General features: G+C 57.5%; 50 protein-coding genes, 2 tRNA genes and 1 other RNA gene (1 of these 53 running past the window's edge). 13 read left to right on the top strand and 40 right to left on the bottom strand.

Annotated features, from left to right (window positions below):
* The 15 genes from pnp to rlmE all read right to left on the bottom strand — a co-directional run.
* Positions 1–1,374 carry the 5' portion of a polyribonucleotide nucleotidyltransferase gene (pnp, locus tag GQF00_RS15655; protein WP_161320148.1) on the bottom strand. 720 nt of this gene lie to the left of the window's left edge, so 1,374 of the gene's 2,094 nt are visible here — the first part of the coding sequence; it begins with the start codon at positions 1,372–1,374; the stop codon falls past the left edge of the window.
* Positions 1,375–1,650: 276 nt separating this feature from the next.
* On the bottom strand, positions 1,651–1,920 hold the full coding sequence (gene rpsO, locus GQF00_RS15650) for a 30S ribosomal protein S15 (protein ID WP_153498448.1): 270 nt from the start codon (positions 1,918–1,920) through the stop codon (positions 1,651–1,653).
* A 79-nt stretch (positions 1,921–1,999) separates the two neighbouring features.
* Entirely contained in the window at positions 2,000–2,932 is a 933-nt protein-coding gene (truB, locus tag GQF00_RS15645; protein WP_161320146.1) for a tRNA pseudouridine(55) synthase TruB, read from the bottom strand.
* Positions 2,933–2,944: 12 nt separating this feature from the next.
* On the bottom strand, positions 2,945–3,355 hold the full coding sequence (gene rbfA / locus GQF00_RS15640; RefSeq protein ID WP_161320145.1) for a 30S ribosome-binding factor RbfA: 411 nt from the start codon (positions 3,353–3,355) through the stop codon (positions 2,945–2,947).
* Between the two features lie 24 nt (positions 3,356–3,379).
* Positions 3,380–6,070, bottom strand: coding sequence for a translation initiation factor IF-2 (infB, locus tag GQF00_RS15635; RefSeq protein WP_161320143.1), 2,691 nt, complete (start codon positions 6,068–6,070; stop codon positions 3,380–3,382).
* Positions 6,071–6,301: 231 nt separating this feature from the next.
* Positions 6,302–7,804: a transcription termination factor NusA gene (gene nusA, locus GQF00_RS15630; protein ID WP_161320141.1), complete on the bottom strand. Its 1,503-nt coding sequence runs from the start codon at positions 7,802–7,804 to the stop codon at positions 6,302–6,304.
* A gap of 38 nt (positions 7,805–7,842) precedes the next feature.
* Positions 7,843–8,298 carry a ribosome maturation factor RimP gene (rimP, locus tag GQF00_RS15625; protein ID WP_161320139.1) on the bottom strand — a complete coding sequence of 152 codons (456 nt, stop codon included), beginning with the start codon at positions 8,296–8,298 and terminating at the stop codon, positions 7,843–7,845.
* A 196-nt stretch (positions 8,299–8,494) separates the two neighbouring features.
* Positions 8,495–8,571: transfer RNA gene (locus GQF00_RS15620), tRNA-Met, on the bottom strand.
* 262 nt (positions 8,572–8,833) lie between these two features.
* A tRNA-Leu gene (locus GQF00_RS15615) sits at positions 8,834–8,919 on the bottom strand.
* A gap of 9 nt (positions 8,920–8,928) precedes the next feature.
* Positions 8,929–9,375, bottom strand: a complete 447-nt coding sequence (gene secG, locus GQF00_RS15610) for a preprotein translocase subunit SecG (RefSeq protein ID WP_161320137.1) — start codon at positions 9,373–9,375, stop codon at positions 8,929–8,931.
* A 41-nt stretch (positions 9,376–9,416) separates the two neighbouring features.
* Positions 9,417–10,163, bottom strand: coding sequence for a triose-phosphate isomerase (gene tpiA, locus GQF00_RS15605; protein WP_161320135.1), 747 nt, complete (start codon positions 10,161–10,163; stop codon positions 9,417–9,419).
* A 75-nt stretch (positions 10,164–10,238) separates the two neighbouring features.
* Positions 10,239–11,573 carry a phosphoglucosamine mutase gene (gene glmM / locus GQF00_RS15600; RefSeq protein WP_161320133.1) on the bottom strand — a complete coding sequence of 445 codons (1,335 nt, stop codon included), beginning with the start codon at positions 11,571–11,573 and terminating at the stop codon, positions 10,239–10,241.
* Entirely contained in the window at positions 11,570–12,415 is an 846-nt protein-coding gene (gene folP, locus GQF00_RS15595) for a dihydropteroate synthase (RefSeq protein WP_237440574.1), read from the bottom strand. Before folP ends, glmM begins: the two co-directional genes overlap by 4 nt.
* A 153-nt stretch (positions 12,416–12,568) precedes the next feature.
* Positions 12,569–14,476, bottom strand: a complete 1,908-nt coding sequence (gene ftsH / locus GQF00_RS15590) for an ATP-dependent zinc metalloprotease FtsH (RefSeq protein WP_161320131.1) — start codon at positions 14,474–14,476, stop codon at positions 12,569–12,571.
* A 135-nt stretch (positions 14,477–14,611) separates the two neighbouring features.
* Entirely contained in the window at positions 14,612–15,238 is a 627-nt protein-coding gene (rlmE, locus tag GQF00_RS15585; protein ID WP_161320130.1) for a 23S rRNA (uridine(2552)-2'-O)-methyltransferase RlmE, read from the bottom strand.
* 127 nt (positions 15,239–15,365) lie between these two features.
* Between rlmE and GQF00_RS15580 the strand changes: the two genes are divergently transcribed.
* Positions 15,366–15,680, top strand: coding sequence for a YhbY family RNA-binding protein (locus tag GQF00_RS15580; protein ID WP_161320128.1), 315 nt, complete (start codon positions 15,366–15,368; stop codon positions 15,678–15,680).
* Positions 15,681–15,775: 95 nt separating this feature from the next.
* On the opposite strand, the gene greA is transcribed toward GQF00_RS15580, so the two are convergent.
* The 9 genes from greA to hrcA form a co-directional block, all read right to left on the bottom strand.
* The gene (greA, locus tag GQF00_RS15575; RefSeq protein WP_161320126.1) at positions 15,776–16,252 is read right to left on the bottom strand and encodes a transcription elongation factor GreA; all 477 of its coding nucleotides are present in this window, start codon (positions 16,250–16,252) and stop codon (positions 15,776–15,778) included.
* Between the two features lie 65 nt (positions 16,253–16,317).
* Positions 16,318–19,536 carry a carbamoyl-phosphate synthase large subunit gene (carB, locus tag GQF00_RS15570; protein ID WP_161320124.1) on the bottom strand — a complete coding sequence of 1,073 codons (3,219 nt, stop codon included), beginning with the start codon at positions 19,534–19,536 and terminating at the stop codon, positions 16,318–16,320.
* A 72-nt stretch (positions 19,537–19,608) separates the two neighbouring features.
* Positions 19,609–20,733: a glutamine-hydrolyzing carbamoyl-phosphate synthase small subunit gene (gene carA / locus GQF00_RS15565; protein WP_161320122.1), complete on the bottom strand. Its 1,125-nt coding sequence runs from the start codon at positions 20,731–20,733 to the stop codon at positions 19,609–19,611.
* 317 nt (positions 20,734–21,050) lie between these two features.
* Positions 21,051–21,878, bottom strand: coding sequence for a 4-hydroxy-tetrahydrodipicolinate reductase (gene dapB / locus GQF00_RS15560; RefSeq protein WP_161320120.1), 828 nt, complete (start codon positions 21,876–21,878; stop codon positions 21,051–21,053).
* A gap of 102 nt (positions 21,879–21,980) precedes the next feature.
* The gene (locus GQF00_RS15555; protein ID WP_237440573.1) at positions 21,981–23,144 is read right to left on the bottom strand and encodes a hypothetical protein; all 1,164 of its coding nucleotides are present in this window, start codon (positions 23,142–23,144) and stop codon (positions 21,981–21,983) included.
* A gap of 207 nt (positions 23,145–23,351) precedes the next feature.
* Complete coding sequence (dnaJ, locus tag GQF00_RS15550; protein ID WP_161320118.1) at positions 23,352–24,482, bottom strand: molecular chaperone DnaJ; 1,131 nt, start codon at positions 24,480–24,482, stop codon at positions 23,352–23,354.
* Between the two features lie 102 nt (positions 24,483–24,584).
* Positions 24,585–26,510, bottom strand: a complete 1,926-nt coding sequence (gene dnaK, locus GQF00_RS15545) for a molecular chaperone DnaK (protein WP_161320116.1) — start codon at positions 26,508–26,510, stop codon at positions 24,585–24,587.
* 236 nt (positions 26,511–26,746) lie between these two features.
* Positions 26,747–27,325: a nucleotide exchange factor GrpE gene (grpE, locus tag GQF00_RS15540; RefSeq protein WP_161320114.1), complete on the bottom strand. Its 579-nt coding sequence runs from the start codon at positions 27,323–27,325 to the stop codon at positions 26,747–26,749.
* Positions 27,326–27,725: 400 nt separating this feature from the next.
* Positions 27,726–28,775, bottom strand: a complete 1,050-nt coding sequence (hrcA, locus tag GQF00_RS15535; RefSeq protein ID WP_161320112.1) for a heat-inducible transcriptional repressor HrcA — start codon at positions 28,773–28,775, stop codon at positions 27,726–27,728.
* 122 nt (positions 28,776–28,897) lie between these two features.
* Between hrcA and GQF00_RS15530 the strand changes: the two genes are divergently transcribed.
* Both GQF00_RS15530 and recN read left to right on the top strand, forming a co-directional pair.
* Complete coding sequence (locus GQF00_RS15530) at positions 28,898–29,410, top strand: RDD family protein (protein ID WP_161320110.1); 513 nt, start codon at positions 28,898–28,900, stop codon at positions 29,408–29,410.
* Between the two features lie 28 nt (positions 29,411–29,438).
* Entirely contained in the window at positions 29,439–31,106 is a 1,668-nt protein-coding gene (gene recN, locus GQF00_RS15525) for a DNA repair protein RecN (protein WP_161320108.1), read from the top strand.
* Between the two features lie 244 nt (positions 31,107–31,350).
* Here the strand turns inward: recN and fur are convergent, their stop codons facing one another.
* On the bottom strand, positions 31,351–31,752 hold the full coding sequence (gene fur, locus GQF00_RS15520) for a ferric iron uptake transcriptional regulator (RefSeq protein WP_153498474.1): 402 nt from the start codon (positions 31,750–31,752) through the stop codon (positions 31,351–31,353).
* 187 nt (positions 31,753–31,939) lie between these two features.
* On the opposite strand from fur, the gene GQF00_RS15515 reads away from it, so the two are divergent.
* Positions 31,940–32,347 (top strand): outer membrane protein assembly factor BamE, encoded by a 408-nt coding sequence (locus tag GQF00_RS15515; protein WP_161320106.1) that lies wholly within the window; start codon positions 31,940–31,942, stop codon positions 32,345–32,347.
* A 42-nt stretch (positions 32,348–32,389) separates the two neighbouring features.
* Here GQF00_RS15515 and GQF00_RS15510 read toward each other — a convergent pair whose 3' ends face one another.
* Positions 32,390–32,689 carry an RnfH family protein gene (locus GQF00_RS15510; RefSeq protein ID WP_161320104.1) on the bottom strand — a complete coding sequence of 100 codons (300 nt, stop codon included), beginning with the start codon at positions 32,687–32,689 and terminating at the stop codon, positions 32,390–32,392.
* Entirely contained in the window at positions 32,689–34,248 is a 1,560-nt protein-coding gene (locus GQF00_RS15505; RefSeq protein WP_161320103.1) for a sodium-dependent transporter, read from the bottom strand. Before GQF00_RS15505 ends, GQF00_RS15510 begins: the two co-directional genes overlap by 1 nt.
* A 380-nt stretch (positions 34,249–34,628) precedes the next feature.
* Between GQF00_RS15505 and smpB the strand changes: the two genes are divergently transcribed.
* Positions 34,629–35,108 carry an SsrA-binding protein SmpB gene (smpB, locus tag GQF00_RS15500; RefSeq protein ID WP_161320206.1) on the top strand — a complete coding sequence of 160 codons (480 nt, stop codon included), beginning with the start codon at positions 34,629–34,631 and terminating at the stop codon, positions 35,106–35,108.
* Between the two features lie 50 nt (positions 35,109–35,158).
* Here smpB and GQF00_RS15495 read toward each other — a convergent pair whose 3' ends face one another.
* The gene (locus GQF00_RS15495) at positions 35,159–35,437 is read right to left on the bottom strand and encodes a hypothetical protein (protein ID WP_161320101.1); all 279 of its coding nucleotides are present in this window, start codon (positions 35,435–35,437) and stop codon (positions 35,159–35,161) included.
* A 378-nt stretch (positions 35,438–35,815) separates the two neighbouring features.
* Here GQF00_RS15495 and ssrA point away from each other — a divergent pair.
* Together ssrA and GQF00_RS15485 are read left to right on the top strand one after the other, a co-directional pair.
* Positions 35,816–36,172: a transfer-messenger RNA gene (gene ssrA / locus GQF00_RS15490) on the top strand.
* Between the two features lie 337 nt (positions 36,173–36,509).
* Positions 36,510–37,214: an HAD family phosphatase gene (locus tag GQF00_RS15485; RefSeq protein WP_161320099.1), complete on the top strand. Its 705-nt coding sequence runs from the start codon at positions 36,510–36,512 to the stop codon at positions 37,212–37,214.
* On the opposite strand, the gene GQF00_RS15480 is transcribed toward GQF00_RS15485, so the two are convergent.
* The 5 genes from GQF00_RS15480 to GQF00_RS15460 form a co-directional block, all read right to left on the bottom strand.
* On the bottom strand, positions 37,174–38,001 hold the full coding sequence (locus tag GQF00_RS15480) for a hypothetical protein (protein ID WP_161320097.1): 828 nt from the start codon (positions 37,999–38,001) through the stop codon (positions 37,174–37,176). The genes GQF00_RS15485 and GQF00_RS15480 overlap by 41 nt on opposite strands.
* A 50-nt stretch (positions 38,002–38,051) precedes the next feature.
* Complete coding sequence (locus tag GQF00_RS15475; RefSeq protein WP_161320095.1) at positions 38,052–38,477, bottom strand: very short patch repair endonuclease; 426 nt, start codon at positions 38,475–38,477, stop codon at positions 38,052–38,054.
* A gap of 2 nt (positions 38,478–38,479) precedes the next feature.
* Positions 38,480–39,703, bottom strand: a complete 1,224-nt coding sequence (locus GQF00_RS15470; RefSeq protein ID WP_161320094.1) for a type II restriction endonuclease — start codon at positions 39,701–39,703, stop codon at positions 38,480–38,482.
* A 42-nt stretch (positions 39,704–39,745) separates the two neighbouring features.
* Positions 39,746–41,047, bottom strand: a complete 1,302-nt coding sequence (dcm, locus tag GQF00_RS15465) for a DNA (cytosine-5-)-methyltransferase (protein WP_161320091.1) — start codon at positions 41,045–41,047, stop codon at positions 39,746–39,748.
* Positions 41,048–41,232: 185 nt separating this feature from the next.
* A complete protein-coding gene (locus GQF00_RS15460) occupies positions 41,233–41,508 on the bottom strand; it encodes a hypothetical protein (RefSeq protein WP_161320089.1) in 276 nt (91 codons plus the stop codon).
* A 196-nt stretch (positions 41,509–41,704) separates the two neighbouring features.
* Between GQF00_RS15460 and GQF00_RS15455 the strand changes: the two genes are divergently transcribed.
* Positions 41,705–42,061, top strand: a complete 357-nt coding sequence (locus tag GQF00_RS15455) for a roadblock/LC7 domain-containing protein (RefSeq protein WP_161320087.1) — start codon at positions 41,705–41,707, stop codon at positions 42,059–42,061.
* A gap of 242 nt (positions 42,062–42,303) precedes the next feature.
* Entirely contained in the window at positions 42,304–44,106 is a 1,803-nt protein-coding gene (locus GQF00_RS15450; RefSeq protein WP_161320085.1) for a S8 family serine peptidase, read from the top strand.
* Positions 44,107–44,251: 145 nt separating this feature from the next.
* On the opposite strand, the gene GQF00_RS16865 is transcribed toward GQF00_RS15450, so the two are convergent.
* From GQF00_RS16865 to ahpC, 6 genes are all read right to left on the bottom strand, one after another.
* A complete protein-coding gene (locus GQF00_RS16865; RefSeq protein WP_161320083.1) occupies positions 44,252–45,757 on the bottom strand; it encodes a deoxyribodipyrimidine photo-lyase in 1,506 nt (501 codons plus the stop codon).
* On the bottom strand, positions 45,754–47,184 hold the full coding sequence (locus GQF00_RS15440) for a DASH family cryptochrome (RefSeq protein ID WP_161320081.1): 1,431 nt from the start codon (positions 47,182–47,184) through the stop codon (positions 45,754–45,756). Before GQF00_RS15440 ends, GQF00_RS16865 begins: the two co-directional genes overlap by 4 nt.
* Positions 47,181–47,336: a DUF2256 domain-containing protein gene (locus GQF00_RS15435; RefSeq protein ID WP_161320079.1), complete on the bottom strand. Its 156-nt coding sequence runs from the start codon at positions 47,334–47,336 to the stop codon at positions 47,181–47,183. Before GQF00_RS15435 ends, GQF00_RS15440 begins: the two co-directional genes overlap by 4 nt.
* Entirely contained in the window at positions 47,333–48,853 is a 1,521-nt protein-coding gene (locus GQF00_RS15430) for a cryptochrome/photolyase family protein (RefSeq protein ID WP_161320077.1), read from the bottom strand. The genes GQF00_RS15435 and GQF00_RS15430 overlap by 4 nt, the downstream gene beginning before the upstream one ends.
* A gap of 347 nt (positions 48,854–49,200) precedes the next feature.
* Complete coding sequence (gene ahpF / locus GQF00_RS15425; protein WP_161320075.1) at positions 49,201–50,817, bottom strand: alkyl hydroperoxide reductase subunit F; 1,617 nt, start codon at positions 50,815–50,817, stop codon at positions 49,201–49,203.
* Positions 50,818–50,975: 158 nt separating this feature from the next.
* Positions 50,976–51,539 carry an alkyl hydroperoxide reductase subunit C gene (gene ahpC / locus GQF00_RS15420; RefSeq protein ID WP_161320073.1) on the bottom strand — a complete coding sequence of 188 codons (564 nt, stop codon included), beginning with the start codon at positions 51,537–51,539 and terminating at the stop codon, positions 50,976–50,978.
* A gap of 318 nt (positions 51,540–51,857) precedes the next feature.
* Here ahpC and mtgA point away from each other — a divergent pair, with 318 nt between their 5' ends.
* From mtgA to GQF00_RS15405, 3 genes are all read left to right on the top strand, one after another.
* Positions 51,858–52,736 (top strand): monofunctional biosynthetic peptidoglycan transglycosylase, encoded by an 879-nt coding sequence (mtgA, locus tag GQF00_RS15415; RefSeq protein WP_161320071.1) that lies wholly within the window; start codon positions 51,858–51,860, stop codon positions 52,734–52,736.
* Positions 52,733–54,091 carry an META domain-containing protein gene (locus GQF00_RS15410; RefSeq protein WP_161320069.1) on the top strand — a complete coding sequence of 453 codons (1,359 nt, stop codon included), beginning with the start codon at positions 52,733–52,735 and terminating at the stop codon, positions 54,089–54,091. The genes mtgA and GQF00_RS15410 overlap by 4 nt, the downstream gene beginning before the upstream one ends.
* Before the next feature lie 173 nt (positions 54,092–54,264).
* Positions 54,265–54,966 carry a type 1 glutamine amidotransferase gene (locus tag GQF00_RS15405; RefSeq protein WP_161320067.1) on the top strand — a complete coding sequence of 234 codons (702 nt, stop codon included), beginning with the start codon at positions 54,265–54,267 and terminating at the stop codon, positions 54,964–54,966.
* Positions 54,967–55,100: 134 nt separating this feature from the next.
* Here GQF00_RS15405 and GQF00_RS15400 read toward each other — a convergent pair whose 3' ends face one another.
* A complete protein-coding gene (locus GQF00_RS15400) occupies positions 55,101–56,786 on the bottom strand; it encodes a 2-isopropylmalate synthase (protein WP_161320065.1) in 1,686 nt (561 codons plus the stop codon).
* A 296-nt stretch (positions 56,787–57,082) separates the two neighbouring features.
* Between GQF00_RS15400 and GQF00_RS15395 the strand changes: the two genes are divergently transcribed.
* Complete coding sequence (locus GQF00_RS15395) at positions 57,083–57,577, top strand: Lrp/AsnC family transcriptional regulator (protein WP_161320063.1); 495 nt, start codon at positions 57,083–57,085, stop codon at positions 57,575–57,577.
* Positions 57,578–57,671 lie beyond the last annotated feature (94 nt).

Genomic DNA, 57,671 nt, shown 5'->3' with positions numbered 1-57,671 from the left:
CAGGGGAACACCCGCATCCATCAGCGCCATGGAGGTACCACACACGGAGGCCATGGAGGAGGAACCGTTGGACTCGGTGATCTCGGACACCACACGGATGGTGTAGGGGAAATCCTGCACCGTGGGCAGCACCGCCTGAACACCACGGCGGGCCAGACGGCCGTGACCAATCTCACGACGCTTCGGAGAGCCGATCATGCCGGTCTCGCCCACGCAGTAAGGAGGGAAGTTGTAGTGCAGCATGAAGTGATCCTGGCGGGATCCTTCCAGCGCGTCGATGAACTGGGCATCGCGCATGCCGCCAAGAGTGGCAGCCACGATGGCCTGGGTTTCACCACGGGTGAACAGGGCAGAACCGTGGGTCTTGGCCAGCGCGCCCACCTGACAGTCGATTGCACGAACCGCGTCCAGGGCACGACCATCGATACGCGGCTTGCCGGAGACTACGGCTTCACGGACCACGTTCTTCTCGACCTTGGCAAACAGGCCCTTCACTTCACCGGCGTCCGGTGCGCCTTCTTCGCCAGTGGCGAACTCGGCAACGCAGGCATCACGCAGCTCGCCGACCTTGGCGTAACGGGCCATCTTCTCGGTGATGGTGTAGGCATCGGCCAGAGCGCCTTCGTATTTGGCCTTGATGGCGTCTTTCAGTTCGGTGTTCACCGCAGGTGCGGTCCAGTCCCAGGTCGGAGTGCCCACTTCAGCGGCAAATTCCTTGATACCCTGGATCACCGGCTGCATTTCCATGTGGCCGAACAGGACAGCGCCCAGCATCTGGTCTTCAGACAGTTCTTTGGCTTCGGATTCCACCATCAGTACTGCAGGCTCGGTACCGGCTACCACCAGATCCAGTGCAGACTCGGCCAGCTCGGCGTAGCTCGGGTTTAGGATGTACATGCCATCCTTGAAACCCACACGGGCGGCACCAATAGGACCGCTGAACGGAATGCCGGAGATGGACAGGGCTGCGGAGGTGCCGATCATGGCGGCGATATCCGGATCATTTTCCTTGTCCACAGACATGACCGTGGCCACAACCTGTACTTCATTCATGAAGCCATTGGGGAACAGCGGACGGATCGGACGGTCGATCAGACGACAGGTCAGGGTTTCTTTCTCGCTGGGACGACCTTCACGCTTGAGGAAGCCACCCGGGATACGGCCCGCGGCGTAAGTCTTTTCCTGATAGTTCACAGTCAGGGGGAAAAAGTTCTTGCTGGGATCTGCTTCTTTCTTGCCAACGACGGTAACCAGCACTTCGGTGGCACCGATGCGAACCATGACAGCAGCAGTCGCCTGGCGGGCAATCTGCCCGGTTTCCAGGATAACCGTGTCACGGCCGAACTGAATTTCTTTGGTGATTTTATTGAACATATCTCGTCTCTTCTCTCTTCTTCACGACAGTCTTCGAGGCCCATGCCTCTGATTACACTCTTCTTTCGCTTGGGCATAATAGCCCGGCTGAAGCACCAGCCCAACCGGTAATTCCGGCGCCAGATCCCGCAAAAGTCAGGCCGCAGATGATTTGCCTGGCCAAACCCTGATTCGCTAGCGGGCAAGCTCCTGGCACAACCGGAATTTCCGGTCGCCAGAAACAACAAAAGCCCGGCTGAGCCGAGCTTCTGCTGCTGTCACCTTTAGACCCGCATCTTAACGACGCAGACCCAGCTTCTCGATCAGCTGCAGGTAACGGGTGCGGTCTTTCTTGGCCAGGTAGTCCAGCAGCTTACGACGCTGGTTTACCATGCGGATCAGGCCGCGACGGCTGTGGTGATCCTTCTTGTGGTCCTTGAAGTGACCTTGCAGACCATTGATGTTGGCGGTCAGCAGGGCAACCTGCACTTCCGGAGAACCGGTATCGCCTTCTTTCTGGCCGTGCTCTTTCAGGATCTCAGCTTTCTGTTCAGCGCTCAACGCCATGATGTTTCTCCAATATGCACAATGAATGTCACGGCCAGCCATGCATATTTATAGCTGCCGTCGTTACTTCCAGGCCGTGCTACCCGCAGATAGCCTGGCTTGAAACCAGTCGACGCGGCGCGATTCGCCCGTCTTCCAACACCTCACCGACACCCAGAAAGGTATCCGTGGAGGCCTGATAAACACTGACCCAGCCGTCCGCAGGACGATCCGAGGCCATCACTGGCTGACCCTGCTGAATGTAGTAGGCAGCATTGTCACCCAGTTCAACGCGCGGCCAGTCTGCCACGCTGGTGGATAAAGGCAAGAGCAGTTCGTCGATTGCCTCGAAGCCACCTTTCTCCTTGATCTCACCCAGCTGCTCTAGGGTCAGCATGCGTTCCGCCGGGTAAGGGCCTGCCGACAGGCGGCGCAGCACCGTCACATGACCGCCACAACCCAGCTTTTCGCCGGTGTCTTCCACCAGGGAGCGCACATAGGTGCCCTTGGAGCAATCCACCTCGAATTCCAGCTCATCACCTTCTATGCGCAGGATCCGGATATCATAAATAGTCACCGCCCGCGGCTTGCGCTCCACGGTCTTGCCCTCGCGGGCCAGCTTGTAGAGGGGCACACCCTCATGCTTGATGGCCGAATACATGCTGGGGATCTGCTGAATATCCCCCATAAAGGACATCAGCGCGGCCTCGATGTCGGCGGCAGACGCCGTCACTTCGGTGGTTTTGACCACGTCACCGTCTGCATCGCCGGTTTCCGTGGTAACACCCAACTTGGCGGTCACACGGTAACTCTTGTCCGATTCCAGCAGAAACTGACTGAACTTGGTCGCTTCACCGAAACAGATCGGCAACATGCCGGTGGCCAGGGGATCCAGGCTGCCGGTGTGCCCCGCCTTGGCGGCCGCAAACATTTTCTTGGCCATCTGCAAGGCGCCATTGCTGCTCACGCCGCCGACTTTATCCAACAACAGAATGCCGCTGAGATCGCGGCCACGGGGACGACGTTTTGCCACCTGAGTGCTCCGTTATTCCTGCTCGGGTTCGTCGTTGTCCAGACCCAGCTCGCGGTCTTCCGCACGCGCGTCGTCAATAAGACGGGAAATCTGCGCGGCATGCTCCGGAGTCATGTCGTAGTGGAAACGCAATTTGGGGGTGGTTCGGGTATTGAGGCTCTGGGCCAGGCTGCTACGCAGGAAACCACTGGCTTTTTCCAGCACCTTCTCTGCCTCGGCACCCTCTTCCTCGCCTTTACCCAGCAAGGTGAAATAGACCTCCGCGTAGGAAAGATCGCGGGAGACCGTTACATCCTGAATGGTGGCCAGATTGACCCGTGGGTCTTTCATCTCAAACTGCAGCAGACGGGACAGCTCGCGCTGGATCTGATCGGCAATCCGGTCTGTGCGGTTAAACCCCTGGGGGCGACGATGACGACTCATGGCTAATCTGGCTGGGCACGCCCCTTACAGGGAGCGCGCCACCTCCTTCACTTCGAAGACTTCGATCTTGTCGCCTTCTTTCACGTCGTTGTAGCTCTTCACGGCGATACCACATTCCATGCCGTTGCGAACTTCGGCCACGTCGTCCTTGAAACGACGCAGGGATTCCAGCTCACCTTCGAAGACCACCACATCGTCGCGCAGAACGCGGATCGGACGGTTGCGGTACAGGGTACCTTCGATAACCATACAGCCGGCCACAGCACCGAACTTGGAGGAACGGAACACGTCGCGCACCTGGGCAGTACCCAGGATCTCTTCGCGCTTCTCCGGTGCCAGCAAACCACTCATGGCCTGCTTCACATCGTCGATCAGCTCGTAGATCACGCTGTAGTAGCGCAGGTCGATACCTTCCTGCTCACACAATTTCTTGGCCTTGGTATCGGCACGGACATTGAAGCCCAGCAGTACCGCTTCACTGGTCATGGCCAGGTTCACATCGGATTCGTTGATCGCGCCAACACCCACGGATACCAGGTTCACCTTCACTTCGTCAGTACCCAGATCGGTCAGGGCACCGGTGAGAGCTTCCAGGGAACCACGCACGTCGGTTTTCAGCACGATGTTCACTGTGCTGGCTTCAGCGCTGCCCATGTTGGCAAACAGGTTTTCCAGCTTGGAAGCCTGCTGACGCTTGAGCTTCACATCGCGATCGCGATCCTGACGGAACTCGGCAACTTCACGGGCCTTACGCTCATCAGATACCACCTGAACCTGCTCACCGGCTTCCGGTGCGCCATCCAGACCCAACACTTCCAGCGGGATGGACGGGCCGGCTTTCTTAATCGGCTTGCCGTTTTCATCGATCATGGCGCGAACGCGACCGAAGTGGGCACCCGCCAGCAGCATGTCACCAATATTCAGTTCACCGCCCTGGATCAGAATGGACGCCACGGTACCGCGACCTTTCTCGATGCGGGATTCGATGACCACACCGGTTGCCGGGCCATGAGCCGGAGCTTTCAGCTCCATCAGTTCAGACTGAACCAGAATGGAATCCAGCAGATCATCAACGCCCTCGCCAGAATGCGCAGACACATTAATGAACTGGTGCTCGCCGCCCCACTCTTCCGGGATAACTTCTTTGGCAGCCAGTTCGGTACGCACACGGTCCGGATCAGCCTGCTCTTTATCGATCTTGTTCACCGCGATGATGATCGGCACACCGGAGGCCTTGGCGTGGTTAATTGCCTCTTCGGTCTGCGGCATCATGCCGTCATCTGCAGCGACCACGATCACCACAATATCAGTGGCCTTGGCACCACGGGCTCGCATGGCGGTAAAGGCGGCGTGGCCAGGGGTGTCGAGGAAGGTGATCATGCCTTTCTCGTGTTCTACGTGGTAGGCACCGATGTGCTGGGTAATACCACCGGCTTCCCCGGAGGCCACCTTGGCCTTACGGATGTAATCCAGCAGGGAGGTTTTACCGTGGTCAACATGCCCCATGATGGTCACTACCGGCGCGCGGTCAGCAAGCTCGGCACCATCACGGTTAACCATGTCGGCCAGGTGATCTTCCAGCACCTCTTCCTCACCCTTGCCGGCAACGGCCTTGTGGCCCATTTCCTCTACCAGCAGGATGGCGGTTTCCTGGTCGATCAGTTGATTCACAGTGGCCATCTCGCCCATCTTCATCAGGGACTTGATCAGCTCCTTGGACTTGATGTTCAAGCGCTGAGCCAGATCACCCACAGTGATGGTTTCCGGTACTTCCACTTCCATAATTTTCTTTTCCGTCGGCGCCTTGAAACCATGGGCCTTGTTCATGGAGCTCTTCATCTGACCATGAGCAACACCTGATGACTTCGGCTTGCGACGGCGACGGCGAGACTGACGTTCTTCTCGCTGATAGCTGGCTTCCTGGGCCGCCACCACGATGGACGAACCGTCATCGACTTCTTCTTCAGCCTTTTTCTCGGGCTGGTCGCCACGCTTCTCGAGTTCGGCAGCAATACGTGCGGCTTCTTCGGCGGTACGACGAGCGGCTTCTTCTTCCGCTTTCTTGCGAGCTTCAGATTCCTGCTTGCGACGGGCTTCTTCAGCCTCTCGCTGCTTGCGCTCTTCTTCTTCACGCTTGGCTTTTTCTTCCGGCGTCTCTTCTTTGGCCGGCTTCTTCGCGGTTGCAGCCTTGGGCACAGCAACACGCTTGGCCTTTTCTTCAGCCGCCTTCTCTTCGGCAACCTTGCGGCCTACCTCGGCAGCAGCCTTGGCCTCTTCCTCTTTCTTGCGAGCAGCTTCTTCTTCCGCCTGACGCTTCACCGCTTCTTCAGCTTCACGCTTGGCCTGCTCTGCCTGCAGAGCTGCCTCTTCGGCCGCCTTGCGTTCTGCCTCTTCGCGCTCTTCGGCTTCCAGAACTTCACGCTTCACATAGGTGCGCTTCTTGCGCACTTCCACGTTTACTGTCTTGGCCTTGCCCGCTGCACCGGTGGTCTTGATGGTGCTGGTGGACTTGCGCTTGAGGGTGATTTTTTTGGCGTCGTCAGTCTTGGCACCATGTGACTTGCGCAGGTGAGCCAGCAGCTGTTGTTTCTGCTCACCGGAGACCTCTTCGCTGGCGTCGCCATGAGGCAAACCCGCTTCTTTCATTTGAGAAAGCAGCTTCTCAACGGGCATTCCTACTGTTTCGGCCAGTTTCTTTACGGTCGTTTCTGCCATGTCAGCAACACTCTCCTGTCCGCGTCTCTTGCAGGCTATGGTTATAGCCTGGGCCACCGCCAATGCGGTTGGCCACTTTGGCCGGCTGCACGCCGGCCAAGCTGTCTGTATGCATTTTGGCCAATGCCAAAATGCCGGAAAAGGGCAACTAGCGCCCTTCCCATACCCTGCAGAGAAACTGCAGTACTTCAGTGGGTGCCTGCGAAGGCGGGCCAGCCTGAAAAGGGGCCGTTACTCCCCGTCTTCGTTCTCGAACCAGGGGGCTCGCGCAGTCATGATCAACTGGGCAGCACGCTCTTCGTTCAAGCCTTCAATTTCAAGCAGATCGTCCACTGCCTGCTCGGCAAGGTCTTCCATGGTGGCGATGCCACGGGAAGCCAGCTCTACAGCCAGGTCACGGTCCATGCCTTCCATATTCAGAAGGTCTTCCGCAGGCTCTGCGTTTTCAAACTTTTCTTCGGAAACCAGCGCCTTGGTCAACAACACATCCTTGGCGCGCTGACGCAGGGCTTCGACGATATCTTCGTCAAAACCGTCGATGGCCAGCATTTCCTCTTCCGGTACGTAAGCGACTTCTTCCAGTGTGGAGAAGCCTTCATCGACCAGAATGCCCGCCACATCTTCGTCAACGTCCAGGTCATTCATGAACGTTTCCAGGGCCTGGGCGGCTTCTTCCTGCTGCTTGCTCTCGGCATCGTCGAGAGTCATAACATTCAGTTCCCAGCCAGTCAGCTCGGAAGCAAGGCGAATGTTCTGACCGCTGCGGCCAATGGCTTGAGCCAGGGCAGACTCATCTTCCACGGCGATATCCATGGAGTGACTTTCTTCATCCATTACGATGGAGGCCACTTCTGCCGGCTGCATGGCATTGATCACCAGCTGGGCAGGATTGTCGTCCCACAGCACAATGTCGATACGCTCACCGGCCAGCTCATTGGAGACCGCCTGGACACGCGCACCGCGCATACCCACACAAGCCCCCACCGGATCGATTCGCTGATCGTTGGTCTTAACCGCGATCTTGGCACGGGAACCCGGATCCCGGGCAGCGCCCTTGATCTCAATCAGCTCTTCGCCAATTTCCGGCACTTCGATCTTGAACAGTTCGATCAGCATGTCCGGGCAAGCGCGGCTGGCGAACAGCTGCGGGCCACGGTTTTCTTCATTCACACCTAACAGGTAGGCACGAATGCGATCATTCTGACGTACCGCCTCACGCGGAATCATGTGCTCGCGAGTAATCAGGGCCTCAGCGTTACCGCCCAGATCCAGCACGATGGAATCACGGCTGGCCTTCTTGACCGTACCGCTGACCAGGTCGCCGATGCGATCACGGTATTCTTCGATAATCTGACGACGCTCGGCTTCGCGCACCTTCTGCACGATAACCTGCTTGGCAGTTTGCGCAGCGATACGACCAAAGGCTTCGGATTCAATTTCCTCTTCCCAGGTATCGCCGATCTGCAGCGAGGTATCCTGCTCATGAGCCTCATCCAGAGTCAGCTGCTTGCCGAACTCATAGAGGTCTTCATCAGGCACCACATGCCAGACACGGAAAGTACGGGATTCGCCGGATACACGATCGATATCCACGCGGATTTCCACGTCCTCTTCCTTAAAACGTTTTTTCGTAGCAGCAGCCAGGGCCAGCTCGATGGCCTCAAAAATCACATCGCGGCTGACGCCTTTTTCGTTTGATACCGTTTCCGCTACCAGCAGGATCTCTTTGTTCATGGCCAGGCCTTTACAAAGACAAAGTTTCCAGGGCGTGCTCAGTCGAAGCGGGGCTGCAACCGGGCACGATCTACCTGACTGTAAGGAATACGCAGGGTGTCGCCATCCAGCTCCACCACCAGCGTTTCGCCGTCTACGGCCACAATGGCCGCCGTCATTTTACGCTTGCCGGCCACCGGCGCCAGCAACTTCAGCTGGACGTCCTCCCCGATGTAATCGACATATTGCGTAACTTCGAACATGGGTCGATCCATCCCCGGAGAGGACACTTCCAGGTTGTATTCACCCGGAATCGGATCTTCCACATCCAGCACGCCGCTGATCTCGTGACTCACCGCCGCACAGTTATCTACCGTAATGCCTTCCGCATGGTCGATATACACACGCAAAACAGCCCCGCGCCCCTGGATATATTCCAATCCCCAAAGCACGAAGCCTAGATCTTCCACTACCGGAGCCAGCAGCTCCGTTAACTGTTCTGCGCGTTTCGACATACTGTCCTGACATTACTCCTGAAGATCTGCTTCAGGTACAAACAAAAAATGGGCCTGGAGACATCACAGGCGACCGCAAGGAAAACATGCAATCGACCGCATATCCACCGCCCATTCCACTAAAGCGGATAACAAAAAGCCCCTGCTAGAGGGGCTTTTTGTCCGCTTTGAGCCGACCGGAGCCGACTCCTCTAAGTGGTAGCGGGGGCAGGATTTGAACCTACGACCTTCGGGTTATGAGCCCGACGAGCTACCAGACTGCTCCACCCCGCAATAAACCTTGTGCCCTTTAAAGCCCTTCGCACCGGGCTGTCGATTCAGGCAAAACCTGAATCGGTGAATGCAGCGTCTGATCTCTGCAATCACCTCAAATCCGAGAGCGCAAATACTACTTATGGAGCACTGCGCTGTCAAGGCGGTTTCGGAAAAATGTTTTATTTTTCGAAACCTTAGCATCAGGAAAAGCCACTGAACCTGATGCATTTTCAACCAGATAACCCCACAGCTCTCTAGCTGTCGGTCACCTTGTCCAAATTGGTGCCGAAGGCCGGACTTGAACCGGCACGAGCGAAGCTCACTACCCCCTCAAGATAGCGTGTCTACCAATTCCACCACTTCGGCAAAGAACGCTTACTGCTGCTCCGGCTGAGGCACCTCAACCGGGGACGCGGATTCTACATCAGCTTGCGGCACTTCTGAAACTTCTTTTTCAGAATTTGTTTCCGCAGGTGCTTCCGGCACCTCGGTCTGCACCGCAGGAACCTCAGCCTGGTCCGCCGATACCGGCACTTCGGCCTGCTCTTCGATGGTTTCCAGCTCAGGCAGGTAGACGTTGGCGCCATTGGCCTCCTGGCGGGCCATCCATGCCAGCACCAGGCTGGTCACGAAGAACAGAGCAGCAAGCACTGCCGTGGCGCGAGTCAGGAAGTTGGCGGAACCGGCGCTGCCAAATACGCTCTGGGAGGCGCCACCACCGAAGGATGCACCCGCATCAGCGCCCTTACCGTGCTGAATCAGCACCAGACCAATCAGGCCAAGGGCCGCCAGGATGTGCACTACGTGAACGACAATATCCATAGTTACTCTATTATTTCTTCATTAACTGGGTCACTGGTCCGCTATTTCGCCGCCTGGCAAATAGCGAGAAAACTGTCGGCGGTCAGTGACGCACCGCCAATCAGACCACCATCGATGTCTGACTGGGAAAACAGAAGGGCGGCATTATCCGCCTTTACACTGCCGCCGTAAAGCAAGCGTGTCGAACTGGCAATATTCGGGCTCTTTTCCGCCAGCGTGGCTCGCAGGGTTGCGTGCACATCCTGGGCCTGTTCGGGACTGGCGGTCTTACCGGTACCAATGGCCCAAACCGGCTCGTAGGCGATTACCGCAGAGGCAAATGCATCAATACCCACCGCATCCACCACCGCTAACAACTGACCACAGACCACCGCCTCGGTATTGCCGGCTTCACGCTCCTCCAGGGTTTCCCCCACACAGAGAATCGGCACCAACCCGGCGGCCTGGGCACGGGCAAATTTCGCCGCCACCAGCGCATCGTCCTCGCCGTAAAGCGCCCGGCGCTCGGAATGCCCAATGATCACATAGCCACAGCCCACCTCAGACAGCATGGCTGCGCCCACCTCTCCGGTAAACGCGCCGTCCTGCTGGTCGCTGAGATTCTGCGCACCCACCTGCACGTTGCCCGGCAATGCTGCCCTGGCAGCCGCCAGATAGGGAAACGGCGGACAAACCACCACATCAGCCCCGCCCTGATAACTCACCAGCGACCCGGCAATCTCACCAAGCAGCGCCTGGTTGCCATTCATTTTCCAGTTACCGGCCACAAGCGGCTTTCTTTGACTCATTTTCCTTTCCTTAAATCTGAAACTGCCACGCCCTTCGTGAGCCGCCATCTCTTGCAGCGCCGGACATCAGGTGCATTATGCGATGGCCTTTTCCACCACGTCTGCCAGCTGTCGGCAGAGCGTTTCCACCTGCTGCGGATCCTTGCCTTCAACCATGACACGAACAAGTGGCTCGGTGCCGGAGGGACGCAACAGAATACGACCGCTGCCGGCCAGCTCTTTTTCCACTTCGGCCATGGCCGCCTTCACTTCAGGGAGACCTTCAAAGCCATCGCGATTGGCACCGCGCACGTTGATCATGGTTTGCGGCAACAGCGCCACGTCAGCCACGGCTTCTGCCAGGGACACCTTGCGACGCGCCAGGGCCGCCAGCACCTGCAAGGCAGACACCGTGCCATCACCGGTTGAAGTGCGATCCAGACAAACCAGATGGCCGGAAGATTCGCCGCCAATCAGCCACCCGCGCTGATCCAGCTGCTCCATGACATAACGGTCACCGACTTTGGCGCGCACGAACTCCACACCCAGCTCCTGCAGCGCCAGCTCCAGGCCGAAATTGGACATCAGCGTACCCACCACACCGGAGACCTGCGCCCCGGTTTCCTTGCGATCACGGGCAACCACATAGAGCAGCTGATCACCATCAATCAGCTTGCCCGTGTGATCCACCATGATCAGACGGTCCGCATCGCCATCCAGGGCAATCCCCAGATCGGCCTTCTCATCAATAACACGCTGCTGCAGGAGCGCCGGGTGAGTCGAGCCGCAATCGCGATTAATGTTGAAACCATCCGGCTGGTTGGCCATGGCCACCACCTCGGCCCCCAGCTCTTCGAACACATCCGGGGCAATGTGGTAGGCCGCGCCATTGGCCGTATCTACCACAATCTTCATGCCATGCAGATCCAGTCCCGGCGCCGTGCTCTTGCAGAATTCAATATAACGGCCACGGGCATCATCAATACGACGCACCTTGCCAATCTGGTCGGTGGCCACCACGGACATTTCTTCGTCCAGCAGCCTTTCAATTTCCTGCTCGATTTCGTCGTTCAGCTTGCGGCCATCGGCACCAAAAAACTTGATGCCATTATCGGTGTAGGCATTGTGAGAAGCCGAGATCACAATACCCGCCTGGGCCGACAACGTCCGGGTCAGATAGGCAATCCCCGGCGTCGGCAGCGGACCCAGCAAGCGCACATCCACCCCCGCGGCAGAGATCCCTGCCTCCAGGGCAGATTCAAACATATACCCGGAAATGCGGGTGTCCTTGCCGATGAGAATTTTGCTGCCACCATGGGAAGCCAGCACCTTGCCTGCCGCCCAGCCCAGCTTGAGGACAAAATCCGGGGTAATCGGAAACTGTCCCACCGTGCCACGCACACCATCGGTACCAAAATATTTACGCGTCATGATGACTCCTTGTGCGACTCGCGAACCGCATGAGCAAAGCGCACTGCGTCCACGGTTTCCTGTACATCGTGAGCACGGACAATCTTTGCACCGCGCTCCACACACATTACTGCCGCTGCCAGACTGGCGGGCAGCCGCTCATTCACTTCTCGGCCCAGCACCTTGCCAAACAAGGATTTGCGCGAAACACCGATCAAAACAGGCAAATCCAGACTCTGCAACGCGGCCATTTCCCGCATCAGTACCAGATTGTGATTCACCGACTTGGCAAACCCGAAGCCCGGATCCACCAGCAGGCTGTCACGGGATATGCCCGCCGCGACACAGGCATCGATTCGCGCCTGCAAAAAAGCGATCACTTCCCCGGTAACATCTTCGTATTGCGGATTGTCCTGCATATTGCCCGGTTCGCCCTGCATATGCATCAGGCAAACCGGTAGCCCGCTGGCGACGGATGCCTCCAGCGCCCCCGGCCGGCGCAGCGCGCGTACATCATTGATCAGGCCTGCCCCTGCTGCCGCGCCGTCACGAATCACCGACGCGGTACTGGTATCCACCGAGACCAGCGCATCCAGTTCACCGCAAAGAGCCTCAACAACGGGCACCACCCGGTCCAGCTCTTCCTGCTCGCTGACCGGTGCCGCACCGGGGCGGGTGGACTCCCCGCCCACATCGATGATGGCTGCACCATCCGCCAGCATCTGCTCAGCCTGACGCAGGGCCGCATCGCGCTCGTTGAAACGACCGCCATCCGAGAAGGAATCCGGGGTGACATTCAGGATGCCCATGACAACAGGCGAAGACAGATCCAGCATCCGCGTGCCGCAACGTAACCGGGTCATTGGGGAAATATCCTGGGCTGGTTTCTCTGCTGTATTCCGGCTGCCCTGCTCTGGGGTGACAGGGTCCGGCATGATTCTTCTTTGGCCACCGGCGGCAGCCAGCTGCAAAAACGCCCGACCCGGTCTCCCGGGTCAGGCGTCATGCTTGAGCTATCAATGGGTGTTGGCAGGCCCGCCGATGGCATCGTCGCCCGGCTTCTTGTCGCCGGAGGCCGCCGTACCGTTGCCCGGACCCTGATCACGCCAGTCCTTGGGCGGACGCGGCTTGTGACCTTCCATGATGTCGTCGATCTGGGCGGCATCAATGGTTTCATACTGCATCAAGGCATCGGCCATTAGATCCAGCTTGTCGCGGTTTTCTTCCAGGATCGCCTTGGCGCGACTGTAGCAGTCATCAATGATGGCCCGCACTTCACGGTCAATCTCTTCAGCCGTCTGTTCCGACACATGTTTGCGCTGGGACATCTGCTTGCCCAGGAACACCTCGCCTTCATCTTCTTCATAGGCCAGCGGACCGAGTTTTTCACTCAGGCCCCACTTGGTCACCATGGCGCGAGCCAGTTTGGTGGCACGCTCGATGTCGTTGGAAGCACCGGTGGTCACGCCGTCAAAACCCAGCGTCATCTCCTCGGCAAGACGACCGCCGTACAGGGAACAGATGGACGACTCCAGGCCACGCTTGGACTGGGAGTACTTGTCCTCTTCCGGCAGGTACATCGTCACACCCAGGGCTCGGCCACGGGGAATGATGCTGACCTTGTAGACCGGATCATGTTCCGGCACCAGCCGGCCAACAATGGCATGGCCCGCTTCGTGATACGCCGTATTCAGCTTTTCCTTTTCGCTCATCACCATGGAGCGACGTTCCGCGCCCATCAGGATCTTGTCCTTGGCTTTCTCGAACTCTTCCATGGATACCATGCGCTTGTTGGCACGGGCAGCAAACAGGGCAGCCTCATTGACCAGGTTGGCCAGATCGGCACCGGAGAAACCCGGGGTGCCACGGGCAATCACGCCGGGCTCCACATCATCGGCAATGGGCACCTGACGCATATGCACCTTGAGAACCTGCTCACGGCCACGAATGTCAGGCAGCGGCACCGTCACCTGACGGTCAAAACGGCCGGGGCGCAGCAGCGCGGGATCCAGCACGTCAGGGCGGTTGGTCGCGGCAATCACGATGATGCCTTCATTACCGTCGAAACCGTCCATTTCCACCAGCAGCTGGTTCAGGGTCTGCTCACGCTCATCGTGACCACCGCCCAGGCCAGCGCCACGGGAGCGGCCCACGGCGTCAATTTCATCGATAAAGATAATGCAGGGGGAATGTTTTTTGGCCTGCTCGAACATGTCACGAACCCGGCTGGCACCCACACCCACAAACATTTCCACAAAGTCGGAACCGGAGATGCTGAAGAACGGCACCTTGGCCTCGCCGGCGATGGCCTTGGCGAGCAGGGTCTTACCGGTACCCGGGGAACCTACCATCAGCACACCGCGGGGGATCTTGCCGCCCAGACGCTGGAACTTGGCAGGATCACGCAGGAACTCCACCAGCTCCTGCACTTCTTCCTTGGCTTCTTCCACCCCGGCCACATCGGCAAAGGTGGTCTTGATCTGGTCTTCGCCGAGCAGCTTGGCCTTGGACTTGCCGAAGGTCATTGGGCCACCGCCGCCCTTGCCACCGCCCTGCATCTGGCGCATGAAGAAGATAAAGATGGCCAGGATCAACAGAATCGGCAGGATCGACAGGAACAGCTGCCTGAGGAAGCTCTGACGCTCAGGCGCGACACCTTCAACCTGCACCTTGTTCTGAATCAAGGTGGGCATCAGGTTGGTATCCAGGGTCGGCGGCTTTACCGTCTTGAACTGACTACCATCCCGATAAGTACCGGTAATACTGCTTTCACCGATTTTAACAGTCTCAACACCACCAGATTCCACCTTGGAAATAAAAGTGGAATAGGGGATGTCCGGGTTACTGGGCTGACTACTGATGCTGGACGCTACTACATAGAGAACGCCGGCAATCACCAGCCACAGCACGATATTCTTGGTCATGTCGTTCAAGGGAGACCTCGATCTGTTCCGGGCGCCATAGCGCCACATTCGCGAACCTACACCTTACACCATTTACTCATGGCTGCGTAATGCCGGTTCGGACAGCAAAACGCGGGTTTTACGGGCTTTTAACGGCTATTTGAGGCCGCTGGCCAGCTGGTAGACCTCGGTGGAGCGAGCCCGGCTTGCCGCCGGCTTGCGTGTCACCACCTTGCGGAACCGGGACTGAAGAGCCTTGCGGTACTCCTCGAAACCCTCGCCCTGGAATACCTTGACCAGAAACTGGCCGTTGGGTTCCAGCACCCGCTCTGCCATCTCCAGCGCCAACTCTGCCAGATACATGGCCCGCGGCTGATCCACACCGCTGTTACCACTCATATTGGGGGCCATATCCGACATTACAAGGTCCATGCGACGATCTCCCACCGCGGCAAGAATTTGCTCATAAATCTCGTCTTCCCGGAAATCCCCCTGAATAAAGGTCACATCCGGCAGGGCATCCATGGCCAGAATGTCACTGGCAATCACCGTGCCCTTGCCGCCAATCAGCTGACCCGCCACCTGACTCCAGCCCCCCGGCGCCGCCCCAAGATCCAGCACTGTCATGCCCGGACGGAACAATTTGTCCTTCTCGTGCATTTCCAGCAGCTTGAAGCTGGCCCGCGAGCGGTAACCCTGCTCCTGGGCCTTGGCCACCCAGGGGTCATTGAAGTGCTCCTTCAACCAGGCCTTGCTGGTCTTGGAACGGCTGGATTTCGCCATTGCGAATTCTCCTCACTTGTATCGTCCGGGCTGACCTGACAATTCAGCCCTGGCGGCTGCTTTTCAGCGGGCATATCCGTAGAATACGCGCATCAATACTCTGAACCATTCATTCTGGAGCCACACCGTGCCGCTATCCTCTCAGGACATCAAACGCCTTCGCCGCATCGGCCATCATCTGAAGGCCATTCTGATATTCGGCGACAAGGGGCTCACCGATACCTTCGTCGACGAACTGAATGCCCGACTGGAAGACCATGAGCTGATCAAGGTGAAGGTCAACGCCGAAACCCGCGACGACCGCGCCGAGATCGTCAGCGCCCTGTGCGAAAAAAGTGGCGCCGAGCTGATCCAGCGCATCGGCAACATTGCCCTTCTCTACCGCGCCGCCCAAAAGCCCAACCCCAAGCTGTCCAACCTGCTGCGTTATCAAGAAGCATGAGGCAGGAAGCCTGAACACCCCCGCACGCTAGCAGCATAAAAAAGGCGACGTTAAACGTCGCCTTTTCTTTTTCCCTGAAACTTTCAACTTGCAACTCAGATGTGCTCGACCTTGTCGACCTCATACTCACGGGTGCCACCGGGAGTATCGATCTGCACCACATCCCCCTCTTCACGACCAATCAGGCCACGGGCGATGGGGGAGTTGACGCTCAGCTTGCCAAGCTTGATGTTGGCTTCGTCATCACCCACGATCTGGTACACCTTCTCTTCGTCGGTATCCACATCGAGGATCGTCACGGTAGTACCGAAGATCACCTTGCCGGTGTTTTCAATCTCGGTGATATCAATGATCTGGGCGTTGGAAAGCTTGCCTTCGATATCATTGATACGACCTTCGCAGAAGCCCTGCTGCTCACGGGCAGCGTGGTACTCCGCGTTTTCTTTCAAATCACCGTGCTCACGCGCTTCGGCAATGGCGGCAGAAATCCGCGGACGATCTTCTTTCTTCAGCTTTTCCAGTTCCTCGCGCAGGGCCTTGGCGCCCTTGGCGGTCATCGGTACACGTTGCATAGCTATCCTCGTGTCTTAAAGGAAATCGCCCGGAGCACTCGGCTCCGAGCGCTCCTGACGACGATTTACTGCATTTCTGCGTGCAAATCCTGCAGGCGACGAACTTCAATCTCGCCGCTGATACCCAACGCCTGACAGACCGCATGGGCAGCAGTAATGGTGGTGGTGTAGAACACCTTGTGCTGCAGGGCCGAACGGCGGATGGCGAAGGAATCGCGGATCGCCTGCTTGCCCTCGGTGGTGTTCACGATCAGGGCGATCTGATCATTCTTGATCATATCCACAATATGCGGACGCCCTTCCAGCACCTTGTTCACTTCTTTCACAGCCAGTCCGGCTTCACTGATCACCTTGGCGGTACCACGGGTGGCAACCAGATCAAAACCACGCTCAATGAGCATACGCGCCACATTCACGGCAGACGGCTTGTCCACTTCGCGCACGGAGATAAAGGCCGTGCCTTTTTCCGGCAGTTTCTCGCCAGCCCCCAGGGACGCCTTGCCAAAGGCTTCCGCAAAGGTTGCGCCAACACCCATTACCTCACCGGTAGATTTCATTTCCGGGCCGAGAATGGGGTCCACTTTCGGGAACTTGGCAAACGGGAATACCGCTTCTTTCACGAAGTAGTGCTGTGGTTTGACCTCTTCGGTGAAGCCCTGTTCCTTGAGGCTGGTGCCTGCCATACAACGGGCAGCCACCTTGGCCAGGGACGCGCCGATGCACTTGGACACATAAGGCACGGTCCGCGATGCACGGGGGTTCACTTCCAGCACGTACACATCGCCGTCTTTCACGGCGAACTGCACGTTCATCAGGCCAATCACACCCAGTTCCAGCGCCATGTCACGGGACTGCTGACGCATCACATCCTGCACCGCCTCATCCAGAGAGTAAGGCGGCAGAGAGCAAGCGGAATCACCGGAGTGAACACCCGCCTGTTCGATATGCTGCATGATGCCGCCGATCACCACATCGGTACCGTCACAGATAGCATCCACATCCACTTCAATGGCATCATCCAGGAAACGGTCCAGCAGTACCGGGGAATCGTTGGAAACTGAGACTGCGTTGGTCATGTAGCTACGCAGCTCGGCTTCGTTATAGACGATCTCCATGGCGCGACCACCCAGTACATAGGAAGGACGCACTACCAGCGGGTAACCAATTTCTTCCGCCAGACGCACACCGTCTTCCATGGAACGGGCGGTGCGGTTGGGCGGCTGCTTCAGGCCAAGCTTGTTGACCATCTGCTGGAAACGCTCGCGGTCTTCCGCTTCGTCGATGGCATCCGGCGGAGTGCCGATGATGGGCACGCCGGCGGCCTGCAGGGCGCGGGCCAGTTTCAGCGGCGTCTGGCCACCGTACTGAACGATTACACCCTTGGGCTTTTCCTTGGCAACAATGGCCAACACGTCTTCGAGGGTGATCGGCTCGAAGTAGAGACGGTCAGAGGTGTCGTAGTCCGTGGAAACAGTCTCCGGGTTACAGTTGACCATGATGGTCTCGTAACCGTCTTCGCGCATGGCGAAGGCCGCGTGTACACAGCAGTAATCGAACTCGATGCCCTGACCGATACGGTTCGGACCGCCACCGATGACCATGATCTTTTCACGGTCGCTCGGGTTGGCTTCACACTCTTCATCGTAGCTGGAATACATGTAGGCGGTGTCAGTGGAGAATTCCGCCGCACAGGTATCCACCCGCTTGTACACTGGCTGGATGTTCAGCTCTTCACGCTTGCCGCGCACGTCCGCTTCCTTCACACCCAGCAACTGGGCGAGACGGGCATCGGAGAAGCCCTTGCGCTTGAGGGCATACAGGCTGTCACGAGTCAGACCACTGAACGTGGTCTCGACCACATTCTGTTCTGCCCGGATCAGATCTTCGATCTGCACCAGGTACCAGTGGTCGATCTTGGTGATGTTGAACACATCTTCCACGGTCATGCCAACCCGGAAGGCATCGCCCACCACCCAGATACGCTCCGGGCCAGGAGTGGCCAGCATCTGGGCCACTTGCTCACGGGCATCCGGGGCAGACGGATCCACCTTGGGATCGAAACCAATGGAATCGGTTTCCAGACCACGCAAGGCCTTCTGCACCGACTCCTGGAAGTTACGGCCGATGGCCATGACCTCACCCACGGACTTCATCTGGGTGGTCAGCACCGCATCTGCTTCAGCAAACTTTTCAAAGTTGAAGCGCGGGATCTTGGTGACCACGTAATCGATGGACGGCTCGAAGGAGGCCGGGGTCTTGCCACCGGTAATCTCGTTCTGCAGTTCATCCAGGGTGTAGCCTACGGCCAGCTTGGCGGCCACCTTGGCAATCGGGAAACCGGTTGCCTTGGACGCCAGTGCGGAAGAACGGCTCACCCGCGGGTTCATCTCGATCACCACCATGCGACCGTTGTCCGGATTCACCCCGAACTGCACGTTGGAGCCGCCGGTTTCCACACCGATCTCGCGCAGCACCGCCAGGGAGGCGTCACGCATGATCTGGAATTCTTTATCGGTCAGGGTCTGCGCAGGTGCCACAGTAATGGAGTCACCGGTATGCACACCCATGGGATCGAAGTTCTCGATGGAACAAACGATGATGCAGTTGTCGTTCTTGTCGCGAACAACTTCCATCTCGTACTCTTTCCAGCCGAGCAGGGATTCGTCGATCAGCAACTCGTTGGTCGGGGACAGATCCAGACCACGCTGACAGATTTCCTCGAACTCTTCCCGGTTGTAGGCCACGCCACCGCCGGAACCACCCATGGTAAAGCTGGGCCGGATGATGCAGGGGAAACCCAGCTCTTCCAGCGCCGCATTGGCCTCTTCCATATTGTGGGCAATGGCAGAGCGCGGACACTCCAGGCCGATGGCCTTCATGGCCTTGTCAAAGCGGGAGCGGTCTTCCGCCTTGTCGATGGCATCCTCGGTGGCGCCGATCATTTCCACGCCAAACTCTTTCAGCACACCGTTGTGATCCAGATCCAGCGCGCAGTTCAATGCGGTCTGGCCACCCATGGTGGGCAGCAGCGCATCCGGGCGCTCCTTCTCGATGATCTTGGCCACCGTCTGCCAGGTAATCGGCTCAATGTAGGTAGCGTCCGCCATGGCCGGGTCGGTCATGATGGTGGCAGGATTGGAATTCACCAGGATCACCCGGTAACCCTCTTCACGCAGGGCCTTGCAGGCCTGGGCGCCGGAGTAGTCAAACTCACAGGCCTGGCCGATAACGATCGGGCCAGCACCAATGATGAGGATGCTTTTGATGTCGGTTCTTTTAGGCATAGTTCGCTAACCGTCAGACGTATGTTGCGGTTGTCTTTGCGTCGGACGTCAGACGTCGGACGTCAGACGCTTTTACTTAGCTTCCATCAGTTCGATGAAATGATCGAACAGCGGCGCACAGTCACGCGGCCCCGGACTGGCTTCCGGGTGCCCCTGGAAACTGAAGGCCGGCACATCGGTGCGATGGATACCCTGCAGGGTGCCATCGAACAGGGACACGTGGGTCACCTTCAGGTTGTCCGGCAGGTTGTCCATATCCACTGCGAAACCGTGGTTCTGACTGGTGATCATCACCGTACCGTCGGCCAGGGTTTTCACCGGGTGGTTGGCACCATGGTGACCGGTGGCCATTTTCATGGTCTTGGCCCCGCTGGCCAGCGCCAGCAGCTGATGCCCCAGGCAGATACCGAACACCGGCTTGCCGGTGGCAACGATCTCCTTGATGGCCTCGATGGCGTAGTCACAGGGCTCCGGGTCACCCGGGCCATTGGACAGGAAGATGCCATCCGGGTTGAGGGCCAGCACGTCTGCCGCCGGGGTCTGAGCCGGCACCACGGTGAGCTTGCAGCCCCGCTCGGCCAGCATGCGCAGGATATTGCGCTTCACACCGTAATCGTAGGCCACCACATGGAAACGGGCCTCTTTCTGCTCGGTGTGACCTTCTTCCAGATCCCAGGTGGACTCGGTCCAGCTGTAGGATTCCGCCACGGTGACTTCCTTGGCCAGATCCATGCCTTTCAGACCCGGGAAGCCCTTGGCCGCTTCCAGCGCTGCCGCTTCATCCAGATTGTCGCCAGCGATGATGCAGCCGTTCTGGGCACCCTTGTCGCGCAGGATGCGGGTCAGGCGGCGGGTATCGATATCGGCGATGGCGACGATATTGTTCTCACGCAGGTAATCCGGCAGAGACTGCTGGCTGCGCCAGTTACTGACCGTCATGGCCAGATCGCGGATCACCAGGCCGGCGGCCCAGATCTGCGTGGACTCTTCGTCCTCCGGGGTCACACCGGTATTGCCGATGTGCGGATAGGTCAGAGTCACAATCTGTTTGGCGTAGGAGGGATCCGTCAGGATCTCCTGGTAGCCGGTCATTGCGGTGTTGAACACCACTTCACCCACGGTTTGACCCGTGGCACCGATAGCAACACCTCGAAAGATGCTTCCGTCTTCGAGAGCGAGAATGGCGGGAACCGTCAACGCAACCTCCAGGCTGGCAAGAAATTAGGGAGATATGCGGTGGGGCACGCATTGGCAGTCACAAAGCTGCCAGCTGCTCGCAAAAAAGCGAGATGGATTGCTCCACCTCGCTTTTTCGTAGAATTCTTCATTCGTGTGCCCCACACGCCCATCACGGGCTGCGCGCTATTCTAGGGCTTCGGGAAACAAATGTCACGCTTAAAGCCGCTGACGCGCGGCACGCCACGCAATACGCAGGGCAAACCCGCCGCAGGAGCTTGCCTGCAAGCGATAATCGCCTGCAGACAGGCTCCTGCGGCCAATTATTGACTCAGACCTCAGCCCTTGCCCCAGCCAGCGGACTCACCGGCCAGCCCCAGCACATCCTGCATGTCGAACAGGCCCTTGTCCTGCCCACCCAGCCAGGCAGCGGCGCGCACAGCACCGCGGCCAAAGGCCATGCGGCTGGAGGCCTTGTGGGTAATTTCCACTCGCTCACCATCAGCAGCGAACATCACCGTGTGATCGCCGACAATGTCACCCGCCCGAATGGTCTCGAAACCAATGGTCTGCCGATCACGCTCGCCGGTGCGGCCTTCACGGCCATAGACCGCCACCTCCTTGAGATCACGCCCCAGGGTCTGGGCCACCACCTCACCCATGCGCAGGGCGGTACCGGAGGGAGCATCAATCTTGTGACGGTGGTGGGCTTCGATCACCTCGATGTCCACTTCATCCTGCAAAACCGCAGCCGCGGTTTCCAGCAGCTTGAAGCACAGATTCACACCAATGGAGTAGTTGGGGGCGTAACAGATAGCGATATCTTCGCTGGCTGCGCGCAGGCCAGCGATCTGCTCATCACTGAGGCCGGTTGTACCGATGACCAGCTTGGTGCCCGCCACTCGACACACTTCGATATTCTTTACCGTGGCTTCCGGCACGGTGAAATCGATGAACACATCGGCATCTTTCACCACCGCAGACAGATCGTCCGCCAACGCCACACCGGCGTTACCCTGCCCCACCAATTCACCGGCATCCGCACCAATCAGGCTGGAGCCGGGCACATCCACAGCCGCCGCCAGGGTGGTATCCGGATTGGCGAGGGTTGCTTCAATCAGAATGCGGCCCATACGGCCGGCGGCGCCAATAATGCCTACTTTCATGGTGTCTCCTTGCTCATAAAGGCGGACGCCAGAGGCGGAACGCCTGCACCAGCCACAAAGGGCCCGCAAGCGTCCGGCGTCTGGCGTCCGGCATCAAGCGCATTAGTCTACCAGAAAGGGCGGCTGATTCACTGCGTAGAGGTTGTAATCCCCTTTGGTCATGTACTTGCGACGCTTGCGATCAAAACGACCAAAGCTCATACCGCTCTTTACCCAGGCCTGCACCTCCTTGAGGCGCTTGCGGGCGTAGGCCCGGTCCAGCCACTCCATGGAATATTCCGCGGGCAGTTGCGCAGCCAGCATCAGCTGGGCAATGGCCTGCTGGGCCTGCTCGTCCCGAAAGGTATAAAGCAAGCTGTTGGCGTACTCATAACGGACAATGGCCAGATCCGGCACTTTCTTCACCGAGGCCTCGAACAACTCCGTGGCATCGCGACTGTCCGCATCCAGCGTCAGACGCCCGGCAGCCTTGCCCACCCGGCGCAGCACATTCGCCTCGAAAGCCGCATACAGAGACAGCGCCAGCGGATGCTGCGGCTCCACCCCGAGCATTTCAGTGGCCGCATTGATCACCATGGGGGCATAGTTACGCTGCAGCATGGCCGGCACCGATTCATCTTCCGCCAACCGCGCTACCGCATAACCAAACCCCAGCCGGACCATGCAGTAATCCTCTTGCAGCGCCTCATCACCAGGCAAAACCGGCGCATTCTCACCAAACCAGGCCATCTCATTGATGCTCTGCTGCAACAGTTGCTGTTTTTGGGTCTGGGTGGGCGCCAGGTAAGTGGCATAGATGATCTGCGACACCATGGCCGGCACCCGCGCATAGCCGCCGTACTTGCGCCCCAGATCCCGCGCATGACGCAAGTCGCCCCGGAAAAATGCCGCCCACACTTCCAGCACATTGCGGCTATGCTGCTCCCAGTCATCATCCTGATAGCGCAGATCACGGAACAGGGCCGGGAAGCGCTGATAACGGGATTTCAGGTAGTCGGGAGAGGGGAACGGCAGCTTTAATCCACGCATGAAACGCGGCCAGTTGGCCTCAATCTCTTCGTAGGTATAGGTAAAGGAAGCCTGATCAAACGGCACGCTCACCCAGGGCGCATCAATCACCGCCTTATCCAGCGCAAGCGGAGATCGTTGGGCAAAGGTAGCTTTCGCCCGATCGTAGGCCTGATCCACCGGGGCCGCGAAGACCGGGGAAGACAAAACAGGCAACACCGCCAACACCAGCATCCTTGCCAGATTGCGAATAATCATGGGGGAACTCTTGTTGTTGTTTTTTTAGGCAAGTCTAGCAGGGGGCCCAAAAGCCGAAAATGGCAGAGTGCAAATTTAAGCTTATTGTCGTAATTCGGCATCAGGGGACTAGCCTCTATGCTTAGCCCCAACGCCTCTCCCCGAATATCAAAAAGGCGGAGCAGAAAATTCTGCTCCGCCTTTCATGGTGCCGGCTGATGACGATGTCTACTTGGCGTCAAAGAAGCGCTTCACGCCTTCGAACCAGCTGGTCTTTCTCGGGTTGTGGCGATCACCGCCACCTTCCAGGGATTCCTGGAATTTGCGCAGCAGGTCTTTCTGCTCGCTGGACAGCTTCACCGGGGTTTCCACCACGACCTTGCAGAGCAGGTCGCCGGTGGCACCACCGCGCACGGACTTCACACCCTTGCCGCGCAGGCGGAACATCCTGCCGGTCTGGGTTTCCGCCGGCACCTTCAGCTTCACCTTGCCACTGAGTGTCGGCACGTCCAGCTCACCACCGAGGGTGGCATCCACAAAGCTGATCGGCACTTCACAATACAGGTTGGTACCGTCGCGCTGGAAGATGTCGTGCTCTCGTACCGCCACCTGCACGTACAGATCGCCGGCCGGCGCCCCGTGCATGCCTGCTTCGCCTTCACCAGCCAGACGGATACGGTCACCGGTATCCACACCCGCCGGAATCTTCACCGACAGGGTCTTGGTGTTCTGCACCCGACCCTGGCCACCGCAGCTGCCACAGGGATCTTCAATGATCTGCCCTTCCCCCTTACAGGTAGGACACGCCTGCTGCACAGTGAAAAAACCCTGTTGCATACGCACCTGACCGGCGCCACCGCAGGTGGAACACGTTACAGGCTGGGAGCCCTCTTTGGCTCCGCTACCATGACAGGTGCCACAGCTTTCCCAGGTGGGCACGCGGATTTTTTCTTCGCAACCGCGCACCGCCTGTTCCAGGGACAACTCCAAGGTGTAACGCAGGTCGGCGCCCCGGGAAGGACCGCGACGTCCGCCACCACCCCCACCGAAGATATCGCCAAAGATATCCCCGAAGATGTCACCAAAACCGCCCGCACCGGCGCCACCGCCGCCGAAGCCGCCAGCACCCTGACCATTCACACCCGCATGGCCGAACTGGTCATAGGCAGCACGCTTCTGCTCGTCGGAAAGGACCTCGTAGGCTTCCTTGGCTTCCTTGAACTTGGCCAGCGCCTCTTCGTCATCCGGATTGCGGTCCGGATGGTACTTCATCGCCAGACGGCGATAGGCCTTTTTCAGGTCTTGCTGACTGGCGTCTTTCGCCGCCCCCAGCACTTCATAATAATCGCGTTTGGACATAGGTTGGTCCGTTTGTTTAATCCGGGCTCAAACCACAACGCCGGGCACAAGGCCCGGCGTCGCTCATCTGACGTCCGACGTCTGACGTCCGACGCCTTTCCCTTACTTCTTCTTGTCGTCGTCGACTTCTTCGAACTCGGCGTCAACAACATCGTCACCTGCAGCCTGCTCACCACCTTCAGCACCGGCGGCGCCTTCAGCCTGCTGGGCCTGCTCGGCGTAGAGCTTCTGCGCCAGCGGTGCGGAGACTTCGGACAGGGCCTTGATCTTGGCTTCAATGTCGTCCTTGTCGCTGCCTTTGGCGGCTTCTTCCAGTTCACCCACAGCCTTGGTGATGGACTCTTTCTCTTCGTCGGTGGCCTTGTCGCCAGCTTCGTCGAGGGTCTTGCGAGTCGCGTGCACCAGGTGATCGGCCTGGTTGCGGGTCTGCACCAGCTCTTCGAACTTCTTGTCCTCGTCCGCGTGGGCTTCGGCATCCGCCACCATTTGATCGATCTCTTCATCGGACAGACCGGAAGAGGCCTTGATCTGGATGGACTGCTCTTTGCCGGTGGCCTTGTCTTTCGCGCTCACGTGAAGAATACCGTTGGCGTCGATGTCGAAGGTCACTTCGATCTGCGGCATGCCGCGGGGCGCCGGCGGAATGTCTTCCAGGTTGAACTGCCCCAGAGACTTGTTCTGGCCAGCCTGCTTACGCTCACCCTGCAGTACGTGCACGGTCACCGCAGTCTGGTTGTCATCCGCGGTGGAGAACACCTGGGACGCATTGGTCGGGATGGTGGTGTTCTTCTCGATCAGCGGAGTCATCACGCCGCCCATGGTTTCGATACCCAGGGTCAGCGGGGTCACGTCCAGCAGCAACACGTCTTTCACGTCACCGCTCAGTACCGCACCCTGAATGGCCGCACCCATGGCTACCGCCTCATCCGGGTTCACGTCCTTGCGCGGCTCTTTGCCGAAGAATTCGGTTACCTTGGCCTGCACCATGGGCATACGGGTCTGACCACCAACCAGGATTACGTCGGTGATGTCCGCGTTGCTCACACCCGCATCTTTCAATGCGGTCTTGCACGGCTCCAGGGAGCGAGTTACCAGATCACCCACCAGGGATTCCAGCTTGGCACGGGTCACTTTCACGACCAGGTGCTTGGGACCGGTGGCGTCAGCAGTGATGTAAGGCAGATTCACTTCGGTCTGCTCACTGGAGGACAGCTCGATCTTGGCTTTTTCAGCGGCTTCTTTCAGACGCTGCATGGCCAGCGGGTCGCCGCCCAGGTCGATACCGGAATCCGCCTTGAACTGATCCGCCAGGAAGTTGATCAGCGCCAGGTCGAAATCTTCACCACCCAGGAAGGTGTCACCGTTGGTGGCCAGCACTTCAAACTGGTGCTCACCGTCCACTTCGGCAATCTCGATGATGGAGATATCGAAGGTACCCCCACCCAGGTCGTACACCGCGATGGTGCGGTCGCCGCCCTTCTTGTCCATGCCGTAAGCCAGAGCTGCGGCAGTGGGCTCGTTGATAATACGCTTCACGTCCAGACCGGCGATGCGACCGGCATCCTTGGTGGCCTGACGCTGGGAATCGTTGAAGTAAGCCGGCACGGTGATAACGGCCTCGGTGACGGTCTCACCCAGGTAATCTTCCGCGGTCTTCTTCATCTTCTTCAGCACCTGCGCAGAAATCTGCGGCGGCGCCATTTTCTCGCCCTTCACTTCCACCCAGGCGTCACCATTGTCGGCCTTGGTGATCTTGTAGGGCACCATCTTGATGTCTTTCTGAACCACGTCGTCTTCAAAACGACGACCGATCAGACGCTTCACCGCGTACAGGGTGTTTTCCGGGTTGGTCACGGCCTGACGCTTGGCAGCCTGACCGACCAGGGTTTCCTTGTCGTCGGTGTACGCGATGATGGAAGGCGTAGTACGGGTACCTTCGCTGTTTTCAATAACCTTGGCTTTGTCACCTTCGAGCACCGCCACACAGCTGTTGGTTGTACCCAGGTCGATACCGATAATCTTACCCATGTCTCTCTTTCTCCTTCACACCAGCCGGCACCCTATCGGCATACCGGACAGTTGAACTTGTTAACTCGTCTGGCTCCTATATGGCGGTGGTTTTTGCCAATTCAAGGGAGCGTGAAGATTTTGTTTGTTGCCATTTTCAGCGGGTCAGACGTCGGGAGTCGGAGGTCGGACGTCAAAACCCGAAAACCGGCCCTATGGGCGTCTGACCTCCGACCTCAGACGCCCGACCAGGATCCTTACGGCGCCTTGCTGACCACCACCCGCGCCGGGCGAATCAGACGACCATTCAGCTGGTAGCCCTTCTCAAGCACGTCGATCACGGTATTGGGATCCACATTGGGCACCGGCACCATGGTCATGGCTTCGTGGAGCTCCGGATTAAAGGGTTCATCCGCCGGGCTGATCTGCTCCAGGTTGTACCTGGCAAACACATCCAGCAGGGACTTGAGGGTCAGCTCGATACCTTCGCGGGCCCCTTTCAGCGCCTCATCCTCAGCATCCAGCGCCGCCAGACCGCGTTCCAGGTTGTCCGCCACACTCAACAAGTCCCCGGCGAACTTCTCCAGGGCAAACTTGCGGGCGTGCTGCACATCACGTTCGGCACGCTTGCGCACATTCTGAATCTCGGCCTGGGCACGGATATCCGCTTCGCCCAAGGCCTTCTTCACAATCGCCAATTCGGCTTCCAGCTCGGCCAGCTTCTCTTCGGCGGTGGGCTCCACCTGCTCGGCTTCCGCCTCAGCCGCAGCCTGCTGTTCTTCCACAGTCTCTACCTGCGGCTCAGCGTTATTCTGGTCTTTTTCCTGCTCACTCATTCTTTCACTCCACATCCCGGTCCGGGCTTTTATCAGGAAAGCGGGCAAAGATATGGGAACTGATGGTCAGGATTCAAGGGGGAGAGGGGCAATGGACAATTGATAATGGATAGCTCGCGGGCGAGTTGGGTGAGAGCTGAAAGGGGACTGGTCGCGCTCCGAGCGCGGATTTGCATCGCATGCTCCCTGTGGGAGCTTGCTTCTCCTGAAGCCCGATTGCGCCCGGGACGCGCTGTAGGAGCGCCTCTTGAGGCGCAAACAACCCCGTTTCGAGTTGCGAAGAGCGAGTTTCGAAAGGAAAAACCCTCTGCAGGCACTGTCTGAAGGTTTTTCGTTACTCGAACCAGTCACTCGCTCCCAGGGGTTGTTCGCGCCTCAAGAGGCGCTCCTACTGTAGTCCTTACAGCTGCGTCAGGGCTGCCGAGAGAATTTTTGCGGTGATATCCACGGTGGGGATCACCTTTTCGTAATCCATTCGGGTCGGGCCAACCACCGCGAGGACGCCCACCGGACCGTTATCGGCGCGGTACGGCGCCGAAATCAGGGAGTAATCCTCAAACGGGCGAAAGCCGGATTCACGGCCAATGAAGATCTGCACCCCGTCCGCCTTCATGGAGCGCTCCAGCAAATGCAGGATGTCGCGCTTGTGATTGAAGGCATCAAACAGGTCGCGCAGCTGGCCCAGATTCTCCGCCTCAGCGGTCTGGATCAGGTTGGATTCCCCGGACACCACATAATCGGAGTCGGATTCTTCAGTACGCAGAGCCTTGTCCGCCACCGCCACGGCGGTCTGCATCAGCGCATCCATGTGCTGCCGGTCCGCATTCATGGTGTTGAGCAAACCATCGCAGATGCTGTTCAAGTCACACCCCGCATAGGTGTGATTGATGTAGTTGGCAGCCTGGCGCAACTCGGTCTCGTCATAATCCCGATCCGTATGAATGATGCGGTTCTGCACCTCGGAGCGGTTCACCACCAGCACCACCAGCACCCGCTTGCCGGACAGCGGCAAAAACTCCACTTGCCTGAGAGTGGTCACTTCGCGGCGCGGCACCGCCACCAAACCGGCCATGCGGGTCAGCTCGGCCAGGGTTCGGGAAGCCTGGGCAATCAACTCCTGGGGGGACTGCTCCGGCGCCAGCAACTGACTGAGCTCCCGTTTGAGACTCTTGTTATCCGGGCGTTCCATGACACTGGAAGCCAGCAGGGAATCCACATACAGGCGGTAACCCAGTTCCGTGGGAATGCGTCCGGCAGAGGTATGTGGACTGGCGAGTATCCCCAGTTCCTCCAGCTCCGCCATGATGTTGCGGATGGTGGCAGGGCTCACTTGCAGGCCACTGCCGGAGGCAAGGGTTTTTGAGCCCACCGGCTGGCCGTCACGGATATGCCGTTCCACCAGCGTCATCAGCAGGCGCTGTTTGCGTTCGTTGAGATCCAGCTTCGTCATGGCTATATATGTACCAGAAAACCGCCCCGGCATTATATAAAATTCCCGGGGGCTTACACTGATGCGCCAAATCCCCTAACATTGCCATAACTGGCCATACGAACAGTAACAAGGACGTTTACATGCAAGACGACAACAACCCCTACCAGACACCCACCGCCCAACCTGCCCCTGCGACCCGGGAAAGTGCCACACCATTGGCAGGCCGCGGCGAGCGCCTGGCCGGTGCCATCATCGACACACTTGCCTCACTGGTCATCATCGGCCCCATGCTCTATTTCAGCGGCGCCTGGACGACCATGATGGAGACCGGCACCCTGGATCTGGTGAGCACTCTTACCTGGTTTATTCTCGGTGAGGTCGTCTTCCTCGCCGTACAGGGCTATTTGCTGTTTAACCGTCAACAGACTATCGGCAAGTGGCTACTGGGCATGAAGATTGTCGGCATGGAGCAGGAATCCGTACCCGCCGGCAAACTCTATGGCATGCGCTATCTGCTGATGCACGTGCTTTCACAAATACCGGTACTCAACCTGGCCATGCTCATTGATCCTCTGCTGATCTTCCGCAAGGACAAACGCTGCCTGCATGACCTGCTGGCAGGCACCCAGGTTATCGAGGCCCCCAAAGGTTAAGTCTGTTCGCCCGTTTCGGAGACACACCATGCTGACACATCTGAGCGTTCGCCATTTTGCCACTGTCGACCAGCTTGAGCTGGAACCGGAGAACGGACTCACCTGCATCAGCGGGGAAACCGGGGCGGGCAAGTCCGTGATCATCGACGCCCTGGGCCTGACCCTGGGCGATCGCGCCGACTCCAGCGTAGTCCGCCACGGCCATGATCGCGCAGAAGTACTCGCCACCTTCGATGTGAGCGACAACCCCGGTGCCCAGCAGTGGCTGGCCGACCGGGAACTGGACGACGAAAACCAGTGCCTGCTGCGCCGCACCGTGCGCGCCGATGGCCGCTCCCGCGCCTACATCAATGGCACCCCTACCCCGCTGGCAGAAGTGCGAGATCTGGGTGAGCGACTGATCAGCATCCACAGTCAGCACGAACACCAGGCGCTGCTCAAGAAAGAAGCCCATCGCCAGCTGCTGGACAACTACGCCGACGCTCGCGAGTTGGCCGCCCGGGTTCGAGATCAATGGCGCGCCTGGCAAAAAGCCCGTCGCGCCCATGACGACGCCCTCAACCAGGCCCGCGAACAGAACGAACGCGAAGAGCTGCTGCGCTTTCAGCTGGAAGAACTGGACGCCCTGGCTCTGCAGGCAGGCGAACTGGCCGAGCTGGAACAGGAGCAGCAGCGTCTGGCCAATGCCGACAGCCTGATCCGCGTTTGCCAGCAATCCCTCAATGCCCTGTATGAAGGTGACGACGGCACCTGCAACGACCACCTCAGCCAGGTCAGCCACTGGCTGGACGATGCCCGTCGTCAGGATGATGGCCTGGGCGATGTGGCCGATGCGGTGGAATCCGCCCGCCTGCAGGTGGAAGCCGCAGCGGAGGACCTGCGCCATTATCTGGAACGGCTGGATCTGGATCCGGAACGACTCAACCAGGTCGAAGAACGCCTCAGCCAGTGCTATACCCTGGCCCGAAAATACCGCATTCGCCCGGAAGAACTGGTGGAACACCACCAGTCACTGTTGTCTGAATCCGAAGCGCTGGGCAATGTGGACGCCCACCTGCATGCGCTTTCGGAAGCAGAAACCGCTGCCGAAAAACAGTACATGGACAGCGCCCTCAAGCTGGGCAAGGCACGCCGCAAGGCGGGCAAGACCCTCACCCAGCAGGTGCAGAAGCAACTCACTGCCCTGGGCATGAAGGCCGCCGTCATGGAAGCCCAGCTGAGTGAATGCAACCCGGGTGCCGACGGCCTGGAAGAGGTGGAATTCCTGTTCACCGCCAACCCGGGCCAGCCCCTCAAAGCCCTTGGCAAGGTAGCTTCCGGCGGGGAACTGTCACGGGTCAGCCTGGCCATTCAGGTTATCTGTGCCCGCAATCTCACCGTGCCCAGCCTGGTGTTTGATGAAGTGGATGTGGGTGTTGGCGGCGGCGTTGCCGAAATTGTCGGCCGACTACTCCGCGAGCTGGGCAGCCATGCCCAGGTGCTCTGCATTACCCACCAACCCCAGGTGGCCAGCCAGGGACACCAGCACTGGCAGGTGCACAAGATTCAGGGGGACGACACCACCCACACCCGCATCCACGGCCTGGACGAACCCGCCCGGATCGAGGAACTGGCACGCATGCTGGGCGGCGTGGAAATCACCGAATCCACCCGCAATCACGCCAAAGAAATGCTCAGCAAGGCGCAGGCAGCTTGAAGAGCAGTTAATCGTTAACACTAAATAGCTTCGCGGGCGGGGTTGGCGCGAGCAGACATGCCATGCCCACGCACGGATCGCTCGAAGCGACCCTCCCCCCTTTGGGGAGCGGCGGTTCCGCCGCGACAGGGTTGCCCGACCAGGCCAGACCGGGAAACAATCTACCCCTCACATAACAAAACACCCCATACCGCGCCACGAGGGTTACCCGCGTGCGGCATGGGGCGTATTGCGTAAAGCCTGATTACTTCTTCGGTTTGACGTACAGCACCAGAGAATGATCCACGATCTCGTAACCGTGCTCTTCCGCGATGGCATGCTGGCGCTTTTCGATCACATCATCCATGAACTCGATGACCTGACCGGTTTCCATGCACACCATGTGATCGTGGTGGTCTTCGTCAGCCAGCTCAAACACCGCAGAGCCACCCTCGAAGTTATGACGCAGCACCATGCCAGCCTGCTCAAACTGGGTCAGTACGCGGTACACCGTGGCCAGGCCCACGTCTTCACCTGACTCCATCAGTGATTTGTAGATGTCCTCAGCACTCAGATGGCGCTCTTCAGACTTTTCCAGCTGTTGCAGGATTTTCACCCGCGGCAGGGTCACTTTCAGGCCCGCCTTTCTGAGATCCTGATTATCCAATGCGTATGCTCCGTATGCCTGATCAATGGCGAAATGAAAAAGTCCGGGAAAGCCAAGCCACCCGGCAAGAAAACACGAACTCAATCCTCAACTGGCTGTCCATTGTAGGATAAATCCGTCGGCCGGGAATTTGTCATCAGTTCCCAAGCCTGTATTATCGCCCGAACACTCAGCGAAGTCGAAAATCATGCCAAGAATTACCACTCTACTGCTGCTTTCCGCCCTGATGGTGCTGGGCGGCTGTAGCAGCCTGCGCTTTCCCGGGGTTTATCGCATCGATATCCCACAGGGCAACTTTGTCACCGAGGACATGCTGTCCCAGCTTCAGCCCGGCATGACCCCGGAACAGGTCCGCTTTGCACTGGGCGCGCCCACCCTGATCGACCCCTTCACGGCCAACGTCTGGTACTACCCGATGACCTACCGCCCGGGCAAAGGCGACAAGGTCAGCCAGAAGATTGCCGTCTACTTTGAGGGCGGCACCTACAGCCGCTTTGAAGGCCAGGTGATCGATGACTTCAAGGCCAAGACCTCTGGCCGGAATGACCGCGAGCTGCACCAGAAAGCCGCCGCCCGCAAGGAAGAGACAGACTAACCGCACACCGCCAGTCAGGGCGACGCGACGTCGCCCTGACCATTACGCCTTGGCCTTTTCCTGCGCCCGCTTCTTGCGATTCAACTTGGGATCAGCCTTGAGCGGACGATAAATCTCCACTCGCTCACCGGCTTTCAGCACCTGCCCGGACGGATTGGCCACCACCTTGCCAAACAGCCCCATGGGCGCCTTGTCCAACACCAGATCTTCAAACTGCTCCGCAATACCGGACAACCGCGCAGCTTCCAGCATGGTGGTACCTTCCGGCACATCCAGGCCGATCAACCGCTGCTTTTCCGGCAACGCGTAGGCTACTTCCACGTGAATCATCGGCTCGGCCATTATTGCTCCTCCGGTACCGCAGGCACCTCACTGTCCTGCATCGACTCGGCAGCCCCTTCAGCCGTCTCGGCACCCGTAGCCTCTGCCGCCACAGGATCCAGCGCTTCGGAAGATGCTGCCGCCTGCTCCTGCGCAGCCGGCTCTGGCGCCGGCGCAGGCTCATCGGCAAACATGCCCCACAGGGTATAGGTGAACAGGGCAATCACCGCTGCCGGAGAGAAAATCCGTACCAGCGCACGCCACACCATGTACATCGGGAAGCTCTTCATCGCCAGTTCCTTGCGGGCATGGGTTTCCTTCATTACCCAGCCAGCGAAAATGGCGATCAGCACACCACCCAGCGGCAACATCACCGTGGTGGAGAGAAACTCCATGTTGTCGAAAAAGGTACCGGCCAGGAACGTCTTGTCCTGCCACAGGTTGAAAGACAGCACCGAACCAATACCCAGCACCCAGGCACCCAGCCCCACCAGGGTAGCGCCCAGCGCCCGGGACAGGCCGCGCTCCACCAGCCACGCCACCACCGGTTCACCCAGGCTGATGGACGAGCTCCAGGCCGCAGACACCACCAGGATGAAGAACAGCGAACCGAACACCACCCCGCCCGGCATCTGGCCGAACGCCAGCGGCAGGGTCACAAACATCATGCCCGGGCCCTGGCCCACTTCCAGGCCACTGGAGAAAATCAGCGGGAACATGGCCACACCGGAGCCCAGTGCCACCAGCGTATCCAGCAGGGCGATAATGATCACCGTGGACATGATCGATACCGGCTTGGGCTTGCCACCCTTCTTGCCAGCAGTCTCGCGGGGCATATAGGCCCCGTAGGCCATGATCGCCCCCATGCCCAGACTCAGGGTGAAGAACGCCTGACCCACGGCAGTAATCACCGCCTTGCCATTGAGCTTGGAAAAATCGAACGCGAACAGGAAGCTGAGGCCATCCTTGAAGCCCGGCGTAGTGGCGGCATAGCCCACCAGCACCAGCAACAGCACGAACAGGAGCGGCATGAGGATCTCGACGGCCTTCTCCAGCCCGCCCTTCACACCACGGCCCACCACCACCATGGTCAACACCATGAACAGGGTATGGCAGCCCATCATCAACCAGGGGTCAGCCAGCAACGCATCAAACCGTGCCCCGGATTGCGCCGCCGTAATCCCCTGAAAACCGCCGGCCATGGCCTCCCAGGCGTAATACAGCGCCCAACTGGCGACCACGGAGTAGAAGGAGAGAATCAGGAATGCCGACAGCACCCCCATATGCCCAATCCCCGACCAGCGCTGCGTCACCTTGCTGTCTGCCGCCAGCTTGCGCATGGAATTGATCGGACTCATGCCCCCTCTGCGCCCCATCATCACCTCTGCGGCCATGATCGGAATCCCCACCACCGCGATGCACAGCAGGTACAGCAAAACGAAGGCCCCACCCCCGTTCTCGCCGGTGATATAGGGAAAACGCCAGATATTACCCAGCCCCACGGCCGACCCGGTTGCCGCCAGAATAAACACCCAACGGTTGGCCCACATGCCATGCACCGGCTTGTTTTCTTGCTTCATACACCCATACCTTCATTAGCGTGGCGGTATTGTCTTATTAATTACCGTCCCGGCTCAAGGGAACCGCTGAATAACGCCTGGGTAGCCTCTGAATAACCCCTTGCGTGCTCAGCATGACCTGGAGCGTGCAGCGGTTATGTCTTGTCGCGATGGTCAGGGTGGTTCCCTTTCCGAGAGGCAAGGCGCAGCAGATGGGCGCTCCAGGACGCGCCCCTCCTCCCCCGGGAGCCAAACCGGTAAGCCCCACACGGGAAACCGGTCGGCTCAACCGCGCAAACGGTGTTCCCGGGGGCACAGCCGAAGCAAACACTTACTTACCGGGTTTTGCCAAACGCAAAGCGCTATCCGGTGCACTGACCTTGCTCTATAATCGCCGCCCTATGGGAAAAGCCAACAAAAAAGCCAAAGCACCGTCCGCCACCATTGCGCAAAATCGCAAGGCGCGTCACGAATATCATCTGGAAGAGCACTTTGAAGCCGGCCTGGTTCTGGAAGGCTGGGAAGTGAAGTCCATGCGTGCCGGCAAAGCCAACCTCAGTGAAGCCTATGTCCTGCTCAAGGATGGCGAGGCCTTCCTGTTTGGTGCCCGCATGGAACCGTTGAATACGGCCAGCACCCACATCACCCCGGACCCGATACGCACGCGCAAGCTGCTGCTCAACCGTCGGGAACTGAGTGTGATCTATTCAGGGGTACAGAAAGACGGCTTCACCTGTGTGCCAGTGAGCCTGTACTGGAAGAAAGGATTCGCCAAGTGCGATATCGCCCTGGCCAAGGGGAAACAGAAGTTTGACAAGCGCGCCACCGAGAAAGAGCGCGACTGGAACCGTCAGAAACAGCGCCTGATGCGGCAGGGTTAAGGCCCCGAAACGGGCTTACCCTGCACGCAACCCGCGAAGTTTCATCCGATTCATGCCAAATGACGCTTGGGCTTGATGGCCCGCACATCACCGCGCAGCTGCCAGTACAGCTGCAACCAGGCACGCAGTACCGCCGGCATGAAATACACCGCGAACAGAATCACCGGGATTCGCGCCTGCGGCGTCGCCAGATCCACCAGGTAAATACCTGCGGCATAAGCGGCCAGAGCAAATACCAGCTGCACCGCGCGGAACAGAACCGGCTGAGCCTTCAACGGCGCCAGCGCCTTGTCAGATACCTGTGCTACAGATCGAATGATCGCGTTCATCGTCCTTCTCCTTTGAATGAACGACAATGCCTTGTTTGGCGTCCTGCAGGCCCTTGCCTGGCAGAAACGCAGTAAAGTCATTGCGAGATACACAATTTGCAGACCCCACACGCTCAGTGGCTTTTGGCTACCCGCTGCCGGACCTGCACCATCACCGACGATGTCGACATCGCTCAATGACAGCTTCATCATGCACCTTGATTATGACAAATGAAGCTCTTTCAGTAAGATTGTCAGACAACCAATGTGTATTCAGGTAACACTTTTTACAAACCGGTAACGTTATCCGGTGATTTTTTGATCGAAATCAAATTTCCTCGTCCGACACACTTGTTAAGTGACTTCCCCCACCCCATCTCCTACAATACGAGTTCGACAGGGGCCGACCTGGATTCGACGCCGGTATTGAACTCTGTGGTGCATGTCGAGAAGGTCACGAGTCTCGTAAATCATTTGTGGCACATTAAAGTAATCGCAAACGACGATTCTTACGCACTAGCAGCTTAATCCCTGCTTATCGCCAATCGACCCTGCCTGTGGGGAAGAGCGGCGAGCATCGCAACACAGGCTCGCAGCAACGTCCGCCCCGGATCGCGCTGTTAAAACTCTTAGGGGCTCGGTCTTCACGTCCTGCCGGTCGGGTTGTAAAGGCTTAAAGCAATAGACTTGGCTAAGCATGTAGACCTGCAGATGGATTGCTGACGGACGCGGGTTCGATTCCCGCCGGCTCCACCAAACAGCACCAAGAAGAAGGGCCACCCTGATGGGGTGGCCCTTTTTTGTGGTGCTGTGTCGATGTCGGATGCTTGATGTCAAGATTCAAGCTGCCCAGAACCTTTTCTTCAGGGCCAGTGTAGCTTTCTCAGCCGCCCTTTGATTGACTGAACAATAGCATTAATGCAATCTTGGAAGCATAATTCGATGCTTATGCAGAGCCACACTTAACGGCCCAGAACAAGCGAGCACACTTAATAAACGCAACCCCTCATCTTACGGTTAAATTACCTCATAAGTTTTGATCTGCAGACTATGTTCATGCCTACTGAATTCCACCTGTCAATTCCTTCCTGATATGAAATCCAAATTCCCGAAGATTTTTTTCTTTGACCTTGAAGGCACGCTTTTAAAAAAAGACTTCTCACTAGACAATGGAAAAGTTGCACCTAGTGCTTGGACCGTTTTAGCAAAGGCTCTTGGCGAACAGTGCTACAGAGAAGAAGAAGAAACCAAAGACAAATGGTTATCGGGTGAGTACAAAGGCTATTTAGACTGGATGGCCGAAACAGTCAGAATCCACCAAAGACATGGCCTTACAAAAGAAATTTTTGATGCAGTTATTGCCTCATCTGAGCTTCAAAATGGCGTAGAAGAAACCATCATCAAGATCAAAGAAAAAGGAGCGATAGTTTGCATCATATCAGGAGGATTCAAAGCCTTATGCGACAAAATACAACCCAAAATCAAACCAGATCATTTTTTTTGCGCCTGTGAGTATTTTTTCGACGAAAACGGTCGCCTAGACTCCTGCAATCTTTTACCTACTGACGAAAAAGGCAAAGTGACCTTCATGAAGCTCATAGCTGAAGAGCACTGCATATCAATAAATGACTGTGCTTTTGTAGGGGACGGGAAGAATGATATACATCTAGCTAAAGAAGTAGGCTTCTCCATAGCATTCAACGCACAGGAGGAGCTAGTGAAAGCCTCAACAGTTTCCATCACCCAAGACAGCAACTCTATTGACTTCCAGAAAATTCTGAGCTTTTTTGAGATTTAATCGCCAACAACTCCGCCCTGATTTCTTCCAGCTCTTCATTGAGAGATTGTAACGCTTCCCCAACCTCTTCAGCCTTCATTTCAGCCTGCTTATTTGCTTGAATGTTTCTATTTCCTACAAACGGAGAAAAAACAAAAGCATTCAACAAGCTCAACAAAATAACCGTAACCCCAATAGTCCCACCTAGCCACAAAAAGAACTTTTCAATTGAGAAATCCTTAAGTTCTTTCTTGATTTCTTCTTTTGTTTCCGAAACACTAAAAAAATCTTTTGGAAGTCTAACTATCTCTTTTTTCCTTTCATTTATATAGAACTGAATATTATTTTTCCACTTTCGCTCGTCAATATCACCAGGCGATAACGAGGAAAAGTCCTGACCTCCGATCTTGTGAAAAACCACCCTCAGGAAAGGCTCTGAATTTACAATCGCGATATCCGATCTGGAAAGGTTGGTCACCATGGTAGAAATAGGCTTCCTGTAATTATCATCTACAATTCCAGTATTGAAAGCTATGAGACCTTTCTGCGATTGGCGATTCTTCATGAGCGCCTGCGCGATAACACCGTCAGGAAGATTAAAGCACTCATCAGATACAATAATCGCTGTTTGCTGAGGCTTGATCACCGTCAGTTCTTCGCCAGTTTCAACTTGGTCGCCTTTAACCACCAAAACACAACCCACCGTAAGATCCATAGATCCTTCTCTGTGAGAAGCAGGGTCAATCTCCTTTCCCGATGAACTAAATACAAAGTTATTATTAATCGCCACTGACGAGGGGATAATCATTTACTTGACCACTTCAATTACATTATAGAAAGCGTTCTAAATACTATATTTTATTTTTGGAGGATCCAAGAAACCATGTTATCAAAGACTTCACCAGCCTCTCCATTCTCACTCTTTTTAAGCGAGCACTCCCAGATGGTTAAGACACGCCACCCCTCTTTAACGAGATCATCAATTTTCTCCTTATCTCTTTGCTTGTTCCTGCTTATCTTTTCCCGCCAAAATTCTTTCCGAGTTGATGGCCACTTAAAAAACCGACATTCATGCCCATGCCAAAAGCAGCCATTAACCATGATTACAGCTTTATACTTTGGCAGCACGATATCCGGCTTTCCCGGCAGCTCTTTCACGTTCTTCCTGAATCTAAACCCCCTGCGATGAAGTTCCGACCGGATCAGCATTTCCGGCTTGGTATCCTTCCCCTTGATACCCGCCATCATCCTTGAGCGTGTTGCCTTGTCGACCACATCAGCCATAGCTACTCACCCAGATATTTTGCCTGCTTGTCTCGTACATGTTCGATGAAATCAGAAAGGCTCCACAGCCACTCTCGATTTTCCGACTTATACGTTTCATGTATTGATGAGGGAACAACAAGCTGCAGGTCATTAGCTTCCATTTCATCAAGCTGATTGGCGGATATACCCGGCTCGAGCGTCACCAGGTGCTTCCTCTTTATGCGGCCAGCCTCTGAAAGCACCTGCCGCCAACGATCCTTGCAGGTAGATTTGGCACCCAGGATAGTCAGCCCATCATCAGAAAAGTCATGATTTTCATACTGCGGAAGCCCCGGGAAGAGAAAATCAGGCTTTGATCTGTTCTCTGTTTCGGCCCCACGGATATGCGCCACACCATTTTCCTTGAAGAGGAATTCAAGGTGATTCTCGAGGGCATAACCCACACGGCTTTTCCGCCTGTTCTGGATACTCAGGGAATAGGAAATAAACTGTTCCACATCCGAAAATCCGGTTTTCAGCTTTTCCTCAACAAAATGCCGTTCCAACTGCCGGAACAAGGACTCCTCTCTATCCATCAGCGAGACAAGAGCAGTGTCAGGAAGGTTGACTGGCTGAATTTCAGGGCTCAGCTCAAGTGCAAGAGCCGAGAATTCCCGGGTTTTAGGGAAAGCGCCACCAAAGCGGGACAGCATCAAGTCCAAGTAGCTTAAATCATCCCCAAACAGCTCAATTCCAAGTTCATCCAGAATCCATCTTGCAGACCAGCTGGCCTTGATCTGTTTGTCATCAATGATTTTCCCTGAAAACGCATCGGATGTGCGATCAAGTCCAAAAAGCCACCTTAACTGTGCTTCTTCACTACTACCCTTTTCACAGAAAGCAAGAATAAGCTCTCCCGAGGTGGTCTTTGCAATCAGAAAGAACATCCCTTCTGCAATAAGATCGGTTACCTCATTGGATACGTAATAAAGCCGTAGTTCTGGGCCGCGCCCGCTCTTTCCCCTACGGGAGTCATACCAGCTGACAACGCCATCGACACTGGCACTTTTATCCTTGTCTTCAGAAAGAAACATGAACCGACAGGGGAATCTGTAAGTGGCCTCCCCCGGATCGCCCAGGAACTGCTTGAATCCGGCTTTTACCAGCCCACCGAACTCATGCTGATTGGACTTACCCGGATCCGCATCCACTGCTGTGAGATATTTCCAGGCAACACCCTCAAAATACTGGCCTAGCTTTTCCATCCCGCCATCTTCCCCTTTTCTTCGAGCAAGCGCATTTGCCCTTTATCTGGCTGCTTTATCTTGTATTTTTTTTTTCCCGTTGCCATTCGCATCGAGGATTCTTGAGTGCATCTCTCTGGCTACTGCCTCAAAGACCGGCACAGCTACTGAGTTACCAAACTGCTTGTAAGCCTGGGTATCAGAAACGGGAATGCGAAATTCTGACTCACCCGGTTTGTCAAAGCCCATCAGGCGCGCACACTCCCTGGGAGTAAGTCTGCGAGGGTTCTTGTTCTTTCCCCGTGACAACAGGATTTCTGAACCGTCTTTGTAGTATCTGGCTGAAAGCGTTCTGGTCGGCCGCTTTTGTTTGCTTTCCACCAGCCCGAAGCCAAACCCGTTGCCTGCCGCCTGATGCTTCTTCGCATAATTCTGCAGATAAGCCCAGAGCTTGTCTGTCAGGATATATTTATCCGGGACTTTCTTGTCCACGATATCTGCCAAGAGAGGGGCATCCTCGGGAACATCAAGATTAGCCAGACTAAAGCCTTCTGAAATATCGAGATCTTTTCTGAACCCTACGATCACAATCCTCTCGCGATGCTGAGGGAGAAAGTCAGCGGCATCAATTACCCTGGGGTCAGGCACATCATACCCGGCATCATCCAACGCCTTCAGGATCGTCTTGTAGGTGTCGCCTTTATTATGACTCTTCAGGTTCTTGACATTCTCAAGCAGAAAAGCAGCAGGTCTCTTGGCTTGCAGGATCTTGCAGATATCAAAGAAAAGAGTGCCCTGAATTTTACAGTCGAAGCCATGCGACCGACCCAGCGCATTTTTCTTGGATACTCCCGCAATGGAAAAAGGTTGGCACGGAAAGCCAGCCAAGAGCACTTCATGATCGGGAATAGACTGGTCTATATGTGGGATAAGGTCTTTTTCGCTGACACCTTCAGCCTCGGTGATCAGCCGAATGTCAGTGTTCAGAACATGGTCATGGTCGTCAAAGTGGTTTGCCTGGTAAGTGCGCCTTGCCATGTCGTTCCATTCGCTGGTGAAGACGCAACGCCCACCTACATCTTCAAAGGCCTGCCGAATGCCCCCAATACCGGCAAACAAGTCGATGAAACGGAACTGCTCATTACCCGCAAACTGTGTTTCAAGACGACCGGTCGGAAGCAATTCAGAGATAAGGGCATTTCTTTCCAAGCTTCTAAGGTTGTGCTCCATCCCCTTCTTCAGCCATCGGTTAACCGTTACACGGTCAACCTCCAGAACATCAGCCACCACCTGCTGACCCCATATTTCTACTGTTTTTTCAATCAGTTGGCGATCGTCAAGATTGTCATACAGGGTGATATCCATGGCATCCTCTGGGTCAATTATGTTGCAAACGCTACAGCATAGGCCCAGATAATAACAGAACCTGTCCTTATGAGCAGTATCCTGTCAAATAAGCATGGCAGAGGGATTTAAATGGACGAAAATTGGCAAGCACCTCCCATCCCTTGCGGATGGAAGCAAAAAAGAACAGCTGACGCATATATGCTTTAGAGGCAACCCAGCCCCAAACGCTCCTTCAGTGCCTCAAACCCGGCATCGTAGACCCTGTCGCCATGCATCGCATCCATTCGGCCGAATGTACCCTCCAGTTTCCTGCAGGCTCCGGCGGAAAGTACAGGCTTTCCACTTTCGATAAACACGATGCTGGATGGAGCATCATCCGGGTGAAACGCCAGGCCTTTTTCGGCCATATCACGCCACCACACATACATACCGCTTAAGCTCTCATCCGCCCAATCGGGAATATCTTTTTCCTTGAACATGACAACCTGCTTGTCTATCCAAATACTGTCTTTATGGACAGCTCATGTAAAGCCCTTTTATCGGTCCGCACCTCACCACAAGTGGCCTGATCACACTCGCTGCGCGACTGGCTATAGGCAACGTTTGTCTGCTTGCCGTTGCTCCCTTGCAGGTACATCCCTAAGCTGACAGGAAGCCCACGGACGGATAACAATAATGAAGCTCGCCACCCTCACCCCGCCATTGGAAGACCTGCATGCCTCTTCGGAGGACATTCTGCTGGTTGCCCTGATCAGCAACGATGGACTGCCGGTGGTGCATTTTGGTGAGGGGTTGGATTATGACGAGCAGAATGCCCTGTTCTTCGAGATGAAGAAGGCCTGTGACCGGGTGTTGATCGGCTTGAAGCTGGGCTTGAGTGAAGAGGTATTTATCCGTTGCCGGGAGGGCTGCATCAGTATCTGGCCGGTGAACGACATGGTGTTTGCCTGCCTGGCGAAGCCGGCGATCAATTCCCAGCGCATGCAGATGCTGGTGTGGAAAACCCGCGCCCAGCTGGAGAAACTGTTCTAGAAAACCTCTGAATAACACCCTGCCGACTCAGCGCGGTCTCGCCGCATTGCCTGCATTTGCGGGCCGCCATGGAGGCTTGACGCTTTCTTCACGACCAGTTCACATTTTTGCCGAGCCCGCTTTCTATAAGGGGTTGCCGGCGTTAAGCGCTTTTTTGGACAACAAAAACACTACACCCTGCCAATGGAGAGATACACGGCGTTTCCCTAGCGTTCTGATTCAACTGTATTGGAGGGAACGCAATGCCACGATCCACATTCAAGGCCACGGTGCTGGCCGCCATTCTTGGGGGCAGCATCCTGGCCCCCGCCTGGGCTGATGATGCGCAGACCGACACCCCGGCTGCCGGCACCATTATCCAGAATCAATACATTGTTCAGGTTGCGCCCAATCTGCTCGAGCAGCTGGGGCTGAACAGCCTGACCACCGCGCTGCAGACGCTGCTGGCTGGCATTGGTGGCGGCGAGGTGATCTACACCTACGATAACGCCCTGCTCGGCATGACAGTACGTCTGACCGAGCTGCAGGCCGCTCTGCTCGGCATTCTGCCGGGGGTCATCTCGGTGGAGCCGGATCGTATGGTCACCACGGTGGCGCTGCAGAACAATGCGACCTGGGGGCTGGATCGTGTCGATCAGGAAGGCCTGCCGCTGGATGGCCGATACCAGTATCCGGACAACGGTGGCCGTGATGTGAATGTCTATGTACTGGATACCGGGCTGCGCACCACCCACCAGGAGTTCACCGGCCGGGTACAGCCAGGGCGCAACTTTGTCAGCTCTGGAGGCTTCCTGTTTGGCGGCAGTGTGGATCCCAATGCGGTGGAAGACTGTAACGGCCATGGCACCCATGTGGCAGGTACCGCTGTTGGCAGCACCTATGGTGTCGCCAAGCAAGCCAACATTGTGCCCGTGCGCGTGCTTGGGTGTGGCGGCAATGGCGCCACCTCGGGTGTGATCGCCGGGATCGACTGGGTGGCCGGTAATCATCAGAAACCTGCCGTGGCCAATATGTCCCTTGGGGGGGTCAGCTCCGACGCACTGGATACCGCTGTGGCCAATGCCGTCAGAGCGGGGGTAACCATGGTCGTGGCAGCAGGCAACAACAACAGCAACGCCTGTAATGGTTCGCCCAACCGGGTACCGGAAGCCCTGACGGTGGGGGCGACCACCCGTCAGGACCAACGCTCTTCCTTCTCCAATTTCGGCGCCTGTGTGGATGTGTTTGCCCCCGGCAGTGACATCACGTCGGCCTGGTATCAGTCCGATACCCAGACCGCCAGCCTGAACGGCACGTCCATGGCGGCACCGCATGCGGCTGGTGCTGCTGCGCTGTATCTGGCGGCCAACCCCAGCGCCACCCCGGCGGCGGTGAACCTGGCGCTGGTGAACGATGCAGTTACCGGTGCGATCAGCAATGCGGGCAATCAGTCCCCCAATCGCCTGTTGCAGGTTACCCAGCAGGACGGCTCCGGCATTGACCGTCTGCCTACCGCGGCCTTTACCGCTGATTGTGAGGGTACCGTATGTGCGCTGGATGCCAGCGGTTCCAGTGATGATGTGGCGGTGGCAGCATGGGACTGGGATCTTGGCGATGGCAACGTGGCCAGTGGCGAACAGATCACCCATGACTATGGTGTGGATGGTGAGTTCACTGTGACACTGACCGTGACCGATACCGCCAACCAGACGGGCACCACCGATCAGACGCTGACGATTACCACCGACGCCTCGCCCTGCCCGGACTGCACCCGCTATGAAGGTCAACTGAACAACGGCGGCTCTGCCATTCTGCCGGCCAACGGGTTCATTTTCTCTGGCGGTCAGATCGACGCCTGGCTGTACAGCCCCGCAGGGGCCAGCTTCACCGTCACCCTGCAAAGCCAGAGCTGCTTCCTGTTTTTCTGTGGCTGGAACAATGTGCTTACCGCCAGCCCGCAAGGCGGCGTGGCCGAGATTCATTCCAGTGTCGGCAGCGGGTTTTACCGTTGGCAGGTGAGCAGCCAGAGCGGCTCCGGTGCTTACACCCTGCTGACCAACCCGTAAAGGCTCTTGAATAACGCTTGATCGTTTCTGCCTAAGCATTACCGGCGTCATCCTCCTGGTGCGCCGGTTTTTTTATGGGCGTCACCTTGCGACAGGGCCTTTGACGGGCTGGCTGGCCGGGGCGTGATGCGTTTGGCGTCAGTTGTCAGAACAAACTCAGTTGATCGTCGTTGTCCGTGTTTCGGGCTCGAGGGCGTCGTCGGCGACTGCCATGTTTCTGGTTCACGGCACGGCTTTGCTCCCGGAACCCGGCCTGATGCCGGGCCTCCGCCAGACGGGCCCTGGCCTGGCGCACCGCCACGTCAAAATCCACCAGTGGTGACGGATAGTCCTCACCGATCTGCACCCCGCTTTCCTTCTGCTGACGCGACCCCATGTTCCAGGGCTGATGAGTCCAGGTGGAAGATACCCCTCGCAATTCCGGTACCCAGCGACGAATGAAATGCCCTTCCGGATCCAGTTTCTGCGCCTGCAGTGTGGGGTTATACATGCGCAGGGCATTGATGCCGGTGACACCGGCCTGCATCTGAATTTGCGGGTAGTGAATGCCCGGCTCGTAGTCCACGAACAGTCGCGCAAGATGCAGGGCCGGCTGTTGCCAGTGTAGCCACAACGGGTAGCACGCCATGGACACCAACATGGCGCGCATGCGGAAATTGATCCAGCCATGGTGATGCAGATACCGCATGGCGGCATCCACCAGCGGCCAGCCCGTCTGCCCCTGCTGCCAGGCACGGAGCCACTCGGGGTTGCCGGGATCATCGCGCAAATTACGCAATGCCGGATGGAGGCTCTGGTGCTCCATGTCCACCTGGTCTTCCAGCTTCTGGATAAAATGGCAGTGCCACCACAGCCGCGATTCAAAAGCCGCGAGCCCATTCGCCAATGGCCCCGCCGGGGCCTGTTGCTGCGCCACCCACAATTGCTGGACCACCTGCCGCAATGACAGACACCCCCAGGCCAGATAAGGACTGATGCGGGAGCCGCTATGTTCGGCCTTTTGCGGTGCGCTGATGCCACCGCGATACCCGCGGGCCCGTTGTTCGAGAAAGCTCTTCCATACGGCCTCACCGGTTTCCGAGCCACCACGCTGACGTCCCGGACAGAGCTCCCGGCCCATGCCTCTAGGCGTCTTCAGGTCTGGCCACGGCGGCGCGGGTAATGCGCCCTCACAGTGGCCCGGTAATGTCGCCTGAGACGACGCCATGAAGTCCTGCCAGTGTTCTGCCCAGTGATCCCGGTCCAGACAGGGGCGCAGCACGCCAAACGGCGCGGTTTCCTGCCAGGTCACATCATGGGCATCACACCAGCGTTTTACCGCACGGTCCCGCTGGTAGGTCCAGTTACCACCGTATTCCTGATGACTACGCAAGGTGAAGGGGCCCAACTGGTCATGCAGTTGCGAGAGGATATTGAGGGTGTCGCCTTCCATGACCCACAGCGGCAATCCCAGCCGGGCAAGCTGTCGGCGCAAGTCACGCAGGCTTTCCGCAATGAAGGCCCACTGTCTGACGCTGCTGTCTGGCTGCTGCCAGTAAGCAGGCTCAATGATATAGAGCGGCAATACCGGCCCTGCCCGGCAGGCTTCGGCCAGGGGCCAATGATCACTGACGCGCAAGTCGCGCTTGAACCAGACGACCTGAACGGTCACGTGACCTCCCTATCGCTCTCCGGCAGGGAAATGACCGGGGCGGGGTAGCCCTGCCAGCCAGGCTCGTCGCCGAACGCAAAATGCAGCTGCAGGATCTGCTGCCGGGACAACCCGTTCATCACCGGTAACCAGTAACGAACAAAGTCAGCATCCGGATCATGGCGCCACCATTGCCGTGTCGGACTGAAGCGACGGCCACCCTGGGCATCGTGCCCCACCCCGGCGATGTAAGCCCAGTTACCCCAGTTGGAGGCCACATCATGATCCACCAGATGGCGCTCAAACCAGCGTGCCCCCTGCCGCCAATCCAGACCAAGATCATGAACCAGAAAACTGGCCAGATTTTGTCGCCCCCGGTTGGAAAGGTAACCGGTGGCCAGCAGTTCTTTCAGGTTGGCATCAATGAATGGCAACCCGGTTTCCGCTGCACACCAGGCTTGCCAGTAGCACGATGCGTTATCCTCCTCGCCCGGTTTCATCGAGGTTGTCTTGTGAAATATTTTCAAGCCGTCACGGCGAAAGACGTGAGCACCATGCTCGCGCTGTGACCAGTAAAAAAACTCACGCCATAACAATTCAAACCGCAGCCAGTAACTGTTCTGGTCGCCGCCAAATTTTTGCTCGTATTCAAGAATGCTGTGCCAGACATATCGCACTGACAAACAACCCCAGGCAAGTGCGGCACTCAAGCGGCTGGAGTAGCCGGTACCAATAAGCTGATTACGCGTTGTCTTGTAATGACCAATATGGTGATCTTCAAACAGATACTGTTGCAGCCAATGACAAGCAGCCTGCTCGCCACCATGCAGCGAAAAATAATGTTGCGGGTCGCGCTGCCAGTCACCCCGCCGCACACCCAGCGCCCCTACTACCGAGCCTGCCCACTCCGGCAATGGGAGCGAATCCGCCGCGTTTAATCGTGGCGAAGCCCCTTCAGTGGCAGGCACCGGTGGGCCACCGCGACGCTCTACAGGCTTACGGAAACGGCTAAAGGTGGCGGGAAAGGCATCATCCCAAGGCAACGCGCAGGACGACAACAAGGTGCGCGTATCCATCTCGTGCACCGTGATGCCCTCTGCCCGCAGAGTGTCAATATCCTGTTGCTCTTCCGGGGCATCGGCCTGGGCCGTAACCACCTGCAAAGGCGTGCTCTGATGCCAGTGGCTGAGCAACGCCGCCGGAGAAGCGAGAGCCGTGCTCAGTGTCAGCCCCAGTGTATCCAGTGACGCAGCCAGATCCTCCAGGCATTCCTGCAGAAAGGCAGCCTTGGCTGGCCCCAACCGGTCGAACCCCTCAGGCCCGGGACGCGTCCAGCGTTCGTTCAAGACGTACAACGGCAATATCGGCGCCCCCAGGGCGGCAGCCCGCTGCAGCAGCGGTTGATCCTGCACCCGCAGATCATGACGAAACCACACCACGGTGATCATGAGCTTCGCTTCTCCCGTCGACACCGTTCGCTGCAAAAGATCACCGCATCCCAATCACGGGCCCACTTCTTTCGCCAGCTAAATGTACGCCCGCACACGGGGCAGGTCTTCTGCGGCAATGACGCCTTGTTGCCTTTCCAGGTCTGCTTCATAACGCATCCGGGTCCGCCAGTAACAACTCCGCCCGGGCCAGCATGGCATCGACCTTGGTGGAATCCATGCGCTCCATGTTCCGGTAGATCATTCGCATGCGGTGATTGCCGGCAAACTGCTGGCGGTGACGATGAACGAAATGCCAGTAGAGACTGTTGAACGGACAGCTGTCTTCCTCGGTGGAAGTTTTGACGTTGTACTGGCAATGCTTGCAGTAGTCCGACATGCGATTGATATAACTTCCGGAAGCCGCATAGGGCTTGCTACCCAGATAGCCGCCATCCGCATGCATCACCATGCCCAGCGTGTTGGGCAGCTCCACCCAGTCGAAGGCATCGGCATACACTTTCAGATACCACTGGCAGATCGCTTCGGGGAGCACACCCAGCAACAGCGCGAAGTTGCCGGTGACCATGAGGCGCTGTATGTGATGGGCATAGGCATGGTCGAGGGTGTTGCGAAAGCACTCGGCCATGCAGTGCATTTTTGTCTCACCGGTCCAGTAATACGCCGGCAGTTTGCGGGTATTGCCGAGGCGGTTTTCCTGTGCGTAATCCGGCATCAGCAACCAGTAAATGCCACGCACATATTCCCGCCAGCCGATGATCTGGCGAATAAATCCTTCCACCGCATTGAGGGGGGCATCCCCTGCGTAATAGGCCTGCTCCGCCGCCTGACAGACTGCCATGGGATCCAGCAGACCGATGTTGATATAGGGGGAAAGCAGGCTGTGAAACAGGGTATCTTCGCCGGTGACCATGGCATCCTGGTAGTCACCAAAATGCGGCAGCCGGTGTTCGATAAAATGATCCAGCGCCTGTTGTGCCTGCTCACGGGTGGTGCCCCACTGGAAGTCATCCAGCGAGCCGATATGATCGGGGAACTGATCGGCCACCAGCGACAGTACCTGCTGGTCGATGGCATCGCGCTCGAAGGCCAGCACCGGTGGTAACGGCGTCTTGCCCTTGTAGGGCTGGCGGTTGTTGCTGTCGTAATTCCACTGCCCGCCGGCGGGTTCGTCCCCCTCCATGAGCAAGCCGGTGTGACGGCGCATTTCCCGGTAGAAGAACTCCATGCGCAACTGCTTCTTGCCAGAGGCCCACTGCTGAAAAAAATCGGGAGTGCAAAGAAAACGGGTATCGTCAAGACAGCGCACCGGCACGCCACTTTTTTGGGGCCAGTCATGATCGATGCACTGTTGCAGGCGGTATTCCCCACAGTGGGTCACCACCACTTCTTCGGCATCCGCATACTGCTCGGTAATCAGTGACGTAAAATCACCAAAGTCATGCTCGCCATAACGGTAATAATCCACCTGCCAGCCCGCTTTTTCCAGATCACCGGCAAAGTGGCGCATGGCACTGAAAATGAAAGCGATTTTTTGCTTGTGATGTTTGACGTAGATCGCCTCATCGGCCACCTCCGCCATCACCAGCCGGTCACACTTTTGATTCAGTGCAGAAAGCGTTGGCAGCGACAGACTCAACTGATCGCCAAGGATAAGACCGACTTTCACGACGCACCCTTCCGATTACGGGGTTCCCCATTGAAATTGAAGTCTGCACTAGCATCCGTACAAGAAAGGTGAAGAATGAATCCCCTGCCAAGCTCAGGAAGGGCGGGCACTTTTCTTTCTGCATTGGGGCCTGATGCCATAGGGGCATAGCTGACCCGGGGAAGAAAAACGGTGACATCCGATTGGCAAGATCTGACGAATTGCTGGTTCAGCGATATCTTTGGATTCACCAGTTCGGTTACAGGCAAGGGCCTACCGAAAGTCTTGGCACCTGTTGCATCTCTTGAACCAAAAAGCCACCTCAGATGCGGTGGCTTTTTGGGTTACAGCTGGTGAGCGCCAGCGGGTCAGGCGACGGCAGCTTCCTGCTGCGCGTCATTGCCATTTTCATACAGGGCTTCGAGACGATCGCCCTGGGTCATCAGGTATTCGAAGGCGGCCAGTGATGCCTTTGAGCCTTCGCCCATGCTGATGACGATCTGCTTGTAGGGCACGGTGGTCACGTCGCCGGCAGCGTAGATACCTTCTTGGGACGTCTGACACTTCTCGTTGATCTCGATTTCGCCGAAGCGGGTGCGCGCCACCACGTCGCCCAGGAATTCGCTGTTGGGCACCAGACCGATTTGCACGAAGACACCGGCGAGCGGAATTTCCTTCACTTCCTCCGTATCGCGGTCCGCATACTCGATGGCGGTGACCTTGCCGTTTTCCGCCTTGATTTCGCGGGTGGCCACGTTACGCAGAATGGTCACGTTGGCTTTCTCTTCCGCCTTGTCCACCAGCACCTTGTCGGCTTTCAGCTCCGGCATGAATTCGAATACAGTCACCGACTTCACGATACCGGCCAGATCCAGCGCGGCCTCGATGCCAGAGTTGCCTCCGCCGATTACCGCCACATCCTTGCCCTTGAAGAAGGGACCATCGCAGTGCGGGCAGTAGGCCACACCGTTACCGATGTTTTCTTTCTCACCGGGCACACCCAGCTCGCGCCACTTGGCACCGGTGGCCACGATCACCGTCTTGGTGTCGATCTCTTCACCGGAGGACAGCACCACCGTCTTGATTTCACCGTTTTCCACGCGCGCGACTTTCAGGTGTTCTTTCACCGTCACGTCGTACTCGTTCATGTGTGCCTGCAGGGCACCGGACAGTTCCGGGCCGGTGGTTTTCTTCACGGAGATCAGGTTTTCAATGTCCATGGTGTCTTTCACCTGGCCGCCGATACGATCGGCAATCAGGGTAACCTTGAGACCTTTACGTGCGCTGTAGATAGCCGCAGACACACCTGCCGGGCCACCACCGATGATGGTCACGTCCTGCAACGGCAACTTCTCACCGGCACCGGCCTGGGCGATGCTCGGGTCGTGTTCCAGCAACTTGTCGATGAGCTCGGCGGCGGTGACCTTGCCGTTGGCGAACAGCTCGCCGTTCAGGTACACGCTGGGCACACCCTGAATGTCGCGCTCGTTGACCACCTCCTGGAACAGGCCACCATCGATCATTTCCACAGTGATATTGGGGTTCAGCAGGGCGAACTGGTTCAACGCCTGGACCACGTCCGGACAATTGTGACAACTCAGGCTGATGAACACCTCGAAGTTGAGCTCACCCTGGGCGCCCGCCACCATGCGCTGGAGGCTGTCGTCCAGTTTGATCTCGGTACCGGATGCATGCAGAAAAGCCAGTACCAGAGAGTTGAATTCGTGGCCTGCGGGGATGCCGGAAAAACGAATGCCGGTATCTTCGCCATCGGCCTCCAGCAGGAAGCTGATCGCACTGCGCAGCGTGCCTTGTGTATCGCGTTCTTCGAACGCCAGGTTGTCACTGACACCGGCGATGTCAGACAGGAACGTTACCAGTTCGTCGCGCTTGCTGTGAGAGCCGGTTTGCAGCACGAAAGTGACTTTCTTCTGCATGTTGGCGGCGTAGCCCTTGAGAGCCTGCAAAATTTCATTCGTGAGCATGAGTATTCCCTTGTTCCAGATTCAGTCGTCAGTGACGGAGAAAATTCGGGTTGTGGAGCTAAAGCATTGAGCAGTCGGACGTCGGGGGTCTGACGTCGGACGCAAAACCAAGCTGGTTTTAGCGTCAGACTTCCGACGTCAGACGTCCGACCGACTATTTAGATCTTGCCGACCAGATCCAGGGACGGTGCCAGGGTGGCTTCACCTTCTTTCCACTTGGCCGGGCACACTTCGCCGGGATTGTTGCGCACGTACTGGGCCGCTTTTACTTTGCGCATCAGGTCGTCTGCGTCACGGCCAATACCTTCGGCAGTGATTTCCATGGCCTGGATCACACCATCCGGATCGATCAGGAAGGTAGCTCGGTCCGCCAGACCCTGACCTTCACGCATCACACCAAAGTTGTTGGTGATGGTGCCGGTCTGGTCGCCCACCATGTAGTAGTTGATCTTGCCGATGGTGTCGGAGGTGTCGTGCCATGCCTTGTGGGTGAAGTGGGTGTCGGTAGACACGGAGAACACTTCCACGCCCATTTGCTGCAGCTCTTCGTACTTGTCGGCCACGTCGCTCAGTTCAGTGGGACATACGAAAGTGAAGTCGGCCGGGTAGAAGAAGAAGATGGCCCACTTGCCTTTCACGTCAGCTTCGGAGATCTCGACGAACTCACCCTGCTTGAATGCGGTAGCGTTGAAGGGTTTGATCTCGCTATTAACTTGTGCCATGTGGTTAGAACTCCCTAGGTTGGCTTGTTTGGGTTTCGGGACCAAGAATGCGAGAAACCCGGCAATTGGTAAATTTGAAAGTCTTTATGATGGCAATAGGAAATACCTAACGGTCGCATCAGCGGCAAGACGGTGGGAGATACGGGCCATCCGGGCATTCTGGCTTACGGCTTGAAATGTTTGTGAAAGGGAAGGCACCGATGCCGCTACCGCAATCGCTACCAGCAAAACCTGACAAGAAAGGAACTTTCACCGACAATTGGGGCCAGATGGATGCCTCTGAAGCATGGAGAAATTCGGCCTGATTCCGAACCCGTGATGACGTTTAAACGACGACTGCTAAAGCTGATGGCACTGCTGACCATGGTCGCAGCGCTTTACCCGCTCTGGTATCTGGGGCAGGCACTGCGGCTGCAGACCCATAATCCGACCCACAGTGCCTATATGTCCCGCGCCCAGGAGCAGGGCAAGGTGAACCATGACTGGCGTGATTACGACCAGATCAGTGACTACCTGAAACGGGCAGTACTGATCTCCGAGGACGCCCAGTTCACCCGTCATGGCGGTTTCGACTGGCCAGGGATTCGCTACGCCCTGAAACGCAATCTGGAGGCCGGCAAGCCAGTGGCTGGCGGCTCCACCATTACCCAGCAACTGGCCAAGAACCTGTACCTTTCCGGCGATCGTTCCTACCTGCGCAAGGGCAAGGAGGCAGTGATTGCCCTGATGCTGGAAACCGGCCTGAGCAAGCGACGCATCTTCGAGCTTTACCTGAACATGGCCCAGTGGGGACACCAGATCTACGGCGCGGAAGCTGCCGCACAACACTATTTCAGTGTCAGCGCTGCCGACCTGACGCCGCTGCAGGCAGCCCAGCTTGCTGCCATGCTGCCAAGACCCAATCAATACGATTTCCGCGGCCCATCCGACTACGTGAACGAACGCGCCAACTGGATCATGGGGCAGATGCGACTGGTGGCCATTCCCGACCCCACCGAGGTACCGCTGCCCCCACTGGCGCCCCCGGTCACCGACAGCACTGAAGCCCCCGTGGCGGCTGCCCCCACCGAACATTCCGATAACCCACCAGACGCAGCCCCTGCTGCAGACAGTAACGATTCCCGGACTGCAGCTGCAGCAACCGACAACACCGACGACAGCGAACCCGCTCTTCCCGAACAAGGAACCCCGCAATGAAGCAGTATGCACTTATCCTTCTCACTGCCGCCCTGGCCCTGTCTGGCTGTGGTGACAGTGAGCCAGCGACTTCCGCCCCCGCCACTGAGGCCAGCAGCGAAAACCCGCTGAGCGGCGTCTGGGTTGAGGCTGAGCAGGTGCTGGTGCTGGAGAGCAACGGCGATTTCTATCTGCCCAATGACCCTCTGAGACAGGGGCTCAGCTGGGAGCAACAAGGCAATCAGTTCACCTTCCGCTACCTGGACAGCAATGCCCTCCGTATTGAGCAACGCACCGTTGAAGGCATGCAGCAGGGCGACACTCTGACACTGACGGCCCAGGACGCCACGCAACCCACCGACACCGACAACAGCGACACCTCACAGGATGAACCCGGCACACCACTGTTCACAGGGACGTTCGAACGGGACAACGCTGTCGTCGGTTATCTGAGCGGTCAGGTGCAACTGCCGGAGAATGCCACCTTGCCCGATCAGGCGGTGCTGACTGTTACCCTGCTGGCGGATGATGACATCGTGTTGCGCCGTGTAATTCGTCTGGATGTGGACGGCAACCGCTCCTCCTTCCGTCTCTATTATCCGGCGGCTGCGGTGAAAACGGACAAGCATTACCAGGTCAGCAGCCAGATCCTTGCTGGCGGCGGCGTTTTCTTTCAGTCTCAAAACACCGACCTGACCCGCAATCGCGATGGCTTTGACACCCTCACCCTGCCACTGGACCCGGTCATGACGGACAGCGAGACCCTGCGTGGTGCTCTGGTCTGGCAACGGGCCAACCCGGTATTCATCCTGTGTAACAGCGATCAGCGCTTGCAGGTATCCGGCCCTCAAGGCTCCGCACTGGTGGACGACATTCGCAAGGTCATGGCCTATCCGCAGCAACCGCGCATCGCCACCATCAGCGGCATACGCCGCAAGATCCCCGGCGAACAGGACGGCACAACCCAGGCCGCCGTCGCGGTGGAAAGCTACACCCTTGACGAAGTTAACGCCTTCACCGATTGCCAGATTCCCGGCGCCCAACTGACCAACACCCGTTGGGTGCTGACCCATCTTGGCGAGCAGGCCGTGGATGCTGACGCAGACAGCGCCGCCCCACATCTGACGTTCACGGATGGCCAGGCCCGCGGCAACGGTGGCTGCAACGGTTTTCAGGGCGGCTATCAACAGGAGGAAGCCGTGCTACGCTTCCAGTCCCTGACCAGCACTGAAATGGCCTGCCCGGCGCTGGAAACAGAACAGGCTTTCCACGAGGCGCTGAATCAGACCGATCATTACCGTATTGAGGGTGAGCTGCTGACGTTGTTTGACGACAAAGGCGAGCCCGTCGCCAGCTTTCAGGCACTGTATCTATAAAGCAGATGCAAGCTACAAGCCTCAAGCTGCAACGCGGGGAAGGCCTTTGCGATCCGACTCGCCGTGCCCGCGAACAATAACCGTTGGTGCGCGGGCACGGCGATGAATCAGCCCCGTCACCAATCCGTGTTGTAGCTTGAAACTTGTAGCTGCATTTTGAGGAAGGGATTCCCATGCGTATTCATTACCTTTCCCATGTTCCCTTTGAGCAACTTGGCGCCATGGAAGCCTGGTTCCGCCAGCGGGACATGGAGATCAACCATTCACTGTTGTTCAGGGGCGACTCCCTGCCTGCCCCGGAGGACCTTGATGTGCTGGTGGTCATGGGCGGCCCCATGGGTGCCGATGACGATGCTCTTTTTCCGTGGATGGCGGCAGAGAAAGCCCTGATCAAGGCCTGCATTGCGCAGGGAAAGAAAGTGCTTGGCATCTGCCTTGGCGCGCAATTGATTGCCCGGGTATTGGGCGCTGAGGTCAGCACGAATGACGAGAAAGAAGTGGGTTGGTTTCCGGTCTACCCCACCACGGCCGGCAAGGATGACAGCATCGGAAAACTGTTTGCCCCCCACGCCACAGTGCTGCACTGGCATGGTGACACCTTTGCCCTTCCCAAAGGCGCGGTGCACTTGCTGGAAAGCAAAGGCTGCCGAAATCAGGCTTTCCGCTACGGCGATCATGTCCTGGCGCTGCAGTTCCACCTGGAACTGGAACACAACAATGCCGCCGACCTGTGTGAGGCCTGCCCGGAGGATCTGACCGAAGGGGAATGGGTGGAAGACAAGGCCCGACTACTGGGCGATGAGCAACGGTTTGACGATGCAAAACAACTGCTGGGAAGGGTGTTGGGGGCCTTCCTGGGCCAGGGCATTAATTGATAATTGAAAATGGATAATTGATAGCGACGCGAATTAGCCGTTGGGGATTCTCAAAGCAAAGAGGCCGCGCCCATACGATGGGCGCGGCCTCTTGCGTCTCGGGGTGTGGATTGCTGCCCCGCGACAGTTATCAATTATCCATTTTCAATTATCAATTGCCTCTCACTGCCTTCCTCCAGCCTGCCGACCGCAGACAAAATCGCCTGCAGGGCAGCGGCGGTGGTGTCGGCGGCGGTGGCAACAGCGCTTTGCACCGAGTCACCAATCTGCACCCGCACACAGGCCATGGCATTGGCTTCGGTGTTGTCGCCCAATGAATACTCATCGAAGGACACCACTTTTACCTCGCTGCCGATCTGGCGATTGAGCGCTTCCACCAACGCAGACATGGCTCCATCGCCGCGGCCTGACAACAGGGTCACGGCCTGGCTGTCGTCACCAATACTGATCTGCGCCTGCACCTGGTCGTTGTTGCGATTCAGATCATAGGAGCGCAATGCCCAGCCCATGGGTACATTCAAATAATCACTGTTGAAGCGACGATGTACCCGCTCACTGGTGATCTCGCCCCCGTCTTCCTCGGCATCCTTCTGGACCACACCGGCCAGCTCCTGCTGCAACCAGCGCGGCAGATCAATGCCAAAGTCCCGCTCCAGCACGTGCGCCACACCGCCCTTGCCGGACTGGGAATTGATGCGCACCACTTCCTCATAACGACGGCCCACATCGGCCGGATCGATGGGCAGGTAGGCCACATTCCAGATATCGCCTTCCTGGTAGCGGGCCAGGCATTTGCGAATGGCATCCTGGTGACTGCCGGAAAACGCACTGAACACCAGATCACCGGCATAGGGGTGACGCGGATGGGTCTGGATGTCAGTAATTTCTTCCACCAGGGCGACAATGTCCTTCATGCGGGAGAAATCAATTTCCGGATCGATGCCCTGGCTGTACAGGTTCATGCCGGCGGTCACCAGGTCCATGTTCCCGGTGCGCTCGCCGTTGCCCAGCAAGGTGCCTTCCACACGATCCGCCCCGGCCATCACCGCCATTTCGGCAGCCGCCACGCCACAGCCACGGTCATCGTGGGTGTGCACGCTGATGATCACGTCATCGCGGTACTGAATATTCTCGTGGACCAGCTCCACCTGGTCCGCAAACACATTGGGAGTGCTGACTTCCACGGTGGCGGGCAGGTTGATGATCACCCGCTGGCCCTGATCCGGACGCCAGACGTTGTTCACCGCATCGATCACTTCGATGGCGAAATCGGTCTCGGTGGCGCTGAAGGTCTCCGGCGAATACTGGAAGCTCCAGTGTGTCTCCGGCTGCTTCGCGGCCTCTTCCTTCACCCAGCCGGCAGCACGCTCGGCAATGGCCTTGCAGCCGGCCTTGTCCACGCAAAACACCTGCTCGCGGAAAGTGGGCGAGGTGGCGTTGTAAATATGCACGATGGCGTTTTTGGCGCCTTTCAACGACTCGAAGGTACGGGCAATCAAATCCTGCCGGGCCTGGGTCAGCACCTGGATGTGCACATCGTCCGGCACCAGATCTTCCTCGATCAAGGCGCGGCAGAAATCGAAGTCGATCTGGCTGGCAGAAGGAAAGCCCACCTCGATTTCCTTGAAGCCCAGCTCCACCAGCATCTGGAAGAAGCGACGTTTCTGGGCCACAGACATGGGCTTGATCAGCGCCTGGTTACCGTCGCGCAGATCCACCGCCGCCCACAGGGGAGCTTTCTCGATACGCTGGCTTGGCCAGCGACGGTCGGGTTTGTCGATAACGGGAAAAGGCTGGTATTTGCGGTGATCAAAGCTCATCTCGAATTCCTTAACGTGAAAAGGGGCAGAAGCTGCCCCCCAGAATTACTAACCGGCTCTCCCAGGGATACTGCTCGGCGGCTAACAATTGCGATGTGATCTCGGGTCTCGATCAGGGCACGGGTAGGTGCTGTTAGCGACGGTGAGAGGCATCCGGCTTGTGGCTGTCTGCGTCATCGCCCTACGAGAGATACTTTACGGCTCCGTGCCGGCAATGTGCTTGCTTTTTTCAGCCCTTTTCGGCTTTATAAGCAATAACATTGCTCAAATATTGATTTCCGCGAGACTTTCAGCACATGAAACCTTCCGAACTGGCAAAACTCGACCGTACCGACCTGCGGATTCTGGAAGCGCTGCAGGGCAATGGCGGTCTGACCAACCAGCAACTGGCCGACGCCGTGGGCCTGTCTCCCTCCCCCTGTTCCCGACGGGTCCAGAAACTGGAAGCCGCCGGCATCATCGTCAAACGGGAAACCGTACTGGATGCCCGCAAGCTGGGGCTGGACCTGACGGTGATGATCCAGATCAGCATGGATCGCCACACCCCGGAACGCTTTGCCAATTTCGAGGAGAAGGTGGCCAGTTTTCCGGAAGTGCAGCAGTGCTATCTGGTCACTGGCCAGGATGCGGATTATCTGCTGAAGGTGGTGGTGCCAGACATCGACGCCTACCAGCATTTCCTGCTCAACCAGATCACCCGCATCGAAGGTGTCAGCGGCGTGCATTCCAGTTTTGTCATGCGGCGAGTGGTGGATACGGCGGCGTTGCCGTTGAATTATGTTGAGGTGTGAAACAGCTTCTAGCTTCTAGCTTCTAGCTTCTAGCTTCTAGCTTCTAGCTTCTAGCTTCTAGCTTCTAGCTTCTAGCTTCTAGCTTCTAGCTTCT

Source organism: Alcanivorax sp. DP30, assembly GCF_009882945.1.
GTDB lineage: Bacteria > Pseudomonadota > Gammaproteobacteria > Pseudomonadales > Alcanivoracaceae > Alcanivorax.
Note: the sequence above shows the minus strand (reverse complement) of the source record. Positions and strands in the feature narration are given on the sequence as shown.

What these genes read in the sequence shown, in the direction of transcription:
- GQF00_RS15515 (WP_161320106.1), top strand. Translation starts at nt 31,940, where the DNA reads ATGCCAAGAATTACCACTCTACTGCTGCTTTCCGCCCTGATGGTGCTG.
- ahpC (WP_161320073.1), bottom strand. Translation starts at nt 51,539, where the DNA reads ATGGCACAAGTTAATAGCGAGATCAAACCCTTCAACGCTACCGCATTC.
- GQF00_RS15405 (WP_161320067.1), top strand. Translation starts at nt 54,265, where the DNA reads ATGCGTATTCATTACCTTTCCCATGTTCCCTTTGAGCAACTTGGCGCC.
- GQF00_RS15475 (WP_161320095.1), bottom strand. Translation starts at nt 38,477, where the DNA reads ATGGCTGATGTGGTCGACAAGGCAACACGCTCAAGGATGATGGCGGGT.
- GQF00_RS15485 (WP_161320099.1), top strand. Translation starts at nt 36,510, where the DNA reads ATGAAATCCAAATTCCCGAAGATTTTTTTCTTTGACCTTGAAGGCACG.
- GQF00_RS15450 (WP_161320085.1), top strand. Translation starts at nt 42,304, where the DNA reads ATGCCACGATCCACATTCAAGGCCACGGTGCTGGCCGCCATTCTTGGG.
- dcm (WP_161320091.1), bottom strand. Translation starts at nt 41,047, where the DNA reads ATGGATATCACCCTGTATGACAATCTTGACGATCGCCAACTGATTGAA.
- rlmE (WP_161320130.1), bottom strand. Translation starts at nt 15,238, where the DNA reads ATGGCGAAATCCAGCCGTTCCAAGACCAGCAAGGCCTGGTTGAAGGAG.
- dnaK (WP_161320116.1), bottom strand. Translation starts at nt 26,510, where the DNA reads ATGGGTAAGATTATCGGTATCGACCTGGGTACAACCAACAGCTGTGTG.
- GQF00_RS15460 (WP_161320089.1), bottom strand. Translation starts at nt 41,508, where the DNA reads ATGTTCAAGGAAAAAGATATTCCCGATTGGGCGGATGAGAGCTTAAGC.
- smpB (WP_161320206.1), top strand. Translation starts at nt 34,629, where the DNA reads ATGGGAAAAGCCAACAAAAAAGCCAAAGCACCGTCCGCCACCATTGCG.
- secG (WP_161320137.1), bottom strand. Translation starts at nt 9,375, where the DNA reads ATGGATATTGTCGTTCACGTAGTGCACATCCTGGCGGCCCTTGGCCTG.
- GQF00_RS15400 (WP_161320065.1), bottom strand. Translation starts at nt 56,786, where the DNA reads ATGAGCTTTGATCACCGCAAATACCAGCCTTTTCCCGTTATCGACAAA.
- mtgA (WP_161320071.1), top strand. Translation starts at nt 51,858, where the DNA reads ATGACGTTTAAACGACGACTGCTAAAGCTGATGGCACTGCTGACCATG.
- rimP (WP_161320139.1), bottom strand. Translation starts at nt 8,298, where the DNA reads ATGTCGAAACGCGCAGAACAGTTAACGGAGCTGCTGGCTCCGGTAGTG.
- GQF00_RS15555 (WP_237440573.1), bottom strand. Translation starts at nt 23,144, where the DNA reads ATGATTATTCGCAATCTGGCAAGGATGCTGGTGTTGGCGGTGTTGCCT.
- GQF00_RS15435 (WP_161320079.1), bottom strand. Translation starts at nt 47,336, where the DNA reads ATGAAGCAGACCTGGAAAGGCAACAAGGCGTCATTGCCGCAGAAGACC.
- infB (WP_161320143.1), bottom strand. Translation starts at nt 6,070, where the DNA reads ATGGCAGAAACGACCGTAAAGAAACTGGCCGAAACAGTAGGAATGCCC.
- grpE (WP_161320114.1), bottom strand. Translation starts at nt 27,325, where the DNA reads ATGAGTGAGCAGGAAAAAGACCAGAATAACGCTGAGCCGCAGGTAGAG.
- dnaJ (WP_161320118.1), bottom strand. Translation starts at nt 24,482, where the DNA reads ATGTCCAAACGCGATTATTATGAAGTGCTGGGGGCGGCGAAAGACGCC.
- GQF00_RS15395 (WP_161320063.1), top strand. Translation starts at nt 57,083, where the DNA reads ATGAAACCTTCCGAACTGGCAAAACTCGACCGTACCGACCTGCGGATT.
- rpsO (WP_153498448.1), bottom strand. Translation starts at nt 1,920, where the DNA reads ATGGCGTTGAGCGCTGAACAGAAAGCTGAGATCCTGAAAGAGCACGGC.
- ftsH (WP_161320131.1), bottom strand. Translation starts at nt 14,476, where the DNA reads ATGACCAAGAATATCGTGCTGTGGCTGGTGATTGCCGGCGTTCTCTAT.
- GQF00_RS15455 (WP_161320087.1), top strand. Translation starts at nt 41,705, where the DNA reads ATGAAGCTCGCCACCCTCACCCCGCCATTGGAAGACCTGCATGCCTCT.
- greA (WP_161320126.1), bottom strand. Translation starts at nt 16,252, where the DNA reads ATGCAACGTGTACCGATGACCGCCAAGGGCGCCAAGGCCCTGCGCGAG.
- GQF00_RS15495 (WP_161320101.1), bottom strand. Translation starts at nt 35,437, where the DNA reads ATGAACGCGATCATTCGATCTGTAGCACAGGTATCTGACAAGGCGCTG.
- dapB (WP_161320120.1), bottom strand. Translation starts at nt 21,878, where the DNA reads ATGAAAGTAGGCATTATTGGCGCCGCCGGCCGTATGGGCCGCATTCTG.
- tpiA (WP_161320135.1), bottom strand. Translation starts at nt 10,163, where the DNA reads ATGAGTCAAAGAAAGCCGCTTGTGGCCGGTAACTGGAAAATGAATGGC.
- carB (WP_161320124.1), bottom strand. Translation starts at nt 19,536, where the DNA reads ATGCCTAAAAGAACCGACATCAAAAGCATCCTCATCATTGGTGCTGGC.
- GQF00_RS15470 (WP_161320094.1), bottom strand. Translation starts at nt 39,703, where the DNA reads ATGGAAAAGCTAGGCCAGTATTTTGAGGGTGTTGCCTGGAAATATCTC.
- folP (WP_237440574.1), bottom strand. Translation starts at nt 12,415, where the DNA reads ATGACCCGGTTACGTTGCGGCACGCGGATGCTGGATCTGTCTTCGCCT.
- GQF00_RS15440 (WP_161320081.1), bottom strand. Translation starts at nt 47,184, where the DNA reads ATGATCACCGTGGTGTGGTTTCGTCATGATCTGCGGGTGCAGGATCAA.
- recN (WP_161320108.1), top strand. Translation starts at nt 29,439, where the DNA reads ATGCTGACACATCTGAGCGTTCGCCATTTTGCCACTGTCGACCAGCTT.
- hrcA (WP_161320112.1), bottom strand. Translation starts at nt 28,775, where the DNA reads ATGACGAAGCTGGATCTCAACGAACGCAAACAGCGCCTGCTGATGACG.
- glmM (WP_161320133.1), bottom strand. Translation starts at nt 11,573, where the DNA reads ATGACGCGTAAATATTTTGGTACCGATGGTGTGCGTGGCACGGTGGGA.
- nusA (WP_161320141.1), bottom strand. Translation starts at nt 7,804, where the DNA reads ATGAACAAAGAGATCCTGCTGGTAGCGGAAACGGTATCAAACGAAAAA.
- ahpF (WP_161320075.1), bottom strand. Translation starts at nt 50,817, where the DNA reads ATGCTCACGAATGAAATTTTGCAGGCTCTCAAGGGCTACGCCGCCAAC.
- GQF00_RS15530 (WP_161320110.1), top strand. Translation starts at nt 28,898, where the DNA reads ATGCAAGACGACAACAACCCCTACCAGACACCCACCGCCCAACCTGCC.
- GQF00_RS15410 (WP_161320069.1), top strand. Translation starts at nt 52,733, where the DNA reads ATGAAGCAGTATGCACTTATCCTTCTCACTGCCGCCCTGGCCCTGTCT.
- rbfA (WP_161320145.1), bottom strand. Translation starts at nt 3,355, where the DNA reads ATGAGTCGTCATCGTCGCCCCCAGGGGTTTAACCGCACAGACCGGATT.
- GQF00_RS15505 (WP_161320103.1), bottom strand. Translation starts at nt 34,248, where the DNA reads ATGAAGCAAGAAAACAAGCCGGTGCATGGCATGTGGGCCAACCGTTGG.
- GQF00_RS15480 (WP_161320097.1), bottom strand. Translation starts at nt 38,001, where the DNA reads ATGATTATCCCCTCGTCAGTGGCGATTAATAATAACTTTGTATTTAGT.
- GQF00_RS15510 (WP_161320104.1), bottom strand. Translation starts at nt 32,689, where the DNA reads ATGGCCGAGCCGATGATTCACGTGGAAGTAGCCTACGCGTTGCCGGAA.